At 42.0% G+C, this 57,671-nt stretch carries 52 protein-coding genes (1 of these 52 running past the window's edge); 30 read left to right on the forward strand and 22 right to left on the reverse strand.

The genetic code is table 11. From position 1 onward, the window contains the following. Together BMX50_RS32145 and BMX50_RS32150 are read left to right on the forward strand one after the other, a co-directional pair. Positions 1-338 (forward strand): transposase (locus BMX50_RS32145; RefSeq protein WP_143065321.1); only part of this gene is annotated, 338 nt, incomplete at its 5' end. 284 nt (positions 339-622) lie between these two features. Beyond that, the gene (locus BMX50_RS32150) at positions 623-1,153 is read left to right on the forward strand and encodes an NADPH-dependent FMN reductase (protein WP_091221333.1); all 531 of its coding nucleotides are present in this window, start codon (positions 623-625) and stop codon (positions 1,151-1,153) included. Positions 1,154-1,170: 17 nt separating this feature from the next. Here the strand turns inward: BMX50_RS32150 and BMX50_RS32155 are convergent, their stop codons facing one another. Both BMX50_RS32155 and BMX50_RS32160 read right to left on the reverse strand, forming a co-directional pair. Further along, the gene (locus BMX50_RS32155) at positions 1,171-1,584 is read right to left on the reverse strand and encodes a hypothetical protein (RefSeq protein WP_091221337.1); all 414 of its coding nucleotides are present in this window, start codon (positions 1,582-1,584) and stop codon (positions 1,171-1,173) included. A gap of 5 nt (positions 1,585-1,589) precedes the next feature. Beyond that, a complete protein-coding gene (locus tag BMX50_RS32160; RefSeq protein ID WP_091221770.1) occupies positions 1,590-2,249 on the reverse strand; it encodes a YceH family protein in 660 nt (219 codons plus the stop codon). A 112-nt stretch (positions 2,250-2,361) separates the two neighbouring features. On the opposite strand from BMX50_RS32160, the gene BMX50_RS32165 reads away from it, so the two are divergent. Continuing rightward, positions 2,362-3,171 (forward strand): MBL fold metallo-hydrolase, encoded by an 810-nt coding sequence (locus tag BMX50_RS32165; RefSeq protein ID WP_091221341.1) that lies wholly within the window; start codon positions 2,362-2,364, stop codon positions 3,169-3,171. Here BMX50_RS32165 and BMX50_RS32170 read toward each other — a convergent pair whose 3' ends face one another. Beyond that, positions 3,172-3,954 (reverse strand): M90 family metallopeptidase, encoded by a 783-nt coding sequence (locus BMX50_RS32170; protein ID WP_091221346.1) that lies wholly within the window; start codon positions 3,952-3,954, stop codon positions 3,172-3,174. Positions 3,955-3,966: 12 nt separating this feature from the next. Then, positions 3,967-4,677: a DUF92 domain-containing protein gene (locus tag BMX50_RS32175; RefSeq protein ID WP_091221350.1), complete on the reverse strand. Its 711-nt coding sequence runs from the start codon at positions 4,675-4,677 to the stop codon at positions 3,967-3,969. Between the two features lie 59 nt (positions 4,678-4,736). On the opposite strand from BMX50_RS32175, the gene BMX50_RS32180 reads away from it, so the two are divergent. From BMX50_RS32180 to BMX50_RS32225, 10 genes are all read left to right on the forward strand, one after another. Beyond that, complete coding sequence (locus BMX50_RS32180) at positions 4,737-5,426, forward strand: class I SAM-dependent methyltransferase (RefSeq protein ID WP_091221354.1); 690 nt, start codon at positions 4,737-4,739, stop codon at positions 5,424-5,426. A 75-nt stretch (positions 5,427-5,501) separates the two neighbouring features. Continuing rightward, positions 5,502-6,356: a pirin family protein gene (locus tag BMX50_RS32185; RefSeq protein ID WP_091221358.1), complete on the forward strand. Its 855-nt coding sequence runs from the start codon at positions 5,502-5,504 to the stop codon at positions 6,354-6,356. Between the two features lie 97 nt (positions 6,357-6,453). After that, on the forward strand, positions 6,454-7,428 hold the full coding sequence (locus BMX50_RS32190) for a YeiH family protein (RefSeq protein ID WP_091221362.1): 975 nt from the start codon (positions 6,454-6,456) through the stop codon (positions 7,426-7,428). 75 nt (positions 7,429-7,503) lie between these two features. Further along, positions 7,504-8,592, forward strand: a complete 1,089-nt coding sequence (locus tag BMX50_RS32195; RefSeq protein ID WP_091221365.1) for a tetratricopeptide repeat protein — start codon at positions 7,504-7,506, stop codon at positions 8,590-8,592. Between the two features lie 91 nt (positions 8,593-8,683). Then, the gene (locus BMX50_RS32200) at positions 8,684-9,613 is read left to right on the forward strand and encodes an AraC family transcriptional regulator (protein ID WP_091221370.1); all 930 of its coding nucleotides are present in this window, start codon (positions 8,684-8,686) and stop codon (positions 9,611-9,613) included. Between the two features lie 112 nt (positions 9,614-9,725). Further along, complete coding sequence (locus tag BMX50_RS32205; RefSeq protein WP_091221374.1) at positions 9,726-10,580, forward strand: oxidoreductase; 855 nt, start codon at positions 9,726-9,728, stop codon at positions 10,578-10,580. 200 nt (positions 10,581-10,780) lie between these two features. Beyond that, entirely contained in the window at positions 10,781-13,522 is a 2,742-nt protein-coding gene (locus BMX50_RS32210; protein ID WP_091221378.1) for an MBG domain-containing protein, read from the forward strand. Next, the gene (locus BMX50_RS32215; protein ID WP_091221383.1) at positions 13,519-14,202 is read left to right on the forward strand and encodes a hypothetical protein; all 684 of its coding nucleotides are present in this window, start codon (positions 13,519-13,521) and stop codon (positions 14,200-14,202) included. The genes BMX50_RS32210 and BMX50_RS32215 overlap by 4 nt, the downstream gene beginning before the upstream one ends. A gap of 238 nt (positions 14,203-14,440) precedes the next feature. Next, the gene (locus BMX50_RS32220) at positions 14,441-15,208 is read left to right on the forward strand and encodes a ThuA domain-containing protein (protein ID WP_091221774.1); all 768 of its coding nucleotides are present in this window, start codon (positions 14,441-14,443) and stop codon (positions 15,206-15,208) included. A gap of 257 nt (positions 15,209-15,465) precedes the next feature. Continuing rightward, a complete protein-coding gene (locus BMX50_RS32225; protein WP_091221388.1) occupies positions 15,466-18,378 on the forward strand; it encodes a triple tyrosine motif-containing protein in 2,913 nt (970 codons plus the stop codon). A gap of 64 nt (positions 18,379-18,442) precedes the next feature. Here BMX50_RS32225 and BMX50_RS32230 read toward each other — a convergent pair whose 3' ends face one another. The 6 genes from BMX50_RS32230 to BMX50_RS32255 form a co-directional block, all read right to left on the reverse strand. Further along, positions 18,443-19,201 carry a ThuA domain-containing protein gene (locus tag BMX50_RS32230; protein WP_091221394.1) on the reverse strand — a complete coding sequence of 253 codons (759 nt, stop codon included), beginning with the start codon at positions 19,199-19,201 and terminating at the stop codon, positions 18,443-18,445. A 19-nt stretch (positions 19,202-19,220) separates the two neighbouring features. Next, positions 19,221-19,691 (reverse strand): DUF4468 domain-containing protein, encoded by a 471-nt coding sequence (locus tag BMX50_RS32235; RefSeq protein WP_143065322.1) that lies wholly within the window; start codon positions 19,689-19,691, stop codon positions 19,221-19,223. An 82-nt stretch (positions 19,692-19,773) separates the two neighbouring features. Next, the gene (locus tag BMX50_RS32240) at positions 19,774-20,532 is read right to left on the reverse strand and encodes a ThuA domain-containing protein (RefSeq protein WP_091221406.1); all 759 of its coding nucleotides are present in this window, start codon (positions 20,530-20,532) and stop codon (positions 19,774-19,776) included. Between the two features lie 24 nt (positions 20,533-20,556). Beyond that, positions 20,557-21,309: a ThuA domain-containing protein gene (locus BMX50_RS32245; protein ID WP_091221412.1), complete on the reverse strand. Its 753-nt coding sequence runs from the start codon at positions 21,307-21,309 to the stop codon at positions 20,557-20,559. A 9-nt stretch (positions 21,310-21,318) separates the two neighbouring features. Next, complete coding sequence (locus tag BMX50_RS32250; RefSeq protein ID WP_091221422.1) at positions 21,319-22,452, reverse strand: redoxin family protein; 1,134 nt, start codon at positions 22,450-22,452, stop codon at positions 21,319-21,321. Positions 22,453-22,475: 23 nt separating this feature from the next. Further along, complete coding sequence (locus BMX50_RS32255) at positions 22,476-24,329, reverse strand: glycoside hydrolase family 9 protein (protein ID WP_091221426.1); 1,854 nt, start codon at positions 24,327-24,329, stop codon at positions 22,476-22,478. Between the two features lie 377 nt (positions 24,330-24,706). Between BMX50_RS32255 and BMX50_RS32260 the strand changes: the two genes are divergently transcribed. The 6 genes from BMX50_RS32260 to BMX50_RS32285 are packed head-to-tail and all read left to right on the forward strand — an operon-like array spanning position 24,707 to position 29,991. Continuing rightward, positions 24,707-25,144 carry a PTS sugar transporter subunit IIA gene (locus BMX50_RS32260; protein WP_091221432.1) on the forward strand — a complete coding sequence of 146 codons (438 nt, stop codon included), beginning with the start codon at positions 24,707-24,709 and terminating at the stop codon, positions 25,142-25,144. After that, positions 25,137-25,607, forward strand: coding sequence for a PTS sugar transporter subunit IIB (locus BMX50_RS32265; protein ID WP_091221440.1), 471 nt, complete (start codon positions 25,137-25,139; stop codon positions 25,605-25,607). The genes BMX50_RS32260 and BMX50_RS32265 overlap by 8 nt, the downstream gene beginning before the upstream one ends. Positions 25,608-25,649: 42 nt before the next feature. After that, positions 25,650-27,236 (forward strand): PTS system mannose/fructose/sorbose family transporter subunit IID, encoded by a 1,587-nt coding sequence (locus BMX50_RS34820; RefSeq protein WP_143065323.1) that lies wholly within the window; start codon positions 25,650-25,652, stop codon positions 27,234-27,236. Between the two features lie 11 nt (positions 27,237-27,247). Beyond that, the gene (gene ptsP / locus BMX50_RS32275; protein ID WP_091221450.1) at positions 27,248-28,960 is read left to right on the forward strand and encodes a phosphoenolpyruvate--protein phosphotransferase; all 1,713 of its coding nucleotides are present in this window, start codon (positions 27,248-27,250) and stop codon (positions 28,958-28,960) included. Then, positions 28,957-29,223: an HPr family phosphocarrier protein gene (locus BMX50_RS32280; RefSeq protein ID WP_091221455.1), complete on the forward strand. Its 267-nt coding sequence runs from the start codon at positions 28,957-28,959 to the stop codon at positions 29,221-29,223. Before ptsP ends, BMX50_RS32280 begins: the two co-directional genes overlap by 4 nt. Before the next feature lie 9 nt (positions 29,224-29,232). Beyond that, positions 29,233-29,991 (forward strand): 6-phosphogluconolactonase, encoded by a 759-nt coding sequence (locus BMX50_RS32285; RefSeq protein WP_091221458.1) that lies wholly within the window; start codon positions 29,233-29,235, stop codon positions 29,989-29,991. Positions 29,992-30,060: 69 nt separating this feature from the next. Here the strand turns inward: BMX50_RS32285 and BMX50_RS32290 are convergent, their stop codons facing one another. From BMX50_RS32290 to pdxR, 4 genes are all read right to left on the reverse strand, one after another. Further along, entirely contained in the window at positions 30,061-31,209 is a 1,149-nt protein-coding gene (locus BMX50_RS32290; RefSeq protein WP_091221461.1) for a glycoside hydrolase family 18 protein, read from the reverse strand. A gap of 23 nt (positions 31,210-31,232) precedes the next feature. Next, positions 31,233-32,492, reverse strand: coding sequence for a DUF5009 domain-containing protein (locus BMX50_RS32295; protein ID WP_091221464.1), 1,260 nt, complete (start codon positions 32,490-32,492; stop codon positions 31,233-31,235). 19 nt (positions 32,493-32,511) lie between these two features. Next, entirely contained in the window at positions 32,512-35,508 is a 2,997-nt protein-coding gene (locus BMX50_RS32300; protein ID WP_208864846.1) for a glycosyl hydrolase family 28-related protein, read from the reverse strand. A 1,021-nt stretch (positions 35,509-36,529) separates the two neighbouring features. After that, complete coding sequence (gene pdxR / locus BMX50_RS32305) at positions 36,530-38,023, reverse strand: MocR-like pyridoxine biosynthesis transcription factor PdxR (protein ID WP_091221470.1); 1,494 nt, start codon at positions 38,021-38,023, stop codon at positions 36,530-36,532. Positions 38,024-38,107: 84 nt separating this feature from the next. Here pdxR and BMX50_RS32310 point away from each other — a divergent pair, with 84 nt between their 5' ends. Further along, positions 38,108-38,677: a DoxX family membrane protein gene (locus tag BMX50_RS32310; RefSeq protein WP_091221474.1), complete on the forward strand. Its 570-nt coding sequence runs from the start codon at positions 38,108-38,110 to the stop codon at positions 38,675-38,677. Positions 38,678-38,707: 30 nt separating this feature from the next. Then, on the forward strand, positions 38,708-39,511 hold the full coding sequence (locus BMX50_RS32315; RefSeq protein WP_091221477.1) for an MBL fold metallo-hydrolase: 804 nt from the start codon (positions 38,708-38,710) through the stop codon (positions 39,509-39,511). Between the two features lies 1 nt (position 39,512). Here BMX50_RS32315 and BMX50_RS32320 read toward each other — a convergent pair whose 3' ends face one another. Beyond that, positions 39,513-40,283: a hypothetical protein gene (locus BMX50_RS32320; RefSeq protein WP_091221480.1), complete on the reverse strand. Its 771-nt coding sequence runs from the start codon at positions 40,281-40,283 to the stop codon at positions 39,513-39,515. A 266-nt stretch (positions 40,284-40,549) separates the two neighbouring features. Here BMX50_RS32320 and BMX50_RS32325 point away from each other — a divergent pair, with 266 nt between their 5' ends. Continuing rightward, positions 40,550-42,166: a carboxylesterase/lipase family protein gene (locus BMX50_RS32325; RefSeq protein ID WP_091221485.1), complete on the forward strand. Its 1,617-nt coding sequence runs from the start codon at positions 40,550-40,552 to the stop codon at positions 42,164-42,166. A 4-nt stretch (positions 42,167-42,170) separates the two neighbouring features. Beyond that, positions 42,171-43,034: an alpha/beta hydrolase gene (locus BMX50_RS32330; RefSeq protein WP_091221488.1), complete on the forward strand. Its 864-nt coding sequence runs from the start codon at positions 42,171-42,173 to the stop codon at positions 43,032-43,034. Positions 43,035-43,103: 69 nt separating this feature from the next. Here BMX50_RS32330 and BMX50_RS32335 read toward each other — a convergent pair whose 3' ends face one another. Next, positions 43,104-43,871 carry an adenine nucleotide alpha hydrolase family protein gene (locus BMX50_RS32335; RefSeq protein ID WP_091221492.1) on the reverse strand — a complete coding sequence of 256 codons (768 nt, stop codon included), beginning with the start codon at positions 43,869-43,871 and terminating at the stop codon, positions 43,104-43,106. Positions 43,872-44,161: 290 nt separating this feature from the next. Between BMX50_RS32335 and BMX50_RS32340 the strand changes: the two genes are divergently transcribed. The 4 genes from BMX50_RS32340 to BMX50_RS32355 all read left to right on the forward strand — a co-directional run bounded on the left by BMX50_RS32340 (position 44,162) and on the right by BMX50_RS32355 (position 51,110). Then, on the forward strand, positions 44,162-44,755 hold the full coding sequence (locus BMX50_RS32340; RefSeq protein WP_091221496.1) for an RNA polymerase sigma factor: 594 nt from the start codon (positions 44,162-44,164) through the stop codon (positions 44,753-44,755). Between the two features lie 117 nt (positions 44,756-44,872). Continuing rightward, a complete protein-coding gene (locus BMX50_RS32345) occupies positions 44,873-45,967 on the forward strand; it encodes a FecR family protein (RefSeq protein ID WP_091221499.1) in 1,095 nt (364 codons plus the stop codon). Positions 45,968-46,205: 238 nt separating this feature from the next. Next, complete coding sequence (locus BMX50_RS32350) at positions 46,206-49,541, forward strand: TonB-dependent receptor (protein WP_208864847.1); 3,336 nt, start codon at positions 46,206-46,208, stop codon at positions 49,539-49,541. Between the two features lie 21 nt (positions 49,542-49,562). Continuing rightward, positions 49,563-51,110, forward strand: a complete 1,548-nt coding sequence (locus BMX50_RS32355; protein WP_091221503.1) for a RagB/SusD family nutrient uptake outer membrane protein — start codon at positions 49,563-49,565, stop codon at positions 51,108-51,110. Positions 51,111-51,192: 82 nt separating this feature from the next. Here the strand turns inward: BMX50_RS32355 and BMX50_RS32360 are convergent, their stop codons facing one another. From BMX50_RS32360 to BMX50_RS32380, 5 genes are all read right to left on the reverse strand, one after another. Further along, positions 51,193-52,569 carry an OmpA family protein gene (locus BMX50_RS32360; protein ID WP_091221784.1) on the reverse strand — a complete coding sequence of 459 codons (1,377 nt, stop codon included), beginning with the start codon at positions 52,567-52,569 and terminating at the stop codon, positions 51,193-51,195. Positions 52,570-52,878: 309 nt separating this feature from the next. Continuing rightward, positions 52,879-53,718: a maleylpyruvate isomerase N-terminal domain-containing protein gene (locus BMX50_RS32365; protein ID WP_091221506.1), complete on the reverse strand. Its 840-nt coding sequence runs from the start codon at positions 53,716-53,718 to the stop codon at positions 52,879-52,881. 28 nt (positions 53,719-53,746) lie between these two features. After that, positions 53,747-54,175 (reverse strand): OsmC family protein, encoded by a 429-nt coding sequence (locus tag BMX50_RS32370; RefSeq protein WP_091221510.1) that lies wholly within the window; start codon positions 54,173-54,175, stop codon positions 53,747-53,749. Positions 54,176-54,265: 90 nt separating this feature from the next. After that, a complete protein-coding gene (locus BMX50_RS32375) occupies positions 54,266-54,682 on the reverse strand; it encodes a DUF3052 family protein (protein WP_091221514.1) in 417 nt (138 codons plus the stop codon). Beyond that, on the reverse strand, positions 54,682-55,116 hold the full coding sequence (locus BMX50_RS32380; RefSeq protein ID WP_091221517.1) for a DinB family protein: 435 nt from the start codon (positions 55,114-55,116) through the stop codon (positions 54,682-54,684). Before BMX50_RS32380 ends, BMX50_RS32375 begins: the two co-directional genes overlap by 1 nt. A 75-nt stretch (positions 55,117-55,191) precedes the next feature. Between BMX50_RS32380 and BMX50_RS32385 the strand changes: the two genes are divergently transcribed. The 3 genes from BMX50_RS32385 (at position 55,192) to BMX50_RS32395 (ending at position 57,450) form a co-directional block, all read left to right on the forward strand. Continuing rightward, positions 55,192-56,439, forward strand: a complete 1,248-nt coding sequence (locus BMX50_RS32385) for a nucleoside recognition domain-containing protein (RefSeq protein ID WP_091221521.1) — start codon at positions 55,192-55,194, stop codon at positions 56,437-56,439. A 71-nt stretch (positions 56,440-56,510) separates the two neighbouring features. Continuing rightward, positions 56,511-56,930: a hypothetical protein gene (locus BMX50_RS32390; protein ID WP_091221526.1), complete on the forward strand. Its 420-nt coding sequence runs from the start codon at positions 56,511-56,513 to the stop codon at positions 56,928-56,930. 106 nt (positions 56,931-57,036) lie between these two features. Next, complete coding sequence (locus BMX50_RS32395; protein WP_091221531.1) at positions 57,037-57,450, forward strand: OsmC family protein; 414 nt, start codon at positions 57,037-57,039, stop codon at positions 57,448-57,450. Between the two features lie 220 nt (positions 57,451-57,670). Here the strand turns inward: BMX50_RS32395 and BMX50_RS32400 are convergent, their stop codons facing one another. Next, position 57,671 carries a 1-nt sliver of a TetR/AcrR family transcriptional regulator gene (locus BMX50_RS32400; RefSeq protein ID WP_091221535.1) on the reverse strand. It continues 617 nt past the right edge of the window, so just 1 of its 618 coding nucleotides falls inside the window; the start codon falls outside the window, past its right edge; only part of the stop codon is in view: it crosses the right edge, with 1 base visible at position 57,671.

Here is a 57,671-nt window from a genome sequence, read left to right on the forward strand (position 1 = left end):
TTACAACCAATGAATTCAAAGACATTAATGACCCGAAGAAATTTGCCTGCTATTCAGGTGTGGCCCCCTTTACAGATGAATCCGGTAGAGTTGTCAAAAAAGCCAGGGTCTCACACATGGCTAATAAGAAGGTGAAGACATTGCTGCATTTGGCAGCAATAGTTGCTATACAACATAATAGCGATCTAAAACGCTTCTACGAACGTAAAGTAGAACAGCAAAAGAAAAATAAAATGAGTGTAATTAATGCTGTCAGAAACAAACTCATCCTAAGAATCTTCGCATGTGTCAATCAAAATAGACCCTATGAAAAAAATTATCAAACATCTATTGCCTAAATCATAGAAATCGACGAGCCAGGGTTGGGGTTTGTGCGCCAGAGGTGAGGAGAAATCTTCTAAACCCTGCTTTTACATATAGTTAAAGAGCCAGATGTAGAAGATTTCTCTTTCGCTCCATCACTCAACGCACCACTGCTCTATCGTATGACAATTCTTTAATGATGTGTCCACACGATAGCGCCCCTAAAGGGGGAGTTGATGAGCATGCTATCTTTTATGACTTTACGAAAACTTACGAAGTTTTAAAAACTTCGTAAGTTTGGTTTAGCAGCATCTATTTCATGGACTACAAAGGCAACATCCTCGCCATTTCCGGCAGTTTAAGATCAGGCTCATCTAACCATAATATTTTGAGGTTTTTAGGTGGATTAACTCCGGCTGATATAAATTATTTCATCTACGATAAATTAGCTGATATCCCACCCTTTGATCCGGGATTGGATCATGAACACCCGCCCACAGCAGTTGCAGAATTGCGAGAGCTGATAAAAAATGTATCAGGCATTATCATTTGCACACCTGAGTATGCGTTTGGAGTTCCCGGTCAGCTTAAGAACACGTTGGATTGGATGGTTTCGAGCGGCTCACTGGTTGATAAGCCGGTGGCTTTGGTTACCGCTTCGTCGGTTGGCAGCCATGCGCATGCTGCATTACTCCTGATACTCGGCGCGCTCTCTGCAAAAGTAATTGACGGAGCCACTTTACTTATTCCGTTTATCAGGAGTAAAATCGATGGAAATGGGAATATTACAGATCAGAAAACTGAAAAGATGTTACGGGATGTGATAGATGTGTTTTTGAAAGAAATATAGAAACTCACGACAATAAACTACCAGTCATAATCCTCAGTATATTCACTGTCCAATCTATAATCTCTAATCTTCTCTTTTTTCAAGGTATCTATATCCAACTGCCAAACGGCTCCGTTCTCCGACCAAGGATCGATCAAAAGCTCTACCCTCATATCGGATACCTGTTTTACTTTCACTGCCCAACACAAATTGGGGCCCTCTATTTCAATTGCTCCAATACCTTCTTTCCATAAAATGCACCTGCTACCTCCGGCCAGGCACCAATAGCCATCCTCGCTTATTAGGCCAAAAATGGGATCACCATAGATATCACCTAAATATAATTTGCTGTTTTGTGTTTTATCTAACAGGTAAACAGATTCAAACTGGTAACCAAGCAACAAATCCTCAGTTTCGTCAAGAACAAGCAGATTTATTTTCGATTGGATCATATAGGTTACTCCACTCCTAACTCCTTCATCAACCTACCCACTGTTTCCTTCAACTCAGCAATCTCTTGTTCGGCTTTAACCAAACGAGCTTCCAGTGCCGACGAAGACGAACGGCCAGTTGGCTCATCAGCAAAATCATCATCATTAAATTCAGGGGTACCGCCTAATAAATGGGCATATCTAACTTCTTTTTGGCCGGGACGCTTAGGTAGCTGTACAATATAAGGCATTTCACCGCCAGCCAATTTATCCAGGATCTCCTGTACCTCTTCTATCGAATCAAATTCGTACATACGACCGCTGTTGGTATTTAACTCACCGGGCGTTTGGGGCCCGCGGAGGATCAGCAGGCAAATCAGCGCCACTTCTGATGGTATTACCGGAAAAACTATCGCAAAGTTGTGTTTGTATTTAATGTTACGAATAGAGCCTCCGGTAGCTGTTGACATCAAACCACGTCTTTTTAAAGAGTTTAGGGCATTGATAACGGTGTCATCATCATAATTAACAACCGGTTTGCGCGATGTTTTTTGGTTACAGGCAGCCACCAGTCCGTTAAGGGTCATTGGGTAATAATCGGGCGTGGTTTTGGCCTTTTCCATTAAAGTACCAAGTACACGTAGTTCTTCTGCATCAAGTACGGGTAAAGTTTGCGGTGAATCCATAGGGCTAAATATAAGCAGGTTTTTATACGGTAAAAAAAAATTGCTAATTTTCTGAATGCTAAAATCGTTAGGATTAAAATAATAGCACCAAAATGGTTTACTTTGCAATTCAATGTCTTTATTCATTACATCATTAAATTCGGGAAGTAATGGCAATTGCTATTACGTGGGGAACGATCAGGAGGCTATATTGGTTGATGTAGGTATCTCATGCCGCGAAACTGAAAAGCGCATGGCCCGGCTCGGGCTTTCCATGCAGAAGGTAAAAGCCATTTTTGTATCGCACGAACATTCAGATCATATCCGGGGCATACCTGTATTGGCTAAAAAATACCAGCTACCGGTTTATATTACACCCGGAACGTTGACGCACCTTAGCGGGGTTGATCATTCACAAGTCCATCATCTCAGCGCTTTTCAAAGCGTGGTTATCGGCAATCTGGAAATAACTTCTTTCCCAAAAGTACATGACGCATCCGAGCCACATAGTTTTATGGTAAGCTGCCGCGATGTTAAGGTTGGTGTGTTTACGGATCTGGGAATAGTATGCGACCAACTCATCCGCTATTTTAGCCAGTGCCATGCCGCTTTTTTGGAAGCCAATTATGATGATGATATGCTGGATAAAGGCGGCTACCCCTATTATCTAAAACAACGAATCCGTGGTGGCAAAGGGCATTTATCAAACAAACAGGCATTGGGCTTATTCACAACACACCGCCCGCCGCATATGACCCACCTGTTACTTTCACATTTATCTAAAAACAATAACGATCCTAAACTGGTAGAAGACTTATTTACCAATTGCGCCGACGGCATCAATATAATCGTGGCCTCAAGGCATGAGGAAACGCCTGTTTATTATATCAGCAGCACGGTTGTTCAACATGAGCCATTAGGACAACTTGGTTTAGGCTTTTAATCAGGCGACATCATTATCGGCCAAATCCTGCGAGAAAATGGTGCTCAGCATTTCATAAAGCCCGGGGTGTTTATGCTTCAGCTCGTTCGGCTTTTGAAAAAAGTATTCGGAAACAACCGCCAAAAATTCCACCTCATTTGTAATAGCATAAGGATTAATGTCGGAGCGGCCGGCTTCTATTTTGTGAATTTCCTGGTGGATCATCTTAAGCCATGGCATTACATATTCGTGAGCCAGCAAATTTTCGGGAACACCATCTGTGGCCCCGTCCGATTTATCAAGCAGGTGTACAAACTCATGAATAGCAGTGTTCTCTTTACCCGCCGACTTGCTGAAGCCTTTTGTCAACGCCGCCCTTGAAAGGATCATTTGCCCGTTCATGTATCCTGAGCCCACCATTCCTAAAATGCTCCGGTTTTCGCCCTCAAATTGAAACTCGCTATCAAATGTATCAGGATAAAGAATCACATTGGTAAGATTACAGTATTTCCAGTCATCAAAGCCAAATATCGGGATTACAGCACTTGCCGCTATCATTACTTTATCAGCATCACTTACAGCTGTGCCAACTCCTTCAATGGTTATATCCGATAAAAAACCGGTGACTTTCTGTTCAAAGAGTGTCTTTTGATCATTGTCGAGATGTTGATAATAAGGTATGTGCTGTTCCAAAAGCAGCTTATAATTAACCGCAGCTACGGGTACTTCATTCGCTACTTTCTTTTTGTTGAGAAAAAAGAAAACTGCCAGTGCTACTACGATCAGGACAATAACAGGAAACATTTGTATATATATTTAATTAAAAACGATGTAAAACACCCCCATAAACAAAGCGGCCATCAGTGTATTTAAAAAGTTTACTGTATTGTTATTTATTAAACCTTTTCTTTCCAATACAGCCCCTAAAACAGAATCGGTGAGATTTCCGAGCGTACCTGCAACTATAATCCAGATAAGGTTTGTTGTCCACCCCATTCCTATTGCGTAAACAACGGCTATCACAACAGAACCGGTTATCCCTATTAAGGTGCCTTCAGCACTGACTACCCCATCAAGGCCACGCGTATCCGGCTTTAGGGTTATGATATTAAAAAAACGTTTGCCATAAACCATCCCCAACTCAGACGACAGCGTATCGGCCGTTGCCGAAGCAAAACTTGCCGCCATCATCAATTGTAAAATATCGGCGTGTGCCGGCAGCACAAGGATTAAAACTCCGCATAAGGCAGCAGTGCCTGCATTAGCTAAAACCTGCCCGGTAGTACGCCCCCCTTTTTGATCTGCGTTTAAATCATCCTTTGTTTTACTTTGTACCGAAGTGGCTGCCGAACCTAAAATAAAAAATGTGGTCATCATGGCTAAGCCTGTAAACCCTGCCCCGGTGAATACTAAAATAGCAACAGCTGCTCCGGTCAAAGCAGCCATAACAGTCAGTTTTCGGGCAGATATGCTGTATACCATGCCGGCTGCTAAAATAAGCGTTAACAATCCATAACTTAACCACATAGCTAACCAAAGGGATTTATTGCCGCTAAATTAAACTTTCAATTCATACTTTTGGGCACATGAAAGATATACTGGGTCAGGCCATACATGACCATCACCATAAGTTAGCCAATCACAAACTCTGGATCAATAATCAGTATGGCCCGAAGGAGGAAATGCCAATTGATATTTATTTCAGGCATGAGGATGACATGCCCGATATTGAATGGCTGGCGATGAATGAATGCCGCGGAACGGTATTGGATATTGGCGCCGGCGCTGGAAGCCATGCATTGATATTGCAGGAACGTGGTTTTGATTGCGTTGCGCTTGATATATCCCCCCTGGCATGTGAAGTAATGAAAGGGCGTGGCGTAAACAACGTAGTTAAAGGTGATATTTTTGCTTACGATGAGCAAAAATACGATACCCTGCTCCTGCTCATGAACGGTATTGGCCTTACCGGAACACTTGAAAACCTCAAAGTATTTTTACAACATATTAAACTGTTGCTTAATCCGGGAGGACAGATTTTGTTTGACTCATCAGATATCTCTTATTTATATGAAGATGGCTTTCCGGAAAAAGGCTATTACGGCGAATTGCTTTATCAATACCAATACAACCGCCAAAAAACTGACTGGTTCCATTGGTTATATATTGACGAAAAAACACTTGAACTCATTGTTACAGAAGCGGGCTTCGATATGGAGGTGTTACTGGAGGACGAGTTTAAACAGTATTTGGTGCGATTGACGCTGAACAAGTAAAACGATGGTAATTTTCTGATTGCCGTTCTGCACTCCGTGTAAAATAAGCTATTTTTATTTCCTCAACATCACCCAATGAAAAAAGCTATCATCCATATTCTTGCCGGTCGCGAAAAGAAAATTACTGCCGAAGAAACCGTTCGTCAACCCCTGCCCCACAAAGATTTTCGGTTTGCAAACCCATTTATTGTTTTACACCACATGGGGCCGGAGGTAATACAGCCCGGTCAAACTTTACGCATCCATCCGCACCCGCATCGTGGCTTCAGCCCATATACCATCATGCTGCAGGGCGAAGGTTATCATAAAGATAATGCAGGTAACGACGAGATTATTAAAGCAGGCGATGTACAATGGATGTTTGCAGGCAAAGGCATTATGCACAGTGAAGGCCCAACCGCCGAATTACTGCAGAAAGGTGGTGTTCAGGAACTTATTCAGCTTTGGATCAATGCACCTAAAAATAAAAAGTGGGATGAGCCCTTTTATCAATCAGCCAAAGCTGCAGAATTACCCAAAGTACTTATAAATGACGGGCTTGATTTTAATCTGGCAAGTGGGGACTACGAGGGCAAAACCGGGCCTATCCAAAACTTTACCCCGGTTATTTCAATTGTTGGTAAAATAGCAGCGGGTAAAGAGGCAAATCTCAAAGCAATACCCGGCTATTGGGCATTACTTTATATTATAAACGGCAACGTCGATGTAAACGGGCAATCCATCGACAAATACAATCTCCTTGTATTTGAAAAAGATAACGACGAGATCTCAGTAACGGCTACCGAAGATTCACAAGTACTGTTTCTCTCGGCCGAACCTATAGAAGAACCAGTATCAGCCAAAGATAACTTTGTAATGAACACCCCTGAAGAAACAGAGCAGGCAATATCTGATTATCAAAACGGTATATTCGGCACGTTGAACTACTAAGCGCAACTCCATAACTTTTGGTTATCACAGATTGCGTTTTATGATGAAAAACCAGCGGTAATTCCTTACACCTTTGTATCATCAAAACAAAGGAAAAATGAATACCCCACATCAATTAAACAACACCGGCGGTCTTTTATTAAACATCAATGAAAACGCCCGCAAGGTTATATTCGCAGTTTGTATAGTATTATGTTTGATGCCCTTTATGAGCCCGGCAGTAGCTTTACTATTAGGCTTAGTTGTAGCACAATGTTCCGGTCATCCTTACTTGCACCTCAACCATAAGGCTACCCATATTTTATTACAGGTGTCAGTAGTTGGCCTGGGGTTCGGCATGAACGTGCATAGCGCGTTGCAGGCCGGCAAAGAAGGCATCCTGTTTACCATTGCCTCCATAACCGGAACACTATTATTTGGCACTTTGATGGGCAGATGGTTAAATATTGAAAAGAAAACCTCTTTTCTGATTTCATCAGGTACAGCTATTTGCGGAGGAAGCGCGATAGCAGCCATATCACCAGTTATAAAAGCCGAAGAAAAGCAAATTTCAGTGGCATTAGGCTGTGTATTTATCCTTAATTCTATAGCGTTGTTTATTTTCCCGCTAATTGGTCATTATTTAAATTTATCACAAACACAGTTTGGTTTATGGTGCGCCATTGCCATACATGACACCAGCTCAGTAGTAGGCGCAGCGAGCAAATACGGAGCCCACGCGCTTGAGGTAGCAACAACTGTAAAACTGGCACGGGCTTTATGGATCATCCCGGTAGCATTTTTATCTACCTTCCTGTTCAAAAACAAATCAAAAAAAGTAAGTATTCCCTATTTTATCGGTTTGTTTATACTGGCAATGATAGCTAACACCTACCTGCCCGTTGTTAAATTCATGAGCCCCTTTATCATAATTATTGCAAAAGCAGGCTTAACACTTACTTTGTTCCTGATAGGTGCGGGCCTTTCACGTAAAGTACTTGCATCAGTGGGCTTAAAACCACTTTTGCAAGGTGTGGCACTTTGGGTTGCCATATCTGGCGCTGCGCTGTATGCGGTTATGCAGTTGGCTTAGCAATAAAAATCAGGCAAGGGGTATTGCAATTGTGATTGGTAAATAAGTATTTTAGGTTATTATAAACCTTACACAATGAACAAATCCGGATTTATTTTTATCGGCTTGCTGTTAACCGCATTTAGTTTTACCACACTTGCGCAAACCGACAAAGAAACAGCCCTTCAAAAAGGCAAACAAGCGGTAGCGCTTGAAGATGAAGGGAAATTTGATGAAGCACTGGCTTTGCTTACAGATGCGCAAAAGCTCGACCCTTCAAACCTCACCTATCCTTATGAAATGACCTACTGCTATTACAGCAGGAAAGAATACCAAAAAACCATTGACGTTTTAGAAAGTATAAAGAATAAGCAGGGATCATTTGATCGCATATATCAATTACTGGGCAATAGCTATGATATACTTGGCCAAAGTGATAAAGCGATAGGTGTTTATGAAGAAGGACTGAAAAAGTTTCCGAAAGCGGGTTGCCTTTATCTCGAACGTGGAGTTATTCCCCTTATAGCAAAGGATTATAACAAGGCTATCACCTACTTTGAAAAAGGCATCGAGGCAGAACCTGCGTTTCCGTCAAATTACTACTGGGCAGCTAAGCTTTACCTTGGTTCGGAAGAAAAACTATGGGGTATGATTTATGGCGAGCTCTTCATGAACCTTGAACGTAACAGTAAACGTACCGAAGAAATCAGCAAACTGCTTTATGATGGTTATAAAAGCGGAATAAGATATACCGAGGCCGGAAAAACAGCAATTAGCTTCAGTAAAACAAGCACCATTTCTACCAGTTCACTTTCGGCCGGTGGAGCATTAAAATTGCCCTTTAGCATGATATATGAGCCAACCATGGGTATCGCAGCTGCTACAGAAAAAGCCATTGATATTAACTCGCTTGACCGTATAAGACAAAACTTTCTTAGCTTTTATTTAAAACAGGAATTTGATAAAAAATACCCCAACGCATTATTTGCCTATCAGGATATAATAAACAAATCCGGTAATGTAGAGGCATACAATCACTGGATATTAATGCAGGGCGATTTAGATGCCTTTAACACCTGGAAGGATAGTAATAAAACCAAATGGGATAGTTTTATAAAATGGTTCTCCAACAACCAGATCACCCTTGACGATAGCAATCATTTTATACGCTGGCAATACAATTAAACGCTTCAGACTTTATTACAAGAGGGTCATTTTCCTTTGGCATACAGAGTCAAGGCAATTTGGCTGCTTATATTTGTGTAAAGCAACCGCCATGAAACCAACCACACTTGATGCCAAAACCATTGATATCCTTCGCGATCTGCCGGATATGATCCCAGTACTTCGTGAGTCATTTGAGAATTGGACTATCAAGGTTTTTGATCGGAAGCACCATGAATGCCGCAACTACCTATCGCCCAACAGGCGCGATTTTTATAAGATATTAATGATAACCGAAGGTTCCGGAGTTTTTACCATGGGGCTTAACACTTATTATATTGAGGAACCTACCATCCTTTTTATCCATCCAAATGACATCATATCATGGAAAAACCTTTCTGATAAATCGGGTGGATATTATGTACTTTTTAAAAGGAGCTTCATTAACGATCATCCTCAATTAAAAAGCACCATTGATAAATATGGTTTGTTTACCGAAAAGGATAAAAGCGTCATCCGGTTAAATAATTCAGACCTGCATATACTTAACAGTTTGTTTGAACGCATGACCATTGAAGAGCTATCCAACAATCATTTAAAAGATGATGCGCTGCAAGCCTATATTCAATTATTAATGGTTGAAAGCATGCGGGTAGCCCATTTTCCTAAACCTGATAATGTATCTGATGAATATCATTATATCCATCAGTTTTTTCATTTACTGGAGAAAGAAACGTCGGGCATCAATTATACATCGCCTATAAAAATAAAAACCGCCAAGGAATTTGCGGCCAATCTTTCGGTACACCCCAACCATTTAAATGCGGTATTAAAAAAACACACCGGGCAAAACGTAAGCACCCATATCCGCAACCGCCTGCTCGAAGAAACCAAGGCTTTATTGGTACAAACTGATTGGACTCTACAGGACATTGCATACAGCATTGGTTTTGCCGAGCAGCCTAACTTCAGCTCCTTTTTTAAGAAAAACACCGGCGTTACCCCTGCCGAATTCAGAAAATCATATCAGGTAACAGCATAATTTAAACGCTTCTTTGATTTTCATAATAACTGCTTTGCTTTTGCTATAAGCCTCCCCTGCTTTTGTCGCCAACTTTGTAGTGTAAACAAAAACAAATTAAAAGCAACATAAAATGAAAACTCAAAAAGTATGGTTTATAACCGGAGCCTCAAGAGGTTTTGGTTTAGAAATATCAAAAGCCGTTTTAGCATCTGGCGATAAACTGGTAGCCACAGTTCGTAAAAACCCCGAAGTTCTGGCATCTCAATTCGATAATAACCCTAACCTGTTGGTTGTACCATTAGATATCACCATTGAAGAACAAGCAAAAGAAGCAGCCGCAAAAACTATTGAGCACTTCGGGAGGATTGATGTATTGGTAAATAATGCAGGCTTTGGATTACTGTCTGCTGTTGAAGAAGCTACCGCAGAAGAGGTAAAAAGAAACTACGAAACCAATGTATTCGGTTTATTAAATGTAACCCGTGCTGTTTTACCGTATATGCGTAAACAACGCGCTGGTCACGTCATCAATATTTCATCAGTTGGTGGTCTATCAGCATATTTTGGCTGGGGCGTTTACGGGTCGACCAAATTTGCAGTTGAAGGGCTTACCGAGGCTATGGCGCTTGAACTTGCTCCGCTTGGTATCAATGCAACCGTTGTTGCCCCCGGCTTCTTCCGAACAAACTTCCTTGATAAAAGTTCGCTAACACGTACCTCGAATGAAATTGCGGATTACCAGGAAACCGTTGGCAACATGCGCACTTTTGCTACCGAAGCAAACTACAAACAACCCGGCGACCCGGAAAAACTGGCACAAGCGTTTATTAAACTTGCCGCCGCTAAAAAGCCCCCGGTACATTTACCATTAGGCAGTGACACCCTGCAACGTTTCCGCGAAAAAACCGCCGCCTTTGAAAAAGATATTGAAGAATGGTACGATGTTGTTGTAGGTACAGATCATGACGACGTAAAACAGGCTTAATATCGATAAAAATCAAAAAACAAAGGTGGTATCATAGCCACCTTTGTTTTTTTGTAAAAGTCTAAGTATTCGAAATTTGTTTATTATAAATCCTTTTGTTTTAAGGTATTTCAGCAAATATTATCTATTTTTAGGCCGTATTTAGAATTAAATACCATTAATATTAAACTTTAACCTTATCATTCCCCAGCTGTTTCTATATGAAGAAACCGTATCTCCTGTTAATTTTACTGCTCGTAAATATTTCCGTTAACAAATCATTAGCCCAAACAATTACACGGCCTGCAGCACCGATAATTAGTTACGGCAGCGGCCTTCACACTTTTGAAATTGGGAAACCGATAGAGCCATTAAAGGTAACTAATACCGGCGGTGCAATTCCCTTAACCAGCTTATTCTCCCAAACAAGTACTATAGGCGGCAATCATTTATATGGCTATGTAGATGGAAATAAAAAAGACGCACGGTTAGGTAATCCTCTTAGTTCGGCACGGGATGCTGCCGGTAATATTTATATAGCAGACGCCAACAATAACGCCATCAGAAAATTGGCGCCGGATGGCACTATAAGCACATTTGCCGGTAACGGTGACGTGGGTGCTAATAACGCAAAAGGCAGAGACGCAACTTTTAATTATCCCACCGGTGTTGTAGTTGCCGCTTCGGGAAATATATACGTGGCCGATTACGGCAATTGCCTGATCAGGAAAATAACCCCGGACGGGACAGTCACCACGCTTGCCGGCACTGGAGCCCCGGGGCACGATAATGGTGTTGGGAAATTAGCATCATTTAACCTTCCCTATGGATTAACAGTTGACAAGGCCGAAAATGTTTACGTTGCTGATTCTTATAATAATTTGATCAGAAAAATTACCCCTGCCGGGGTAGTTACCACCGTAGCCGGAATTCTAAACGGCGGTAATACAAATGGTCCGGGGGTAACCGCATCCTTCAAAGTGCCATACGGAATCGCTATCGATTCGAAAGGGAATTTATTTGTTGCTGATAAATTTAATTTCAGCATCAGGAAAATTACGCCTGATAACACGGTATCAACATTTGCCACCGGCGGCTTATTTTTCCCTAACAGTGTTGCTGTAGATAGCCTGAACAATGTGTATGCCTGCGGGCAAATATCATTTGTAACCAAATATCTCCCATCAGGAGCTCAGAGCAGCAATATCCCGCTTTCCGGGTTCCTGGAAAAAGGCTATGTTGAAGGTATAGATACAGTAGCACGGTATTCAGGCAATTTAGGCGTTTCTTACGACGGGGTTGGGAACTTACTTGTATCCGACGGATCAAATTTTGTGCTGCGTAAAGTAAACCTCTACGGTTATCAGGTTGAAGATAAACTACCCGAAGGACTTTCATTAGACAGTACCGGAACGATAACAGGCACCCCAAAAGTTCTGCAAGGCATAAAGCTGCACAGAATAGCGGGCTATAATGCGGGCGGGAAGGGCGAAAACGTAGCAACCATACAAATAGTTAAAGGTAGCCAGGTGATAACCTTTCCTGCTTTTCCAAAGATAACCTATGGGGATAAAGCAATGGCATTAAATGTAAGCAGAACAAACAAAACACTCCCATTAACATACACAGTCAGTGATCCATCAATAGTTAAAGTATCTAAAGACAGCATCTATTTTGGTAGATCGGGCACTGTTACCATTACAGTTACCCAGCCCGGCAACGATCTATACCTTGATGCAACACCGGTTTCACAAACTTTAACTATTCAAAAAGCGCCATTAACTATAACCGCGGTTGACACCGCAAAGCTTTACAATACAGACAACCCAATTTTTAGAATAACATACAAGGGATTTGTAAACAAAGAAGATACCACGATTTTAAGCGTTCGACCTGCAATTTCCAATACAGCTTCAAAATCTTCGCCAGCGGGTGATTATCCAATTACATTAAGCGGCGCAAAAGCCGACAATTATACCATCAGCTATGTTCCCGGCACGCTAAGCGTTATCAATTTACCAACCATAGCAGCCGACGGTTCAACCACCTTTTTTGATGGTGGTTCAGTCACGCTTTCAACAAATGCTGCGGCCGGTTATACTTATCAATGGTTTAAAGATAATGTGGCCATAAAAACGGCCACTGCTTCCAAATTAAAAGTGACAGACGGAGGCAAATATACGGTAGCGATTACGGTTAAATCGTTTACGGCAACGTCGGCAGCTACTACTGTTTATACGCAGTTTAGCCTGCCGGTAAATAACTTCAAATTAACACTAAACGGCGCGGCTTGTAAGGGCAGTGCCAATGGCTCTGTTAATATCGAGGCAGTTCAAAAATTAAATTACTCGGCATCTTTTACCGCTAACGGCACCACAACAACATACCCTTTCACCAATCAACTCACCATTGATAAGCTTACTGCCGGCAACTACAGTTTGTGTATAAGTGTCGAGGGTAAAATTTATTCGCAATGTTTTAATGTTGTAATCACCGAACCTGCCGACTTATCAGTTTATTCGACAGTTAACACAAACCTAAATACAGTAAACCTGCAATTAAATGGCGGTTCCAGTTATAACGTCAACCTTAACGACGTAGTTTATACTACTACTAATAGCCAAATTACACTGCCTTTGATAACAGGGGCCAATAAACTATCTGTTACTACAGATAAGCTATGCCAGGGGATTTTTGAAAAGATAATAAACCTGGACACGCGCATAATACCTTATCCTAACCCATTCCAAAACGTACTTAATATCAATACAGGCAGCGGAAATATTAATAAAATATCGGCGACCATTTATAATGTGGTTGACGGCAAAACTGTTTACACTAATCAGTACAATAATCAATCAGGTATTCTGCAAATGGACCTTTCAACCTTACCGAGCGGTGTTTACTCGCTCAATTTAATGATGGATGGGAAAGCCAAATCTTTTAAAATTTTGAAAAAATGAAAAACTGGATCTATAGCTCATTCATAATATTGATACTCAGCGGTTGCGGCAAAAAAACTCCTCCGCCCGATGTAACGCCTGTGGCAACAAACCTGGTGTCTCCATTGAAAGATCAGCCGTGTACTACAGGTACAGTCATCTCTGCCGACAAAAGCACTGTAGCATTTACCTGGGAAGCCGCCGATAAAGCCGATGGTTATATTCTGGCTATAAAGAACCTGCTTACTAAAGTTGAAACCAGGCAAAATGCAACCTCAACCCAGGCCACAGCCGATCTGCTTCGCAATACTCCATACTCATGGTATGTGATATCAACCTCAACAAAAACCAAGGCTACCGCTCAAAGTGATACATGGAAATTTTACAATGCCGGCACCGGTGTTATAAGCTATCCTCCCTACCCGGCCGAAATTACCGCGCCAATTTTTGGTGAGAGCGTAACCACTTCAACCGGAAATGTTACGCTAAAATGGACCGGCAGCACCCTTGGCGCTGCAATTAAGGGGTATGACATTTACTTTAGCGATACCAGCTCACCCACCCTGTTCAAATCAAATGTATCCGACAGTCAATACCAGGTTTCGGTAAAACCGGGCACAACCTATTATTGGCGCATTGTTACAATAGATGTAGCCGGAAACTATACCGATTCGGGAGTATATCAATTTTCAGTTAAGTAGTAATCTTTGAATTCGCTAAATAAAACGCCCCTTTGGTTAAATTCAAAGGGGCGTTTTGTTTTTACTGCGATGGGATATCCGTTACATACGTCATCTGCCCTACTTTACCACTACTTTCCATTCACTTAAGCTACAAATAAAAGGTTTGAGCTATCATTGCGGCCGAAAGCCCGTAAATAAACCTTAAACACAGGTATAGCCTACGCATCACACTGCCCTGTCATTTACTATGATTAAAATGAAAAAAGTAACTTTTTTAGCCCTTCTGTATTTTTTGACCCTGTATAACGGCATAGCAATGGCCCAGCAAAAAACAAAGCCCCGTTTCAGAGCCATTGCTCTTGCCGAAACCGGAGGTGGACATGCGTTATTTGACGCAGCAGCCAAACCATGGCTGGACAGGCTTGCTGCAGACAGTAATTTCACGATAGATTATATCAGCGATACCAAAAAGATCAATAAAGATTTCCTGAAACAATATCAGCTGTTTATTCAGCTGGATTATCCTCCGTATCCCTGGGAAAAAGAAGCGCAGGAGGCCTTTACCGATTATATTGAAAATGCACGGGGAGGCTGGATCGGCTTTCATCACCCTACCCTTTTAGGCGTTTTTGACGGCTACCCTATGTGGCAATGGTATTCAGATTTTATGGGCGGCATACAATTTAAACTGCACATTCCCGGCGGTGCCGCTGCCATGCTTCATGTAGAAGATAAGCAGCATCCCGTTATGAAAGGTCTTCCGGCAACCTTTATTACCGAAGATGAATGGTACATTTATGATAAAAGCCCCCGCACTAATGTGCATGTGCTGGCGAATATAGATGAGGCCACTTATTTGCCCAACAAAGATGTAAAGATGGGAGACCATCCCGTAATCTGGACCAACGAACACTTTAAGGCCCGGAACGTTTATATAGCCATGGGACATTTCCCTCAACTTTTTGATGATACCGCCTTTACCACCCTGTTCAGCAATGCCATTTTTTGGGCAGCCAGTAAGTAATTATCTTGCCAAAACCTAGATAAAGGCCAATAACTGTTATTTTAACAATATCCTGATAGCCCCTACAATACCACTACAGCAATCCATTGCGGGTTTGAAACATATCCAACTTTTCATTTCAGCCGCATCAGATAGATTTTTAGCTTTACGGTATATGTAAAATGTTGATTAAATTACAGCTCTCAACCAGTAGGCTCATAACCAGGCCGGGCTGTATTACTAACTGAGTTTTACTCAACCGCCACGTTAATCCGTTAATGAAGAAGTACATCCTAATTATCATTGTTCTGCGTGTATTCATATGCACATCTTTAGCTCAAACTACACTTGGTACTCCGGCTATTAAAAACTATACTCATAATGAGTATAATGCGGGCAGCGAGATTTGGGATATTAAACAGGACAAAAATGGCATTCTTTATTTTGCAAGCGATGAAGGCCTGCTTACTTTCGACGGCAGCTATTGGAAAACTTATCCACTACCTAATAAAAGTGCAATAAAGTCGGTAGCCATTGATGCTATGGGCCGCGTTTATGTTGGCGGGCAGGACGAAGTCGGCTATTTTTTCCCAAACAGTGCAGGGATCCTGAAATATCACTCATTTAAACAACTTTTACCTCAAAAAGCAAGGCAATTTGCTGATATCTGGGATATAGTTATTTACAACAATGAGGTATTTTTCCGAACTATTGAATGCATTTTTGAGTTAAAAAACAACAGTATCCGCACATTTGACGCGCCCGGCGGCTGGATGCTGCTAAGCCAGGCCGGGGGCAGATTGTTTGCTCATGATAAAGATATTGGCTTGGTTGTTTTTAAAAATTCACGCTGGGAACCTTGCGTACAACAACCAACAAAAGGGTTAAGAATAACCGGTATCACCGAATTCAACAAGGACACATTACTGGTAACCACCCGCAAAAATGGTCTATTTTTGATGGCCGGTACCTCACTGATAAAGAAATCGACACCCGCAGATGGCGTTTTGCTCACAGACCTGGTAAATTTTGGTCAAAAAATTGGGCCCGACAAGTACGCTATCGGCACATCGGCAAAAGGCCTGATCATTATTGATGGCAAAGGCAGGTTAATAGAGCAATTCTCCAATACTCAGGGGCTTCAAAACAATAATGTTCATGGGGTATTGCTGGATAAAGACCGCAATTTATGGCTTGGATTAGAAAATGGGCTCAACTTTATCAATTATAACACTTCAGTTAAAAACATTTACCCTAATCGACAAAACCTGGTAAAAAGCAGTGCTGTAACCATCTTTAACAACAAACTATATATCGGAACCTCAAATGGTTTATACGTCGCCCCGTTAAGCGCACAGCAAAAAGATATCAGCATGGCCACAGGTTCTTTTACAGAAGTACCCAATACCAAAGGCCAGGTGCTGAGCCTCACGCAAATCAACGGGCACCTGTTGGCCGGTCACCAGGATGGTGTTTTACAGGTAGATGATAACCAGGCTAAACTGGTTACTTCAGGGCCGGGTGCCTGGATGGTGAAAGGTTTCCCTGCCTCGCAGGATATTATTGCCGGAACTTACACAGGCTTTCAGCTTTTAAAATACAATAGCACCGGTTTTAGTTTTGAAGGGCGCTTAGATGGCATTTATGAATCGCTGGGGAACCTTGCGGTTGATAAAAATAACTTTGTGTGGGCGACGCACCCTTACCGGGGTATTTTTAAGGTACAGCTGTCTGCCGACAGGAAAAAGATAGTTGGCTATACACAATATACTCAAAAAAGCGGTTTGCCATCGGCTCTGGACAACCACGTATATTTTATTAAAAACAAGATAATAGCAGCCACCGAAAAAGGTGTTTATGAGTATAATACAACCGAAGGTGACTTCATACGGTCGGCTTTTTATAAGCCGATCTTTAATAATACAAAAATTGAATTCCTTACCGAAGATAATAAAGGCAACATCTGGTTTATCAGCAACCAGCGGGTTGGTGTAATTGATTTTGGCAAAAGATCAGCTAATTTACCTTACAAGGTAATCTATTTCCCGGAACTGGCCGGACAAACGGTAAAAGGGGCAGAATACATTTACCCCCATGATATGGAGAATATCTTTATCGGTTCAAATAACGGTGTATTCCATTTAAATTACCGCCAATACGTATCGTCAGAGAACAAACTCAATGTATTGCTAACTACAGTAAAAGCCATAGCCGAAAAGGATAGTCTGATTTTCGGAGGCTATTTTGTTAAAAACAACCGGATTATACCAGCACAAAACCAGCAAGATATTACCTCATTATCCAATCACTGGAACTCCTTTCATTTTGAATACACTTCTACCCTGTTTGCTCAAAAAAGCAATGAGGAGTTTAGCTATAAACTTATTGGGTTCGACAAAGATTGGTCACAATGGTCGGTTAAAACGGAGAAGGATTATACCAATCTTCCTTATGGTAAATATACATTTTCGGTAAAGGCCCGCAATAATTTAGGCGCGGCATCTAAACCGGTTAATTATACTTTTGTTGTTGAGCCGGCCTGGTACCAAACCGTCTGGGCTTACCTTGTTTATTTCCTGATTATAGCTTACGCTGTTTACATCGGTATAAAATTGCAGCAAAAACGTTTTGAACTGCATCAGCAACGCCATGACGAAGAACAAAAAAGGGTAAGTTATCTCCACAGTCTTGAACTCGATCGCAATGATAAAGAAATCATCGCCCTTAAAAATGAAAAGCTCGAAGCCGAACTAAGCTATAAAAACAAAGAACTGGCCACCCTCACTATGCAGATGGTTGACCGGGGAAAATTACTGCTGAATATCAAAGACGAAATGATGACGCTGATCAAAAAGCTTAATATTCCTGATGCTTCATACCAATTCAGAAGTGTATTTAAGCTCTTAAGCGATACTGAAAAAAACGACGATGACTGGGATAACTTCTCCATGTATTTTGACCAGGTGCATAATAACTTTTTAACCACCATGAAGGCTAAGTTCCCGAGTTTAAGCTCGACTGATTTGAAGCTTTGCGCTTACCTGCGGTTAAATCTATCATCAAAAGAGATAGCGCAGTTGCTCAATATCTCGTTAAAGGGCGTTGAAATCAGCAGGTACCGGGTACGTAAAAAGCTGCAGCTATCCACCGAAACAAACCTTTATGACTTTCTGATAGAGGTAACCAAGTAACAATGAAAAGCCATGTCCCTTTATTGAAACATGGCTTCTTAGCGTCGGAGAAATGATGGATCATTTACTTTTTACCGGCTAACCATAATAAAGCATCCTCAAACATTTGGTTTTGCTCGGGCGAGGTAAATATCAGATCGCCATGCCCCATGTTCATGTATAGCATCTTGTATTTCGTGTTAGTCCACACTACAGGGATATCACCGTCACGAATGATATCCTTTTTACCCAACGGATAATTAGCCGGGTCGAGCGTTACCAATACTTTAATGTCTTTATTATCCCGCGGATTAGGCTTCCAACCGTACCATTCGTTTATAGGGGCTATATAGCTTTTGCCAAGGCTTTTGGTAACCGGGTGGGTGTTATCATCAACAATCATTTTAGCTGGCAGAGGCGGCCAGTTATTATTGTAAAAGGTAGCTCCTAAAAAATCAACAAACCATGGCCATTTGGTGTACTTGTCGTTATAGCCAGACACGTGAAACCCTAACCAAGCACCACCATTAGCCATAAATTTTTCAAACGCGCTCCGTTGTACCTGATTATGCGGAAACTCATTGAGCCAAATAACCACCTGGTAATTTTTTAGCTTTTTGTCATTCAAATCGCCCCAATTACTTGTGGTGTCAAACGCGAAGCTTTTTGTCTTAGCCATTTTGCTGTAAAACTTTATGGCATCCATGGCAAAATCAACATGATCGCTCTCTACATTGGTTGAGTATAATGCCAGTACTTTAAAGCGAGGCTGCTGCGCAAAAGCAGTGTCAACCGCCAAAAATATCGCTAACAGAAACAAGGTAGTATATATCAATTTCTTCATTACAAATACTTCAACTGGATTATTTATTCATTTCATTACCAAGCGAATCCATTATATTATTTACAGAGGTGCTTATACCCATGAACAGCGGTTCATCATCTGCCGACCAAGGCTTGCCCCGCCTGAAATCCCACCAACGATACTCTATTTTTGAATATTCGTTTGAGATTCCTTTTTCAATTGGCTTTTCGTAAACATCAAAAACCTTAACCTCGTAAGTAGCGTCGTAAACTATCACATCAACCACAAACCTTACAAAATAGTAGTTACCGGTATTACCAATGTTAACCCTGGTAGTACAAGTGCCTATCACCTCACCCTTCTTTTCATTGGCATTAGTTATCGTCTTTTCATCTCCCTTAAACCAACTTAGCGCCTTGTTATACAGATCAGCTTTTTTAAAACCTACGTTAATGGCGTAAACGTTATCAAAATACACTTTCCCATTGCGCATCTGCAGCAAAATAGGCGAAGTATTCTGCTGTGCCATTGCAATGACAGGCGTGAGTAAAAGACACAAGAACAACAGCTTTTTTATCATGGTTGTAAATACAATTAAGCTTTTTTTAATATCACTTTTTAGCGGCCCAGAAAATTGCATTACTAAAAAGCGTGGTATAATCCTTACTCTCAAAAAGTACCGGCGAATGCCCCATAAAAATATAAACGTTGCGGGCTTTTTTCGCGAGATTAGTCCATGCCACCGGATGATCGCCCATGGTTATACCATCTTTCGGCTCATAAGTTGATTCATCTACTGATGCCAACACGTGCACATTAGGTCGTGGGTCCTTGTCGTAGGTATACCACTCTTCCTTTTGCACCAAAAAGGATGGCGACACGCCTTTCATCACCGGATGATTTTTATCTTCGATATTAACGGTGCCTTTGGCAAAGGTGGCTATGTAATTTTTAAAACGGATGCCTCCCATAAAATTCCAGAACCAGTTCCACATTGGGTAACCGTCAAACTCACCCAAAAGGGTTGCATGATGAAATCCAATCCAGCCACCCTTACCTTCATCAATGTATTTTTCAAATGCTTTAACTGCTTTTTCCTTCCAGGCATAAGGTGGGTAGTCCAGTTGAATAAACAATTGATAATTAGATAAAAAAGAACTATCAATTGAATCAGTACTTTGAATATAGTCAATAGAAAAATTACTGTCGGCGGCCAGCTTATCCAGCCATGCTTTTGCAGCTTTTGAGTATTCAATATGATGGCCACCGTTTTCGTATAGGGCAATTACTTTAAAGCGTGGCGCCTTTTGCGCCCGGGCAACTACTACGGTTAACAAACAAAAACTTAATATCAGTGCTATTTTTTTCATATTGATGGTTTACAGGTTGATGATTTATTTTGATCCGGCCCAAAGGGTGGCATCCCTGAGCAGTATTACATAACTTTGATTAGTGAATACCGAAGGATCATGCCCTATGCCGATATAGATCATGCGGCGGTATTTTTCATTCGTCCAGATGATGGGATGATCGCCCATGGGCTTGTTTTGTTTATAGCTTGCTTCGTCGGCGGTTGCCAGAACACGTACATTGGGCCGCGGACTTTTATCAAACTCGTACCATTCGTCGGAGATTTCAAATCGAGCAGGTAAGTTTTTAGTGGCAGGATGTTTCCTATCTTCAACTACAACAGTTCCTTTTTGATAAGCAGGATGCGGCGAATACGCTACCCCTCCCATAAAATCCTCAAACCATTGCCAGTATTTGGTATTTTTAGCTAAAAACTCAGTACCAGTTAAGCCCGCACCATGAATGCCAACCCAACCTTTCCCCTGCTCAACAAACTTTTGCAAAGCGGCCTGCTGACTGTACGAGATATCAAAAGGTGCTAATTGCAGCATCACAAACACCTCATAATTCTTAAGGTTTTCGTCATTGATCTTGCTTGAATCGTCGGTATAATCAACCTTAAATTGATTGTCTTTGCCCAGCTTCTCAAAAAATGGTTTAGCAGCAGTCATCATTCTGCTGTGATCATCCGAACGGGAGATCAACACAAGCGCCTTGAATTTATATTGCTGCGCGATAGTTGGGTTCACCAATAGCAGCGGAATCAATACTGCAATAAAATGTTTCAGCTTATTCATCCGCGTCGATTATTTGTAGATCCTGCCCATCATTGGATTATTCCAGATCACTTTTTTAAGTTCTTCAATATCGATAGCCCCCTGATGACTGTATACCACTTTCCCGTCCGGATCAACCAGCATAGTATAAGGCAAAGCGCCATCCCATTTAGGATCAACAGCCTCAATCATTTTATATTTATCATCGCCTGTGTAGATGTAGTTAGTACCTGATGATTGCTTTCGCTGAAGAAACTTGAGGGCTTTATCCTTATTAGCCGGATCATCGGCGCTGATACTTACAAATTCAAGCCCCCTGTCCCGGTACAGCCTGTTCAACGTAACCAGGTCATCAAACTCGGCAACACAAGGGCCGCACCAGGTAGCCCAAAGGTTGATCATCCTTAACCTGTCCGAATGATTTTTCACCACCGTCGCGATTCCGGCAGCGCTGATGGTATCAAGTTTTACCGGCTCTTTTGCCCACTGAATTTGAGCTTTATCTATCCAATCCTTTTTCTCGGCCCATTTAACAGAGCAGCCAAAGGTTTTAGTAACAGGAACGGCTACTTCTTTACCCGCCAGCACAGCATCTATAGCATTACGCGCGTCCTGCGATTTTGGCGTTTTGGCGGGATTTTCCATATCATCAATCCGGCCGTTGTACCTGAGCTTCCTATCTTTATCAAATACAAAAATATGAGGAGTAGCAACCGGGCCATATTTGTTAGAAGCTACTTCAGTTTCACCGTCGTACAGATAGGGAAAGTTGAACCCTTTATCTTTGGCACGTACTTTCATTTCTTCAAATGAATCGCCTAAATCACTGTAGCCCAATTCATCATAGCGCAGCGATGCAGGATTATTAGGATTAATAGCAACAACACTAACATTTTTTGAAGCATAGTCACTGCTGAGTTTGATCACCCTATCTTCATAGGCCTGCGATGTTGGACAATGGTTACACATAAAAACCACAACCAGCACTTTGGCATTTTTAAATGATTGCAAAGTATAAGTTTTACCATCAATCCCCGGCAGGCTAAACTCAGGTGCCTGAGCGCCGATAGCCAGCGTCTTGTGCTCATCTGCCGCAAAGCAAAATATCGGGGTACACAATAACAACGCGAGGGCAAAACTTATATGGATCTTCCAGTTCTTCATAACTTAGGTATATTGGTTTATAATTAATCGCCTGTTGAAACTGCCAGCAGGTACCAGGCTGTGTGCGGCAACCACTGCTCGGCCCAGCGCCAGTCCGAGTCTTTGCCCGATACAGCGTAAGGGATATTAAAGTCAATATCATCCTCGTTATCAAAACCCGATGTAATACCATTTACAATACCGCCCGGTGCGTTGGTATATTCAAACGTGCCAAAAAAGCCATAAGCCGGGTTGTTGTGACCTATACCTTGCAGCATACTGGCATCAAAGGGATTCAATCCCAAAATCCAGTTAAGCTGATCAATAGCAAAACCTGAAAGCTGATCGTGGAAAGCTTTATCATCTTTAAATAAGTTAGCAGCCATTCTTGCTGCGGTAGCTACCGATCCAAGCCTTGCATTTTCACCCTGCCACCATGGCGAGGCATCGCTGCCATGCGGAAAAAAGAAAGCGCTGTGCCGGTTACCCAAAGTATCCTGTACCAGTTCACGGCTGTAGCCAAACGGGTTGTTTACTTCATGAGTAATAGCGAGTTCAAACTCCATTGATTTCCTTACGGCAGATTTGATCTTTACCTGAAGATCGGCAGTAGCATAAGGGTAATAGTACAGCAGACTAACAACCGGCAAACCTCCGTCTGATGGGTGAAAGAAAGGCCGGTCTTTATCATCTGCACGCCAAAAGTTTTGATATTTATCCCAGGAGGTTAGGCGATTGAGCAAATTATTTGCCCGCTTTTCGGCTGCAGCCTTATATACCTCTTTGTGGGTTACCTTATAAAGTTCGGTCGCGGCGCTCAGGGCGCAATAATCGTCAAGGATGTTTTCCTTTTTATCATAATCCATCTGCGGGTTTTCCTTTTCCAAAAAGGCAAAAGCATTTTCAGCGGCTTTCAGGTAATCTGAATTGCTAAACTCGCCAGACGTTTGATAAGCCGAAGCCATTGCCAAGGCAGCAATCGAAATCCCTGCACCCGAACGGTAACTGGCCTGGTACCTACGCCAGTTTTTTCCGGTTGTAGTTTTAGCGAACGACTGATCTTTAGTTTGCTTGATCCGGTAGTTGCCTTCATCGGCCTGAATTACCCGGTCTTTAGGTAATTTACCCGGTCCGGGTGAAGAAACAGAACGATAAAAAGAGCCGTTTTTTGCCTGCATCCTTACCAGGTAATCGGCACCATACATGGCCTCATCCAAAATTCGTCTGTTAAACTGCCTGAAATCAGTTCCGGGACGGGCACTTAACAACTCATAAGTCTTGAACAGACTAAAAGCTGTTAATGAGATCTGCTGCGGGTTAAAATAATTAGAGAATGACAGGTGCGATAAATGTTTGCCGTAATCGCCGGTAGCATCGTACCAGCCGCCATGCGCGTCAACGGTATCTGTTGTACCTGATAATACTAAATGATGATCAGCTTTATCTAACAGGCCCGAACTTCGCTGTCCCTTAAAGTAATATACCACATCGGATATAGTTGCTTTTTCAAGCACATTTTTACCTATAATAAAAGGATAAGATGAAATGATCCCACTTGGTGAACTGAATTGGATTTTATAAGTCCCCGGTTTTGTAAATCCACTGAAATCAAGCGTCCAAAATTGAAAGTTCTTCCACTTGTTCACCGGGCCGCTGTAGTTGATTTGCCCGGTAAATACAGTATTGCCCTTATCTGCTTCAATAAGATTAAAAGATGTAAAGGCAAGATTTCTATCTGCAACTATAATGGCACGTTTGGCCTTACTATCCTCATAACCTACATGATTGGTTACCACTTTAACACTTTGTGCCTGCGCAATAAATGGCAGTCCGGCTAAAAGCAGGCAGCATTTTTTGCATATAGCCGAAAGGATATTGATATGCTTTTTCAGGTTCATATATAAAGTTAAGGAATTATAAAATGGTTGTCAGGGAAGCATTTTGCATCCCGTTTCAAAGCTAAAAGATAAAGCCGCTGGTAGATATTTTCATGCCCCTACATTAACACTACTGGTAAGTAGATAGTGTAAAGTCGGAGGTCAAAAGTCTTTTGACTTAAAACTTCGGACTTATGACTTCGAACTTCTTTATGTGACTTCGAGCCTCTTCAATTGCGCGAAATCAGCACAATAAATTACAGTAGTGGTGTTGTAGTGCCTTCAAAATAGCTATTGAATAAAGTTTGACTGATAATTGCATAAGATTAATTTTCATATATAAACCAGTTATGAAAACCCCGCGCCCTTAAACGCGGATATAAAAACCTTAATTATTGATGGAGAATACCGGAAGCACAAGAAAATTTCTGATAGCAACGCACGGCAAGCTTGCAGGCGGCATAAAATCGTCGCTTGATATTATTACCGGTACTGCGGATAGCATTTTTTTGATTGAAGCTTATGTTGATGAAAACCGCTCATTAGAAGATGACATCAAAGCAATAGTTGATCAGATTGGCGACAATGATGAATTGATTGTTTTTTCAGATATCATGGGCGGCAGTGTTACCAATCAGATACTGCAATATGCCCTGCAGCCCAATGTGCATGTAGTTTCGGGTTTTAACCTACCGCTGGTAATAGAAATTATACTGGCTGATGCGGACACTCCCGCAGAAGATGTAATTGCTGAAGCCATTGAAAATGCCAAACAACAGATGGTGTACGTAAACAAACTATTAACCGCACAAAAACAGGAAGAAGATAATGATTAAACTAACCCGTATTGATGACAGGCTGGTACATGGCCAGGTAGCCTTTACATGGACACCGGCTCTTGGCGCCGATTGCCTGCTGATTGCTAACGACAAAGTAGCTAAGGATGAGTTTATGAAGATGACCCTCGGCCTTGCGAAACCGGCAGGAACCAAACTGTTGATTAAACCGGTAAAAGAGGCGATTGCCTTTTTAAATGACGAGAAAAGCAAAAACGCAAAAGTTTTAATCCTGATCAACAGCGTTAAGGATGCGGCAGCCCTTGCAAGCGAAGTACCCGAAATAACAACAATCAACTTCGGTGGCTTGCGGTCAAAAGATGGCTCAAAGCTGATATCAAAAGCAATAGCAGTTAATGATGATGATATAGCTATCATTCGCGGAATGCTGGCAAAAGGCCTTGAGCTGGAAGTAAGGCAGGTGCCTACTGATAATAAACAGCTTGTGGCAAGTCTTATTTAATTAAACATATTTAGCAAACTCACAAACAACAATTTAACCCTCTTGTCAGTATCATACTTACTCATCGCGCTGATAGCGATGTTTGGACATTCGGAAGATTTTTTGGGCACTACGCTGCTTAGCCGTCCGCTGGTACTTGGACCACTGGTTGGCCTGGTGCTTGGCGATGTAACCCAGGGCGTGATCATCGGCGCTACGCTTGAACTCATATTTATGGGCAACATCAAGGTTGGCGCTGCTATCCCTCCTGATGTGATTACCGGTGGTGTACTGGGTACCGCGTTTGCTATCATCTCTGGCAAAGGCCCGGCAATTGCCCTGGCCATAGCCGTACCGGTTTCCATACTGGCCGAAATGGTGATCAGTGGTCTGTTTGTATTGCGGGCTATGCTCAATAAAAAATTTAATCAATATGCCGAAGACGGTGATTTTAAAGGCATTCAACGCCTGCATATTATTTCAGGACTATTGAGGCCGGTACTTATGGGTATCATCATTATGCTTGCACTGCAGTTAGGTGCCGGTGCTATGAAAACATTTTTGGATATGATCCCGGCATGGGTGCAAACAGGCCTGCAGGTTGCAGGCAATATGCTACCTGCATTAGGTTTTGCCCTGCTCATGAACCTCATGTTCAACAAAAATATGGCGCCTTATTTTTTCCTGGGCTTTATGTTGGCAGCCTATCTCAAATTACCGGTAATAGCCATTGGCGGGTTTGGGGTTATAATCGCATTATTAGTAACACAAATTGCCCCTAAACCAGCAACAGATGATGATGACGATTTTGGAGCCGATGAGGAACCGGCAGAGCAAATAAAGCTCAATCCTAAGCTGAGCAAACGTGATATCCGCATGCTGTTTTTCCGTTCGCTGGCGCTGGAGGCCAATTTCAATTTTGAGACGTGGCAAAATACCGGCTTCGCATTCTCTATTATTCCTGTGCTGAAAAAGCTGTACAAGACAAAAGAGGCTATGGCGGTGGCCCTGAAAAGGCACCTGCAGTTTTTCAATACCAGCCCCTATGGTTCAACACTTATCATGGGCATTACTGCAGCTATGGAAGAACAAAACAGCAGCGATGAAGATTTCGATGAAGAATCTATCAATTCGGTAAAACTGGGTTTGATGGGGCCGCTGGCCGGCGTATTCGATTCCTTATTTTGGGGAACATTTAAAGTGATAGCCGCTGGTGTTGGCACATCGCTCGCTATTAAAGGTAATATCCTGGGGCCATTGCTATTCCTGTTGATATTCAATGTTCCGCATTTGCTATTACGCTATAAACTAACTTTTGTGGGCTATGATGCCGGAACACGCTTTTTGCAAAACCTGGCCAAAAACAATGTGATGGACAGGCTAACCAAAGGCTCCTCAATTTTAGGGCTGATGGTTGTTGGCGCAATGCCGGCTACACTCATGAACATCACCACACCATTGCATATCGGTACAGAAAAATCCGCAGTAGGCGTTCAAAGCATTTTAGACCAGGTGGTACCTGCGATGATTCCGTTAGGGCTCACTTTTTTAGTGTATTATTTTGTTAAAAAGAATATTAAAACCACATACCTGTTGTTAGGCCTGCTGCTGCTTGGTTTTGCAGGGAGTATTATCCACCTGTTTGCATAAAGAAAACATAAATGAAGGGAATTGGAGTTTCACCGGGTATTGCTATAGGAAAGGCGTTTGTTATCAAAAAGAACGCACCGGCCACCAACGGTATTGTTTTAAAAAACCAGGTTGAGATAGTAGCGGAAATTGAACGTTTTGATATATCAGTAACCAACGCGCTTGCCGAGATCGATGCCATCAAAAACAACTCGCAACTGATGCTCAATGATGATGACATAGCTATACTGGAAACACAAGTGGAGCTGATCAATGATCCACAGATTCGTGAAGATGTCGTGGCTAAGATCGAAGAAGAGAAAAAGACCGCCAACGATGCTATGATTGAGGTTACGGCCGGCATTGTTACCCTCTTTGAAAGTATGGACGATGAATACATGCGCGCCCGCTCGGCCGATTTTCAGGATATCGGCAACCGCATCCTCAAATACATCAACCGTACGGGTGATACCAATAACCGCTCGTTTGAGCCGGATACTATTGTTATTGCCGATGACCTCACTCCTTCTGATACGATCACTTTAGACCTTAACCTTGTCACCGGGTTTGCAACACAGGCGGGCAGCCGTACTTCACACGCGGCCATTATAGCCAAATCAAAAGGGCTGCCTGCGGTTGTAGCCTGCGGCGATGAGTTAATGACTATCAACCATAATGACTTTATCATTTTAGACGGCCTTAGTGGTTCGGTTTATGTTAACCCCGGCGAGGATATCATCAACCGATATTCTGCTAAATCCGCTTCCTTTAGGCAACAGGCCGAGGTGTTAAAAATGGTAAAGGATAAACCTGCCATTACTGCCGATGGTAAACAGGTAACCCTGCTGGCCAATATTTCGGATGCAGATGACCTTACCATGGTGCACGACAACGGAGGCGAAGGCGTTGGCCTTTTCCGTACCGAAATGTTGTTTATGGACCGTGATACCTTCCCCGATGAAGAGGAGCAATTTGAGTTTTATAAAAAGGCAGTATTACAGGCAAAAGGCAAACCTGTAGTTATACGAACCATTGACATAGGCGGCGATAAACACCTGTCGTACTTTAACTTACTACCCGAACTCAATCCGTTTCTTGGTTACCGCGCTATACGTATCTCATTAGACCAGGAAGGTTTGTTTATAGTACAACTGAAAGCCATTTTAAGGGCATCTGCATTTGGTTCGGTGAGTATTATGTTCCCGATGATCTCTAATGCAAAAGAGATCCGCGATGCAAAACTCATCCTCAACAAAGCAAAAAAAGAGTTGCTTGAAGCCGGTGTAATATTTAGTAATGATGTAAAAGTTGGAATCATGGTCGAGATTCCATCTGCGGCGGTTACAGCAGATATCCTGGCTAAAGAAGTAGATTTTTTCAGCATTGGCACCAATGATCTTTGCCAGTATACTTTGGCTGTAGACAGGATGAATGAAAAGATCACCCATCTTTATGACCCATTTAATCCCGGTGTATTACGTCTCATCCAAAATATAATTGAACAGGGCCGTGCGCATAACATCCATGTGGGTATGTGCGGTGAAATGGCTTCAGATCCTTTAGCTACCCTTTTATTGCTCGGCATGGGGCTTGAAGATTTTTCAATGAGCGCAGCTTCTATCCCGGCAATCAAAAACATCATCATTAATAATAGCGAAGCAAAAGCTAAACAGATATGCCAACAGGTGATGGCTATGGATAGCTCGGAAAATATTATTGCTTATTTAAAGGAGATAACTCAATGATAACCAAAGATTATATCATCACATCGGCGCAGGGAATGCATGCCCGGCCGGCAACTCAACTTGTTAAACTGGCAAAAGGCTTTAAATCGGCCACCAGTTTAAAAAAAGGCGACAAAACCGTTAAACTAAACAGCCTGCTTAATATCCTGTCACTGAGTATTAAAGGCGGCGAAACCATTTCGGTAATTATGGATGGCGAAGACGAAGTAAGTGCGGCCGTAGTTATCGATGATTTCTTCACCAAACAGCTTAAAGAACTCTAACACGTATACATGAAAGTAACTATAACCAAAAGCGAGCAGGAATTTGATATCACCGCAGCATGGCGCATCATTGCGCAAATGCTTGAAAAACGAACGTCGGTAATTGGCCTCTCGACTGGACAAACTACCATTGGCATGCACCGCATTGTTTCGGAAATTCACGCTAAATACCCGTTTGATGTATCAAACATTACCTTGTTTAATGTTGATGAGCTCACCAATCTGGAACGCGAATATGCGGGCAGTTGCTATACCATGATCCTCAACCAGATTGCTGGTCCGCTGGGGATTCCTGAAGAAAACTTTATTATGCCGCCTACCCTTTCGGATGATTTTGTAGCGGAGAGCATCCTGTTTGAAAAACGCCTTGCCGAGCGCGGCGGAGCCGATCTGCAGATGCTGGGTATAGGCAGCAACGGGCATATCGGCATCAATCAACCGGGAACGCCCTTTGAAAGCGAAACCTGGGTATCGCCAATGGACCCAGATTTTGAAGCACGCGTACGCCGTGAAACACAAGTACCGCCAGAAACAGAACTTGGAGGTTTAACCCGTGGCGTTAAAAACATTATGCATACCCGCAAGCTGATCCTGATAGCTAAAGGTAGCCACAAAGCCGAAATTATTAAACAAGCCATATTAGGCCCAGTAACAACCGATATACCGGCATCCGTAGTACAACTACATCCAAATTGCGAGATATTGTTAGATGCCGATGCAGGGGCGTTAATAGCCGATTACGCTAAGGAACGTGGTTATAACTGGTAGCAACTCAAACTTAAAAGCAGGCCACCGGGTAACCCAGTGAGCTGCTTTCTTTGATGCCTTAGTAACGCTTTAATTCAAATGACTATTAGCTGCATCGAGCAGGTACTCCTTCCTGTCATCTACGTATTCCCAGAACATCACCCCGGCCATGCCGTTCTTTTTCACGTACCTGCATTTCTTTCTAATCGACCATTCATCGTCAAATGATAAAAACTGGCGGGTTGTGGGATTGTACAAATACGGTGCCTTAGCACTTTTATCCCGATAGTATTTAAATGCTTTATTGGTGAGCAGGCTATCTTTTATAAAAGTATAACCACCGCCCCGCATTCTTTCGAGGTTGCGCGAACCCAGCCCTGTTTTTGTACTGTCCGACACTCTTGTAGAGCGGCTGTAAAAAGCCATTCCCAAAACAAGTTTATTCCGCGGAACACCCGCTTCAATAAAAACGCGGGTTCCGTTATCTGAGTTATTTTCTGTTTTAAGATATTTTGAGGCATATAGCCCGGTATGATGTACCGCTACATCAGCACCATAATCATAAGTCATGAGGTTGATATAATCCAGGCAAACTCCAACTTTATCCATTTCGGTATTCTGCACAAAATGCCTGAAAGCACCTACTGCAGCGGTAAGCAACAACTTTTTCCCGGTTTCTTTCTCAAGTGCATTCAATTGTGCCCTCAGTTCCAGGAACAAACTGGTGTAGTTCTGTTTGTCCTCCGGGCGATGCACATTACCTGCACCTGATTCGTTGGGATATTCCCAATCGATATCAATACCATCCATTTTGAACTTACGCACCAACTCAACAGCGCTTGCCGCAAAAGCTTTACGCGAAGTATCAGTAAGTGCCATATCCGAAAAGTTTTTGCTCCACAGCCATCCGCCTATCGAAATCAAAACTTTCAAATCAGTGTTCTTTTTTTTCAACCCAACCAGATACCTGAAATTGACGGTATCAGTTCGGGGGTGGGTTAAAAAAGCCCTGTTGCCTATTACATTTACAAACGCGTAGTTAATATGAGTAAGCTTTGCCGGATGAACCATATTAGTATCAATCAAACCACGGAAACCGCTTACATAAGCAATTACAACGTGTTTTCTTGTCCGGTTTTTCTGAGCATAAGCCAGGTTTACAGAAAGCACAAGGCAAAAAAGAGCCATCAGCCCGGTTTTGTATTGCCCTGGCCGCAATAATGATGCAACTATTGTCATTTGAATTTAGGTATGTATAATATTTAAATCTTCAGGCGTAATCTTTTCTTTTCAAGTAATCCAACAAATAAAATAATAATCACGGCGGTCAGGAATGAACGCAGCAATCCCGGAAAGCCATTATTAATGATACCTGGATAGTTAATATGCAATAACTCCAGTATAAAAACCTGGAAATATGGGATTAGATAGCAGGTAAGCGTACTGGTACCGGCCGGCTTGATCCAGTTAAAGGCGCTTATTTTCCCTTTAACATCAACCACATATATCAATATCAAAAACGCCAGCGTAGTGATGCCCGAGCAAATGAGCACCCATGCCGGTGTCGAGCGGATCTTGGAAATTCCTTCGGTATAAGGCCTCAAAGCAAAACCTGCAACCAGGAACAAAACACCAATAATAGCCAGTGTAGCCCAGATCCGTTGCGTTTTACCTTGTTCGACCAACCTGGCGTAGATTCCAGAGATCACCACCCCTCCCATGGTTAAAGTCATGGTTGAGGCATCATGAATTATCCAGAGGGGCTTTAAAAAGATGATCGCGTTGCCGAGAAAGCTTCCGGTAAAATTGCTTCCGGCGATAGTGACCATTTCTTCATCACGCGTTACTTTTATCTTAAATACCGAATGGGCGATAATATTGATGATTATCAGTACTACCCATGCCACGATAAGACTGTTCAGCTTGCCTTTAACCGCGACAAATATCAATGCGCAAACCAGGTATGCCCAACCTATTAAACCTAAAATGCCCCACCAGGATGGTTCCATCCACCTTACGTCACCATCTTCTCCCCCTTTATAAATTACGGCCATGGCTATCAGCAAAATAATCCCCAGTACTTGAAGCGAATATTTTTTGGCCTTTGCCATGGTTTCGGGATAATCCAACCAGATCAAAAAGAATGCAGTTGTAATAACCAGTGCCCAGGCAGCTTTCGGAATTAAAGCAGCCGACGAATTGTATTCTTCCAGATTAACATGATAAAAACCCATAATGAGCAATGCAACACTGCGTATCAGGATGTAAAACAAAATCTGCTTGCCGCTATCACCTTTTTTGATCCTGTTATTGATGGCAAATGGTAACGACAAGCCAACGATGAACAAAAACGCTGGAAAAATAGTGTCGGCAAAACCCATCCTGTCTTCAAAACCCTTAGCATGGTCTATCCACTCGGGAATATGCTTCACGCCGCTGGCATCGTTAACAAATATCATCAGCAGCATGGTAATGGCACGCAGTACATCGATGGATAACAGGCGCTTGGGTAATTGTTGCATGTTTTTTATTTAGGGTGTTTTATTTAACTTTTACGGAAAACAACGAATTATGGCTCGTAATATATATAGTATTATTGTCCACACCACCAAAGGCTAATCCTGTTGGCCGTTCTGGTACTTTTATCACATTGATCTGTTTACCGGCGCTGTCATAAACATAAATCTGTCCGTCGGCTATATAAACATTTCCTTTATCATCGGTTGCGGATGCAAACTCACCTCTTTCGGCAAAATATTTTAAATCAGAAAGATAACCATCCTTATTTACAGTTGTGCTCACGGTACGTTTGTCATACTCATCACTGCTGTATAATGGCTTTCCGGGATATGCGGCTGCCAAAGCTGTCGACCGCGCCAGGTCATATACTACCGGGATAATAGTAACTCCATCGGGAGCTACAAAACACTCGGTTGGCTTATTCACAGTTACTGCATTAAAGTCATGATAATCGCGCCAGCGGTGCGCCGGATACAGCGCCTTGTAAACCGGGTTTACCTGTCCCATGGGTATGGTTTTCAATTTTTGGATGGTTTCGTCTGGACTATTGGGGGTTATACTATAAGCCCAGCTTGCAAATCCCGAATTACCCCATCCGCTGAAAGAGGTGCCTGCAGCGTCGGCAGGGTTATCAAACTTCTCGGGCTTGCCATTTACAAGATAGCCCGGCTTTGGCACGTATTTAAAAACCACGAGCAGGTTATCATTTTTATCACAGGCTAAGGATAGCGGCTCCCATGGATAGTCGGCCAGTAAACTGATTTGCCTATCTGTAGCCGACCATTTATAGATCCGTTTCATGCGCTGCTCGCTGAAATAAATATTGCCTTTGCTATCAGCACATACTGCCGATGCAAATTCAAAACCAGTAGCCAGCTTATTGATGGTGCCGGTCTGCTGTTCGGCGGCGTTGGCTTTGTCATCAATATAAAGTCTCGCAAATTCCCATGGCCTTACTTCGGTAGCGGTATTGATATCATATAACGGCAAGGTAGAAGTATATTTTATCTGGCTGTAATTATGAACGTTCAGCAACTCGATGTTTTTACCTCCCCATTTCCGGATAGCATACGGCGCGGGTTTGTTAACCCTGATCACCCTGAACATATACAAGTTGGCAAACACCATATTATTTGAATTTTCCAGTTCCATCGGCTGGCATTCGGTACTTTCCCTGCTTTCTTCTTCAAGCTGCATGGCGTACACCTTCCAGTTGGCAACATTGTTAAACCGCACCTCGTTACGTACGTGATGCTCTATCGACATAGCATAAATACGACCGGGAGTTTGCGTATTGGAAATATATGTACCGGCTGTGGCGTAAGTATTGGCACTCCAGATATCTTTAAAAGTACCACCGCCGCCATCTGTTACCCAAAGGCTCCAGTATTGTGTATCCCAGGATGGGTCCATTCCATTTTGCACACGATTATAAGCACCGCTTCCTGCTGTGCTTTTGGGTGTACCAACACGTTGCATACCACCATGGCCACCAACAAATTTCACATCGTTCATATATGACCCGACGCCTGCCATCCATTTACAGGCTACCGCGCGTGGGTTATCTGCATTGGTGCAAATACCGATACCACTTAATATATTGTTTCCCCCTTTTGATGATTCCAGCAGTGCTACCGGGCCACCAAAACCTCCAAAAGCAGGTGTATTATCGGCAATTAAAAACTGCGTAGCAATAGGATTCAAGCCAATCAATTTGGTATCGGGCTTTAGTTTAATAGTTTGGCTAACGCGATACCATCCCTGGGGCACATATATGGTTTCATATTTGTCAATAGCTGCCTGTATAGTTTGGGTATCATCAGTGACACCATCACCTTTAGCGCCAAGCGCCTTTAGGTTTGCCCAGGTTTCAATTGCCGGAAAATCGGGAATGTCCTTTTTGACGGTTTCCGGCAACGCGGCGAAGGGCTCCTGCTCATTGATGGTTTTATACTGCGGATCGGTATCAAGCCCATCCATCTGCAAACCATAAGTGAAGTTTTTTACACGATAGATATTTGCAGCCCCGGGCGTTGTTTTACTGCTGCGACGGTAGCTGGCCAATACAGGTACATTACGGCAAATCACGTTGCGAAGGTTGATCTGGTTAAAAGCGTTATCCTCATTGCTTATGATAATAGCAGGCCCGCTTACGCCATCAAAACGGCAATCTTCCATAAATAACTTTTCATGGTAGTTTGGGTTGATGCTAATTACGGTCGGCACATGTTTAACATTCATCCGTACAATGGTAAGCCCTGCTTCCTGTGTGCGGATGGCGGCTTCACGCTGACCTTCAAAATAGGTATCAACCATCATAAACTGCCAGCCTGGTGACGGTTTGGTGGTGTAGATCCCGTACTGGCCACCAAAAAAGCGAACGTCTTCCATCTCGTTGCCTACGTCAAACATACCGGCCAAACCTTTACCAATGTTTATGTCAACGTGGGCTATAAAACTATGCTGGGCAAAGTGCGTACGCATAGCTACAGCATAAGGATTGCCATCTTCTATTTTAAGGTTGACGTTTGATATCGAGCTATAAAAAGTTGAAGCACCGGCATCGTGTACCTCATCCCCGGGCTTGGATAGGTTGCTCACAAACCAAAACATGTACCTGGCATGGCCTTTATCGTTTTCATCGGCAGTTTGAAAGCCTGGCGAATTTTTAGCCAGGATAATCTGCGGCCTGTTTTTGCCGTAACCTATTAATCTTACAGCAGTTGGTATAAATATGGTTTTAGAGATCAGGTATTTTCCTTCGGGGATAAAAAGCACACCGAAATTATGCTCAGTTTTCACTTTGGTGATAGCAGCCTGCAGCTCATCCGAGACATCAGTTTTACCATCGGCCTTGATCTTAAAATTTTCAGGGGTAAAATAAACAGCGTCCGAATCCTGCAGGCGGGCATGATAAATAGATTTGCCGCCATTGTTGTTTTTTTCAGTTTTCTTGCTGGCGAAACAAAAAGCTTGAATAGAAATAAATGTGATGACTAACAGGGTTCCCTTTTTCACTTTAGCTATAATATGGTTTATGTGGTATGATGCCAATCAAATACACTTGGCAATGCACAAATCTATCTGATAGTGTAATTTGATGCTATTATTATAGCACTACATCACCACTACCATAGGTAACATTATAGCTAAACAAGAAATTTTGCCTTTAACGGAGGCAACGGAAAATGGCTTTTGCGCCAGGAAAAGAATAGGTCAAAGGATTACTCAGGTATTTGCTTAAGCAGCTACAAATACCGTTAAAACAAAAATGGGCAACCAAAGGCCGCCCATTCATTAACTGGTTTTAAGGTCCAATTACTTTGCAGTTTTTCTCGCAGGAGTTAATGGAACAATAATAACAGCTAAGAAAAGGGCAACTTCTAATACGGTTAACATAACTTTAATTTTTTAAAATGTTTTAATTACTGAACTAACAATGTTTTAGGGAATTACGACCGTTCCTACAGGCATGTTGTTGCAGGGATGTAAGAACAATTGTATCATTCCCGGCAGGCATTCAGCTAAATATATGCCATTAAAAAATCAGCCTTAAAAATCAAGAAGTTAGACCAAAAACATCATTTTTTAAATTCAGATTTTTTATAAAATCAATTTTAAAAACACAGATTTTTTTAATTTAAATCTGCTTTTCACGTTAAGTATCAAAAAAATAGGCCTAAACCGGGTTAGAAAAAATCATTAAGCCGCTTTTTATCGAATTATTTTTACAAAAACCGTGAAACCGGCGTTAATTTATTTTTAGCGAAATTTATTTCGCTTCGTAATTTCACACACCGCTTTACAGGGTACAAAATCTTCTAACAAACATTTTTTTGTAAAAAAACCTGCTCAGTATTTTTAGATAATACCTGCCTTAACAATTTGAAAAAAATTAACCGACAATTTGTCAAGGGCATGACAAATACAAATTTTGACAGAAAACAACCCCTTAAAAACCTGACACATAACTGCCAAAGCATGACACACACATCGATTAAACTTGTATTTCTTTGAATTTACACCCTATGCCAAACTTTTAAGCTAAGTGCAGGCATTTCATGATGGCCTTTTTCCAGATACTTACCGCCTCCTGCATCTCCTTTTCATTTAATGAGGCAAAACCTATGCGCACAAAGCTGTGTTTAACAAACTTATCATAATAATAATCAAGCCCCGCCCCTATGGTTAAGCCGAGTTCATTAGCTTTTGCCGAAACAAGGGCAGTATCCAAATCATTCAGGTATTTAACCCATATGGCAAAACCACCACTGGGGATTTTAAATGTAAGATATTCGCCTAATTGTTCCTCCAACAACTTACAAAGGATATCCCGCCGTTCATGGTACAGCTTATTGGCCTTTTTGAGATGCCTGCCGATATCTCCATTTTTTAACAAGCTTGCCATGGCTTCTTCAAGTAAATGTTCGCCCTGCCTATCAATCAATCTTCTTAAGCGGGTAGCCTGAAGTAAAAAATTAGCCGGTGCAACCATAAAGCCAATACGGATGCCTGGAGCTATAGTTTTGCAAAATGAACCAACGTATATTACGTTGCCATAATAATCGGCGCTGGCCAGCGGCAAGATAGGCCCACTGGTATAATGGAAATCAAAATCGTAATCGTCTTCAATAATGGCAAACTGGTATTTGGCTGCCAGTTCAAGCAAATGCATTCGCCTTTCTGAGCTCAGCGTTACCGTGGTAGGCTGATGATGATGTGGCACCACGTACAGCATACGCACTTTTCTAACGCTGCAAATAGCCTCAACAGCATTAATATCTATGCCGTGCTCATCCACCGGCACAAAAGCTAATTGTGCGCCTGCCTGTTCAAAAACCTCGTTGGCACCACTATACCCTGGATCGCCGACAATTACAATATCATTTTTATTGATCAGCACCTGGGCGCAAAGGTAAAGCGCCATCTGAACGCCTTTGGTTATCAAAATATCTTTAGGCGTCACATGCAGGCCACGGGTTTCACCCAAAAAGCGGGCGAGTTCATTCCTTAAGTTTTCCGAACCCTGCTCCGGGCCGTACATCAGGTATTTGTGCGTAAAATGATAATTCGCCATTCGCCTGTATTCCCTCACCATTAAATCAACAGGTGCAATGCGGGTATCAGGGAAACCTTCGGTAAATGTAAGGTTGCCATTAGGCATTGGCACAAACATGCGCTGCGGGTTGATCCTGTTGTCGTCAACTTTAAATGAGGTTTTATTTGCCAGGCTATGTTTCAGAACTGCTTTTTCAATAGGCCGGGGAGCAACATCGGGCAGGTTTTTAGCTACATAAATACCCTTACGTGGTATTACATCAACCCAGCTTTGCGCGTAAAGCTCGTCATAAGCAGCTACTACCGTTTTGCGATGAACGTTTAATGATGCCGACAATGCGCGGCTGGCAGGAAGCGCAGATCCGGGTTTTAAAGTCCCCTGCCTGATATAGCTGATAATACCATTACTAATTTGCAGGTAAACAGGTACCTGGCTGCTTTTATCTACGTTTAATAAACTTTCGATGAGCATCATATTGGACTATCTTTAATCTACATTCTGGACTACAAGTATAGTCCAAATGCATGGTATTTTTGATCATCAAAAAATTAAAACCCTATGCATATCAATCAAAAATTTTCATCCATATACCTCCGGTTAGCTATCGGCGTAAGCTACCTGTGGGAAGTAGCCGACAGGCTTGGTTTGTTTGGGCCAAACGGCCACCCCCATGTTGGCTGGGGCGACTGGAAACATTTTATTGCTTACGCCAAACAGGTAATGAGCTTTCTCCCCGATGGTATCGTAAATCTGCTGGCAACTATTGCAACTATCGGTGAGGGTGGATTCGGGCTTTTACTAATCCTTGGCTTATTCACCCGTATGGCGGCTATTGGCAGCGGCGTATTGAGTTTATGTTTTGCTATCGCGATGGCCATTTCCTTTGGTATTGAATCACCTTTAGGCTATTCGGTTTTTACATTGAGCGCCGCAAGCTTTCTGCTGGCATCATTAACGCAATATTCGTGGACCTTGGATAAATGGTTAACCACTCGGCTCGTGAATAAAAAGTTGTCAGCCTATCAATCTCAGCAAAACGGATCGAAAACTGACGATCGAGAGCTTCGCCTCCCTGTCATCGATTTAAAACAGATCAGGGCATTAGCACAAATAGATTACAGGATATAGACATTTCTTTAGATAAGGCTTTATAAAATCATGAACAAAACCATCATCTGCAGCACATGTGGCACGCAACTTTTAGCTGAGCCAGAAATACCCTCATTTTGCCCGATCTGTACCGATGACCGTCAATATGTACCCGAAAGTGGCCAGCAATGGACTACCTCTGCCGAACTTCAGCACAGTACAGTTAAAATCGCGCAATTAAACGAACATCTTTATGCACTAAAAATAGCACCCGATTTTGCCATAGCTCAAAGGGCTTTACTGCTTATTTCGCCGGGAGGCAACGTTTTGTGGGATTGTATCCCGTACTTAGATAAACCTACAATAGATTTTATCCGGGCTAAAGGTGGGTTAAAAGCCATTGCATTTTCACACCCGCATTATTATAGCAATATGAATGACTGGGCTGTTGAATTTGAATGTCCGATCTATATCCACCAAAACGACGCCGAATGGGTACCTTTTGATTCCCCATATATTTACTTGTGGAATGGCAGCAGTACGCAGCTTTGGGACGGGATAAGCATAGTACATATCGGCGGTCATTTTGCGGGCAGTTGTGTATTACATATAAAGGGGCTAACGCGCCAAGGTATGATGCTTTGCGGCGATACCTTTAATATAGCCAGAAGTAAAAAACATATGGCTATTATGTACAGCTATCCTAACATAATATTACTATCTAAGGACGAATTTGCCAAAGCATATCAAAAAGCATCCCGGCTTAATTTTGACACCGTGTATGGAGCATTTGAAAACCAGGATATTGAGGGTAACGCAATGGAGATATTTCAGAACTCGATGCAACGATATAAGGATAGTTATGGATTATAAACTAAAGAGGCGGATGGCGATCTTTAAGGCTAACAATGATTGTATCCTGAGATATATTTTTGCTTCTGTAAATGATTCTGATCTTATTTCTGCCTGCCTTTTTGACTAATCCCTTAAAGGCTGTTAAATCGTTTAATAGTCGCTGATTTGTGGTATCTAAATTTACAGCTATCCTTTTGCCGGCATCCGAAATATCCTGATTACCAACCCGCGGCAATTCGGGCAACTGCCATTCCCATATAGGAAACCAGTACAGCACAACCCATTTACCATTTTTATAAGTCATAATACTATAGTCATTAAGGCTCGACCAATCGCCTTTATTAGTCACGCAGGATACTTCGTCGCCTCCATCGCCGTTCAAATCTCCTTCATTTTTAAGATAAAGCAATCCAAAATTAGCCGCCGGAGCTACATCTATCCTGCGGATTAATTTATTATCACATGCTATAAATGAATATGACTGCCTTTCGTAAGCCATCTTGATATCGTAATCATAATCAACATTGTAAAATTTGTTTGTCTCCTGATGGGTAAGACCGTTGAAATAATGTTCGGTAAGTTTTTCCTGCGTGCCGTCTCCATCAAAATCGCCGGTAATAACAAAACGATAACCCCAAACCGGAACAGGCTTTTTTACTTCTCTGCTTTTAGGCTTAACGTGCGTCTTCGGTTTTGTATAATTAACAGTTTTCTGCCTATCGGAACTAACGTGATTACAAGAACAAACATATAAAATCACCACAATGAAAAAAGGCAGGTTTCGGAACATAAATATCGAATTAACACTTTAAATTTAAGTGTTTTAAAGCTGATAAAAGCGAGCAGGCAACATCATTAAATGCATTTTTATTTGCATTAAAATTTAAGGTAAAAAATCTGATATAAATTGCAATTACAAAACCCATTGTGTTATATTTACACAATAGCATTAATAATTGCCTGTATTGAGAATTGATTGAGTGCTATGCTTCTTCTTCCTGATCCTTCAAAAGTGCAGGGATCTATTGCTTTAAACCAATTTAACCAAATACAATTATGAAACAAAACAGTACCCTCATGCTGCTTTTATTTGTTTGCTTTTTACCCGTAACGGCATTTTGCCAAAACACCAACGAGCCTGTTGCTGCAGGGAACGATGTGGCCGTAACATCAACCGAAAGCGGAAAGGTAAAGGGCTACATCCACAATGGCATTTTTACATTTAAAGGTATCCCCTACGCCAAGGCCGACCGCTTTATGGCACCCGAAAAGCCCGCACCATGGACAGACGTACGCAGCTCAAAAGCATACGGCCCGGTTTGCCCCACCGACCCTACTACCACTGTTAATGACGAGTTTGAATTTGCCTTTCAGCATGATCTGGGGTATTCAAATGAACATTGCCAATCGCTCAACGTATGGACACAGAAACTGAACGACGGCAAAAAGCGCCCGGTAATGGTATGGCTGCATGGCGGCGGTTTCACAGCGGGTTCATCAATTGAGCTTCCATCTTACGATGGTGAAAACCTTGCAAAAAAAGGTGATGTGGTACTGGTATCCGTAAACCACCGGTTAAATATCCTTGGCTTCCTTGACCTATCGGCCTATGGCGATAAATATAAAAGCTCGGCCAATGCTGGTCTGCTTGATTTGAAACTGGCTTTAGAATGGGTTAAGCAAAACATAGCGCAGTTTGGAGGAGATCCTGATAATGTAACCATCTTCGGCCAATCTGGTGGCGGTGGAAAAGTTACCTCCTTAATGAACGCCCCGTCAGTAAAAGGTTTGTTTAAAAATGCCATTGTTGAAAGCGGCAGTTACATCACTGCATTCAACGAAAAACCGGTTACGCAAAAAATTGCTGCTGCATTATTAGAGGAACTTCACCTGCAGCCATCTCAAGTTGATTCGCTTCAAAAACTATCTTATGATGTATTAAACGAAGCAGGTAAAAAAGCAATGCGTAAGGTTTCGGCGGATTTAAGGAAAGAAGGCAAAAATATGAATGGCTGGGGTCCGGCTTTAGACGGTGATTTTCTGCCTTATCAGCCATCTGATCCTGCGGCGAAAGAACTGTCTAAAAATATTCCGCTGCTTGTTGGCACCACCAAAAACGAGTTTGCCCCATTTGTTCCCGGCCCTAAAAGTCAAACTATGGATGAGCTAAAAGAAAGCTTGCAAAAAAAATACGGCGATAAAACCGATGCTTACATTGCTGCTGCTCAAAAAACGTATCCTACAATATCAAAACCGTCAGAGTATACAGACATAGAATTTAACTTCCGTTCGCTGGCCATTAAACAAGCCGATGAAAAAGCAGTAAGCGGTGCTGCTCCGGTTTACATGTACCTGTTTACATGGCAGTCACCGGTAAATGGAGGTATGTACAAGGCCATGCATTGTATGGATATCGCTTTCCAATTTAACAACATAGCCCGCTGCCAGGAAATGACAGGTGGAGGTAAGGAGGCTTATGCCCTTGCCGATAAAATAAGCAGTGCATGGATAAACTTTGCTAAAACCGGCAATCCAAATACATCATCACTACCTAAATGGCCTGCTTATACTGCAGAAAATGGAGCGACTATGATATTGGATAACCAATGTACTGTTAAAAACCATCCGGACGATGAATTATTAAAAATAGTAGCAGCAGCCCCTAAACCCTAATTATATGAAAAGAATAGCGTTTACATTGATGCTGTTGTTTTACTGTATATCGGCATTTGCGGCAAAAGTTGATACGGTGCAAATTCCCAGCGCCGCTATGAACAAAACTTACAAGGCAGCAATTGCATTCCCAAACGCTTATGCAAAAAGTAAAGCCAGTTTCCCGGTGTTATACCTGTTGCATGGCGGCTATGGCCATTTCGATGACTGGCTATCGAAAACACCCGACAAGTCGCTGGTAAAAAACCTTGCCGATCAATACAACATCATCATTGTAATGCCTGAAGGCGAAATTTTCAGTTACTATGTTGACAGCCCTGTTGACCCCGGCAGTAAATTTGAAACTTATATTATCAGGGAGGTGATTCCTTTTATCGATAGTAAATACCGCACTGTAAACGATAAAAAAGGCAGGCTCATTACAGGCTTATCCATGGGTGGTTATGGTTCATTATACCTTTCAACCAGGCATCCGGACCTTTTTGCAGCAGCAGGAAGTATGAGCGGGGCACTCGACCCAAACATGACCACCTGGAAACTCCCTCCCGACAGGTTTGAAATGCTTACTAAAATGCTTGACAAGATTTGGGGGCCTATGACGCCGGATACTTATCTGCAATATTCTGTAGTGAACATGGCTGATCAGATCAGGAGAAACGGCCTGCCTCTGGTTATTAATATAGGCGTTGACGACTTTTTACTTGAGCCTAACCGTGAGCTGCATCGCAGATTAGTTTATAATCACACACCACATGATTATAGTGAACAGCCCGGAGGCCATACCTGGGAATTTTGGCAAAATGCGTTACCGGGACATTTATTGTTTTTTAGTAAAGTATTGAAGGCAAACGGCACCTACGTTTTATAGATGCTAATTTTAGTATTCATAAATGGAGAAAGGGAGAGATACTGACAGTATCTCTCCCTTTTTTAACGATTAACAAGGAAATATCAGCGCCGGTAAATGAGCATGCTCTTCATTCTCCATATTTTCCCAATCCCAAAGGCCGTTTAACTGCGAACTGCGGTTACTCAAAACAAAAAAATCAACCTGCATTACATTAGCCAGCACATCTACGGTTTTCATAATGTCCCGCTCCCTGATATTCACCAGGTTCAGATTTGAGTTTGAAAATAATTGCCTGAAAACAGTTTCTGCATAGCCATCATTCATATGAGGTAAACCGGATTCTGTAATGTTAAAAAGCGATGCATTTACATCCAGAGCTTCGCTCATTTTATTTAAAAAACTTACTATATCCTTTTTTGCATAACGAAGATCAGCAAGATACCCCATATTAGCTATATTAAAGGAAGCTTCTTCAGGAACAGCAAGCAATGGGCAGGATGAATGATTTAAAATTGGCGTAAGTTGCTCATTGATCTCTTTAGCAGTTCCGCTAACTCCCTTTATTATTAAATCTATATCATATTTGGCAATGATTGCGTGGAGCGACATTCCAAGCGTATCCAGGTAGCTAAGGAAAACTACATTTTCAATGGTTTTATTTTGATCTTTAAAACCAAAGTCGTCACCTTCAAATACGTCCTGAACAGACATATCAGATAATTGAACGCCCAACGGCTCGGGCACCGTATTCATAACAATTACTTTATTATTTAGTTTAGCCCCTAAATTACTGGCATAAGTAAGTGCATAATTACTTTCTTTTTTTAGATTGTGAACTACTAAGATTGCTTTCATAGCTGATGATATAATGATGAGATGTATTGGGATAAACAAGTGGTATTAAAAGCAGTTTTTTAATTTGTAATTAAAAAAGTCATAAAAACGTCAGTTTGGTAATACCAACTTAATACCGATAAATTACAACCTTTAACTTTTAACTAAAATCCAATATTATTTACCACCAGCAGCAATAATCGGTTATGTTAATTAATCTTTTAAATAACTTTGTTTTAATTTACCTGGATATTAAACAACACCGTTTTTTGATGTACAGTTAAAGAAAGACAGACCGATTTGCAACCAAAATGAGCTTCGATACAGAACACTTAATTGCCGCCGACGATTCCATCCTATGGGACCTGTTCAGGGCTGGTGATGAAGTGGCCTATACCCGCTTAATGCAAAAATATTCCAGGCCCTTATTCAACTATGGTTTCCGGATCTGTCAGGATAAAGACTTTTTAAAGGATTGTATCCAGGATGTATTTCTGGAGCTATGGAACCGCCGGTTGAAGATCAGCCCTACCCCTGCCGTTAAATATTACCTTTTTAAAGCCATTAGATTAAGAATTTTTAGGGAACAGTCAAAATGGAACCGCGGCGAGCCTTTGGACGAAAACTATGAATTTGTGGTTGAGTTCAATATAGAATCAAAGATGATCAGTGATGTGGAAACTCTCGAACTGTCTACCCGTATCAAACAGATTTTAAACGCCCTACCCGCCCGGCAACGTGAGATCATGTACCTGAGGTTTTATGAAAATCTTGATTTTGATAACATTTCACAGATCATGGATATCAGCAAACAATCGGTACATAACTTGCTGCAAAAAGCTTATAAAAACTTCCGATCAGAATGGTTAATCCTGATTACGTTATTTTCAAAACACATTATATAAAAATATCTAACTGCATATCAGCGTCTTAAATAAAAACCTATAACTTTCTTTCACTTAGAGGGGTAATTTTTTTGCGATTTGGAATATATCGTATTATAAACCAATTGAACAGCTCCTGTGACTAACTATAGCGATTACGAAGTTGAAGACTTTTTGCACGATGATTTTTTCATCAACTGCGTTTTAAATAACACCGCAGACCAACAGGCCTTTTGGGATCAGTGGCTTTTGGATAATCCGGATAGAAAAAAGGTGATAGACAGTGCGCGTCAAATCATTTCATCTATTAATATTAAACCGCTTGCTAATGGCTTGGCAGATGACGAGGTAAATATATTAGTGTCACATGTGCAAAGTCATTTCTATGATGAAAAACCAGAGGCCAGAACACTTAAATTATATCAAACGCAATGGTTCAGGATAGCAGCTATTTTATTGATGTTTATTACTGCGGGACTTATATTCTTAAAAACGCGTACCAACCCCACATCCAAACTTTCTTTGGCTGTGGAGGCCAATGGATATATCAATATCACCAACAATACAACCGAATCAAAACTGATAAGGATGGCCGATGGCAGCCTTGCGGTTTTAAAACCAGGTTCGGGCTTACGATATCCTAAATCATTTAAAATGGGCCGCGAGGCATTTTTAAATGGCGAAGCCTTTTTCGAGATCCATAAAAATCCGGCTATGCCTTTCGTAGTTCATAGCCATGAAATGGCAGTACGGGTAATGGGAACCAGTTTTACAGTAAAATCGTTTAGCATAAACAACGAGTTTAAGGTAATTGTAAATACCGGTAAAGTACTTGTTTACAACCAAAAAGAGGTTCGCAAAAACGAATTACCAAAGGCCATGGTGACCCTTTTGCCTAATCAGCAGGTTACCTATACAGCTAAATTAACCCTTGTAAAAAAAGAAACGTTGCCGGTGCCTCTCACCCTTTCACCCCCGGTAGCACAAAAGGAGTTTACCTTTGATGACGCTCCATTATCGGAGATCATTGATAAAATTAACAAGGCTTACGCCGTAAATATCGAGTATGATAAAGCCGCGATTGGTAATATCAACCTTTCGGCGTCATTGTCCGACCGACCTCTCGATGAAAAAATAAAACTTATTTGCAAAGCGATAAACGCCTCCTGCCAGTTTATCGACGGCCGCATCATCATATCCAATCCAGGCCTAAACCATAGCACAACCAATTAAATTAATCCTTAAACAAATTATGATTGCACATGAAAGAAATGATTACATAAGCCTCCACTGAAAAAAAGAAACCGGCAATATTTGCGGTACTGCCGGTCCAAAAGTTTAGCCCCAAATGTTTGATATCCATTTTACTGTAACCTCTTGCAAAGGTTGAGTGGGGCTTTTTTGTCAAGTTATTAACGAATTATTAACTCTAACCAAATTTATGAAATATAAACCTATACTCGTAAAAATAATGAAGATCACGTTTTTACAGTTAACATTAAGTCTCTCATTATTAGGAGCTGCCATTGCCAAAGAATCAAAAGCACAGGCTATTCTTGATACAAAAATATCAGTAAGCGAAAGCAATACTGCCCTAAAAACAGTGATCAAAAAGCTGGAACAACAGTACCATATTAATTTTGTATACAGTCCTGATCTGATCAATAGTAATCAAAAAGTTAACGCCACTTATAATCAAGAAGCATTAGGAAGTGTACTTACTGACCTGTTTACACCTTTAAATCTTGCATTTGAAGTTTCGGGTGATGTGATTGTGATCAGAGGTATCGGCCCTCGCTTAAGCTTACCTTCTCTCAACAAACGGAACGACCTGGATATGACCCAGGCACCTGTTTCGGGTAAGATAGTTGATGAAAAAGGCTTACCGGTACCGGGCGTTTCAATAATTATCAAGGGCACCAAAACAGGAACGGTAACCGATGTCAATGGAGGTTTTAGTTTAAACGTTGCACCGGGCACCGTACTGGTAATTTCGGCAGTTGGATTTGAAACACAAGAAATACCGGCTAAAGAAGGATCGATGAATATCGCCCTTGTACCCGCCAACAATAACCTTACCGAGGTTGTGGTAGTAGGTGCGGTAATAAAGAAAGGCGATCTAACCGGATCGGTAGGAAGCGTTAGCGAAAAAACACTTAAAGAATTACCGGTAACAAACGTAAATCAGGCTATTCAAGGCCGCGTTGCCGGTGTGTTGATCCAGAATACTGATCCTCGCCCCGGTGGTACGGTATCTATTAAAATACGTGGTAATAACTCCATCCAATATGGTTCAAACCCAATTTACGTTGTGGATGGTTTAGTCGTTGAAGATGGCTTTAACTCTATTAACCCCGATGACGTTGCCAGTGTTGACATTTTGAAGGATGCATCTGCAACAGCACTTTATGGTGCCCGTGGTGCTAACGGTGTGGTTTTGATCACCACCAAAAAGGGCAAAAGTGGTGAAGGAAAAATTGATTACAACGCATGGGTTGGCTTTCAGTCTTTTACTCATAACATCAATTACTTAAATGCGCAACAGATAGTTGATTTGCGCGTAGATGCATACGCTAACAGGTATATGGATGATAATCCGAATGCCGACAGGGCTGCCTATGTTAAAACCCTGCTTTCGCCCGGCTCGCCAGCTTTTGGCGCCGACGAGTTGCAAACATACAACGCAGGTAAAACCTACAACTGGCTCGACAGGATCAAGCAACGCGGCGTTCAGCAGAACCACACTGTCAGCTTTTCAAAAAGCACTAACGACGGGTCATCTCTATACGTAAGCTTTAACTATACCGATCAAAAAGGCTTATTAAAAACATCGGATTATAAACGCTACGGCGGCAAGGTGAATCTTGATCAAAAAATAAAACCATGGTTAAAAATTGGTACCAACACCACCTTTGCCCGTACCGAAGAATCATATATTGATGGCGGCGTATTTAATATTGCGGCGAATGCTAACCCTTTATTGCCGATAAACGACACCGCTGCTTACTTAAGTTGGAAAGGCATCAAAAGCCCCGATTTGTATAATCCAATTCGAAGTTTAAGAATTGATGGCAAAGGCAATCAAAACCGCTTGTTAACAACCAATTATGTTGTTATAAACCCTATTCAGGGCTTAAATATCCGCAGCGGTTTTTCTGTTGATGTGCGTAACCAAAACTATTTCAACTATATTCCGAGGGATTTAGGTCAGTCAATACGAAACTCAACCAGTGGTAGCGCTACCCAAAAAAAGGACAACTGGTTAAACTGGCAGTGGGACAACTCAGTAACCTATGATAAAAGCATTGGCAAAAATAATTTCTCGGCCCTGGTTAGTTTTGGCTTAACTAAAAACAACCATGATTACAACCAGGTTGATGCACAGGGTTTTGCTACCGACGATTTCTCATTCAAATACCTTGGCGGTGCATATCTTAAAGATAAGTTCCAGCTTCAGTCGGATTTCACCACTAACTCATTGGTAAGTTACATTGGCAGGCTGAACTACAACTACGACAACAAGTATTTTGCTACTTTAACCGGTCGTTATGACGGCTCATCAAGATTTGGCAATGGGAACAAATGGGGACTATTCCCCTCGCTTGCTTTGGCGTGGAATGTAGCGCGCGAAGATTTCATGAAGGATGCCAACATCGATAACCTTAAACTCCGTGCAGGTTATGGTATTTCCGGTAACCAAAACATACCAGATTTTGCTTACCGTTCATTGTACAGGCCGGTATTCACCAATGGCTCTGTAACCTACGTATCTGATGGCCGCTTAGGTAACCCTAACCTACGCTGGGAAAAACAAAAACAACTGAACGCAGGTGTTGACCTTGGTATCCTGAAAAATAGGCTTAATATTACTGCCGATTATTTCATTATCCATAACAACGACCTGTTGATGCAGCGTACGCTTTCAACAACCAGTGGCTTCAATAATACCATTGATAACGTTGGTGCGCTGTTGAACAAAGGCTTTGAATTAAATGTAAACGCACATATCATTAATCATAACGATTTTCAGTGGGATTTTAGCGCAAACATTTCATCTTACCGCAACAGGATCACTAAACTTTATGGCAGCGTTGATGCTATTTATAACTATGGTGGTTTTACCGGTGTTGATATCCAACGTGAGGGCAACCTCTTCCTGGGCAAATCATTGAACTCCATTTATACCTATAAGTTCGAAAAAATAGCCCAGCAGTCGGATATGGATCGTATAAAGGGTATCGACTATGGCGGCCGTACTATCCGTCCGGGTGATATAATTCCTGTTGATGTTAATGGCGATAAAAAGGTTGACGACGCCGACCGCATTGTGGTTGGTAATACCGATCCTAAATTTTACGGTGGTTTCTCAACCAATTTTACTTATAAAAACTTATCGCTTAACGGTGTATTCACCTACAACGTAGGCGGCAAAAAGATCAGTGGTTTGTATGAAGGCCTGCTTAACGGCACCGGCGAGTATGCAGGTATCGACGACGAGCTTAACCGCTGGACACCAACAAACACCAGCAGCAACATCCCAAGGGCATATCAGGGTACCGGCCGCTACGGAATTGGCGAAACAGATTATGCTGTACAAAACTCATCATACCTAAGGTTATCTGCCTTAACGCTGGCCTACAGCTTTAACCAGCAGTTTATGAAAAAGGCAAGGCTAAGCAACCTGCGGGTATATGTAACAGGCAGCAACCTGTTCACCATAACCAAATACAAAGGTTATGACCCGGAAGGCGGCGATGGCTATCCAATGCAAAAAATGATTGTAGCAGGTGTTAATGTTGGATTTTAATACGATTTAATCATACTTGAAATGAAAAGAAAATATATTTTGATGTTGCTTGCTTTTGTGGTGGTAGCATCAGGCTCATGTAAGAAATTTGTGGTTCAGGAACCGCAAACTGCCTTAACTGAGGAACAGGTTTTTTCAAAGCTCGATAATATCGAGCCCCTGGTATTAGGCTTATATACCAGCTGGCGAAACGTTAAAAAAGACCGCGGTGGCTTTATGTTTACCCTTGGCAGCGATGAAGCCCAGCAGGGTGCTTACCAGGTAAAAACCGATGACAGACAGGCCGGGATTGACCGCTACAATGGCTTTTTAGCGCCAAGTAACACAGCACTTGCCGAACAATGGAATAACCGTTGGCCGGTAATATCAGCGGCAGCAAAAGCAGTGTACGCCCTGGGGCTTAACAAAGAAGAAGGTACCAGGAAAAATACACTTTTGGGCGAATCAAGTTTTATACGCGCGGCATTAACATTTGAAATTTCCCAATACTGGGGCGAGATACCCATTATTGACCAGGCCAAATTTCAGGAATATGGCACAAAACGCCAACCGTTACCTTTGGTGTACCAGTTTATAATTACCGACCTTGAAAACGCAGTAAAGTATCTGCCCGAAACGCAAACTGATAAACGACGCGCCACAAAAGGGGCGGCATTGAGCCTGTTAGGAAAAGTATATTTATATGCCCCGGCAGCCTCTAATGTGCGCGACTATGCTAAAGCCAAATCTTATTTTGAGCAGGTGGTTAACAGTGGCAAATATTCACTGGTACCCAATTATGCCGACCTATGGAAACCAGCCAACGCCAACAGTACCGAATCAATTTACGAATTTCAGTTCAACAACGTTTACCCGGATAACAACCAATGCCAGTGGCAAATGGGATCAAGGTCATTGGCTGATATAGATCAGTATTGCTACTTTGGAGGTTATGATTTGATGGTACCAACAACGTACTGCTATTCGGATGCAAGCAAAGGTGGCTTATGGGAGGATGGCGACGTGCGTAAAGGTGAAAGCATACGCTATGACTTTGTTTATAAGGGTAAAATCCCGGTGCTCAACCCTACTTTTGGCGGTGATGAACTTGATCCTCACGTGAAAAAATACGAAGACATCCGTACAGACGGCACACTAAGTTTTTGGCTTTCGGGCAAAGACATCTTCTTTTTACGCTATTCGGATATCCTGCTGTGCTATGCTGAAACACTTAATGAAACCGGCAATACCTCACAGGCCGTTGATATTGTAAACAACCAGGTACGCAAAAGGGCCTGGGGCGGCACTTTACCGGCCGATAAACGCTGGAACAATGGCATGTCGGCCGATGAGTTTCGTACCAAAATGCTTGATGAACGCATGCGTGAGCTGTGTTTTGAAGGCTGGAGAAGAATGGACCTCATCCGCTCTGGCAAGCTGGTTGATCTGGTTAAGGCGCGTAACAAGTGGACCGCCCAATCGGGCACCATACAGCAGTATCACAACCGCTACCCTATCCCGCTTCAGGAAATTAAACAGAACGATGATATTGGCGAAAGCGATCAAAACCCTGGTTACACTAATAACTAATTTATTTAGCCTATATCATATTAACCAAAAAAGGCCGCTCAATTGGGCGGCCTTTGCTTTTGAAGTGAATTAAAAATTTCTATTAATACAATGTAAACTCAACCCTGCGGTTAGCCTGACGGCCTGCTGCAGTTTTGTTTGTAGCAATTGGTTGGGTTTGACCATAACCGGTTGCTTCAATACGTGAAGGGTTTGCACCTTTACTTGCCAGGTACGATTTAACCGACTCGGCACGATCTTTTGATAAACGCATGTTCAAATCAGCCGAACCTGTGTTATCAGTATGACCGGCAAGTTTCAGGCTAAAGTTTTTATCAACTAATAACTGTGCTACCCTATCCAAACTTGGATATGAATGCGCACGGATTGTTGCTTTACCCAAATCAAACTCAAGATTTTTGATGGCGTCTTTAACTACTTTTTTATCTTCTTCGGTGACATAAACAACCGGTTTAGCTAAAGGACAGCCAGAGCCATCAACCTTTTGACCAGCAGGTGTGTTAGGGCATTTATCGTTAACGTCAACTACACCATCTCCATCACTGTCGGTAGTTAACTTGGCAAGGTTAGCATTGGTTGTAGCAAGGTCACTGGCCAACTGTGCATTTTTAGCCTTTTCGGCATCAATCTGTTGCTGTAGCTCGGCACGGGTGCGTTGATTTTCCCATTGGTACTCGGTACGCATTGATGATACCGGGTTATGAACTGCCATTTGTGGTTTTTTCTTGCTGCCTAATGCAAACTCTAAACCAACATGAGCGTACGAAAATCTGTCATCGCCTCCGCCAAAGTTATAGCCGTCAAAATTATCTGACTGAACAAAGTTAACCTGGTAACCCAAATCAAGGTTGATACCCGGAGCAAGATTGAATTTTAAACCTGTACCAATCGGAATGAATACTTCATTAATGTGCCCGTTATCGGTTTTCTTAAAATTTACCTGCTGACCGCCAACTGGTGTAACTCTTGGGGTGTAGTTCATATAACCTGCCCCCGCAGTTAAGTAAGGCTGAATAAACGGCCTGTCATGTCGCCAGTTAATATTTGCCAATGTAAAGTTTGCGCTCAGCGCTGCCGACCAATTTAGTTTTGTAGAGTAAGATTCATAAGGAGATGTGCCTGTCGAGTTTATCTGGCTGTGTGATGATGCCACCTGGCCACGAAGGAAATCGGCTTGTAAGCCAAATGATGGTAATATTTGTTTTTTAATGTAAGCGCCATATCCAAATTGTTCGCTTGGGTTAGTAAAATCCTGCCTGTTGTTACGGCCAAAAATAGTAAAGGGCGTTAGCAAACCGCCATGTACACCTATAGACCAGGTACGTAGTTGGTCGCCGCCTGAAAATGGTTTTACGTAATCTTTTGCTGTAGCTGAGGTATCTGCCGATTGGGCGAATAATTTACTGCCAATCATAACCCCGGTGAGGAGCAGTGAGGCTTTTTTTAAATTTGTTTTCATATTTATAAGTTTAATTATACGTTTAACATTCAAGAAAAACGTACAAAGGGTTATCCAACATTGATGCCATCAAAATTTGGCAACCGGAAAACCCGCTGATAAATACTTCGAAAACAAATCGAAAAAAATCAATAGAATTTTAATATAAAACGCTGATTAACTAAGCCAAACACCAGTGTTTTCATGATGCAATTCAGATAAGCTAAAACAGGTAATTCGCACCCGTTTTTTAACTTTTTGTACCAAATGGTTAATGAGTTAAAAAGAATACAGTTTTGTACAGATATGGAGTAATTAACAAAACAGTTGCTAAGCCATTACGGCAACCATATTGAACAGATTTTCGCCAAGGTTAATATTTCCGCTGATCTCTGATGCTTCTAATGCAGTTTGCGGATCAATGCCTTTGGTAAATACTTTCCAGGCGATGTCGGGGGATAAAGTAACTATCGTATCCGGGGTTGAACCTGCATTTTTGGTGAGTGCCCAGCCCTCGGTCATCTTAAGCAGGTGCCAGTTTCCGCCTGCTTCACCCGTTACCTTAATTTGAACAAGGACGCCTGCATTAGCTATAACAGTGCGGTATGCATGTGGCAGTCCACACATAAAAGTATCTATACATGGATAAAACAATTCGACAGTGAGAATGCCTTGTTTACCTACCGCTTCGCGAATCTGTTGCTGATGATGAAACTTTTCGGTGTATTCCCTGGCAATATGAAACCAGTTAACGGAATGCTCCCCTCCTGCCCAGGCTACAGAAAATGGTGCTGGTGCAAACGGGTCTGCCTTAGCCATAATTTCGCCGTATTGCTTACCTGTTGTTTCCAATAATTCGGTAAGTAACTGCGAGCTCATACGCCTCATGGCTTTTACCCAGGTGGCATTTAATCCATTCAGAAAATCCACTAAATCATTATAGCTATTAATGGGGTTAGACGGAGGGTCTCCGGCAAATTGATGAGAAGAAGAAATAACCCGGATGTTCCCATCTAACAAATGGGCGGCAATATCTTTTACTGTCCAGAGCTTTGCCAATGTGGGTTTATTCCAGTCATCGGCTGATAAAGATTTAAGCAACTCTATCAGCTTTTGATCCAAAAGGGGGAACAGGTGAACTGTTTTAATAGGGACTTCCTGTTCCGCCATTTGATATTTTAATAAGTAATAGAATCTATTATGCAGCAGGGTGAACAATCACCTTCCACTTAATTTCGGCACCGGCTTTTGAAAGCGTTGCAGCAACCGAGCAATATTTGTTAATAGAAAGCTCGGCAGCACGCACGGCTTTATCTTCGTCAACGTTTCCGTAGATGTGAAATTCAATATCTACATCTTCCCATAGCGAAGGTTCTTTACCGGCTTCGCGTTCGCCGTTAACCACCATTTTGTAATCTGTAATTTCCTGGCGCTGTTTCTTCAGGATACTGATCACGTCAATTGCCGAGCAGCCGGCCAGGCCCATTAAAAGCATCTGCATTGGGCGGATTCCAAAATCCTGGCCGCCACTTTCCGGACTGCTGTCCATTTTCACTGTGTGTCCGTTGGCGTCAACAGCTTCAAAGCCAAAATCGCCATGTACACGTTTTAAATTAATCTGAGCCATATTATCAGGTATTATTGTGCTAAGTTATACAATTAAGCGCTTATGCTAAAACGCACTACTGTTGTTTAATGAGTTTTCAGTAAAAATGACCTATGGCATATATTTTCTGTCTTTAACCGGTATTACCAGCTTTAAACCTGACCAAACTTCATCAACCGCGCAAACCTTAATGTCAACCAAACCAATTTGCAGGGCGAAGTTTCTGATCAGGTCTTCTGTAATATCAGTAACTACTTTTGACGCTTTTTTAGGCCAGGAAACCCAGATCATGCCATCCTGTTTTATTTGTTTCATTAGTATGGGCAACTTAGCTTGATATTCATCCGCACTTTTGCTGAAGAAATGGATCACATCGTTTTCGAGCGAAACATCATCTGTAAAATAAACATCGGGTGGCAGATCGGTAAACAGATCAAGATAATGACCAGGTGCATTTATCAGCATAACTTTAGCCCCTGCTTTTATGCCGAGCTTTTTAGCTAAAGGTGTACCTGAATAGCCTGCCATTACAAAATACCTTTCAAGTGATGCAACATATGGTCAACATAGTCGGCCGCAAGCCACTCAACGGTTTGCAGGTTGGGTTCTTGTTTACTGTTATCACAGCGGGCACCCCATCTGTCAGCAGGATAATTCTCTAAAACCCGTGCAATTTGCAAATTCAATAAAGCCCAAAGCTCAATCAACTCGTGAATATCAGCATCTTGGTAATGCGCGGCAGCAACCCATTCAACCTGTTCATAGGTTAGCCTGAAGTTTTCTTCGTAAGTACAGCGTACAAAACGCTGTAAATTAATCTGCGCGCTGTCAATCAAATGCCCGATCACCTCTTTCTTCGACCATTTGGAGGAAGAAGCTTTATAAGTCCAGTCAATATCACGATCTTTTAGTTCCCTTACTTTATCTATAATTCCGGTGAGTTTGTCGGTTACCTCGTTCATTTAGTAGTTGTATAAAAATATCAGCATTTCATATTAAACAGCAAAAGCACTAACTTCAAAGCCTTAAACATTACTATGGCGCTTAACTATATCTGGATAGCTTTTTTTGTAATTGCATTTGTAGTTTCACTCATAAAATTAGTTTTTTTTGGCGATACAGAAGCCTTCAAATTATTAGTTGAGGGATTGTTTAATTCTTCCAAGTCGTCAGTAATGGATATTGCGCTGCCGCTGATAGGTTCGATGGCGTTCTGGCTCGGTATTTTGAATATCGGCGAAAAAGCTGGAGCAATCAATCTTTTATCGCGGATAGTGAGGCCATTCTTTAGTCGCTTATTCCCGGATGTACCAAAAGATCACCCTGCCACAGGCCAAATGATGATGAACTTCTCAGCAAATTTAATGGGCTTGGATAACGCAGCTACCCCACTCGGTTTAAAAGCTATGGGCAGCCTGCAGGAGCTCAACCCCGATAAGGAAACTGCGTCAAACGCCCAGATCATGTTTCTGGTGCTGCATACATCCGGTTTACAGTTATTACCGGTTACCATCATAGCACAAAGGGCTATCCTCAATTCAAAAGACCCCGCCGAGGTATTTTTACCCTGTATCATCGCCACATATGTAGCTACTGTAGTGGGACTTATAGCAGTCGCCATCAAGCAAAAGATCAACCTTTTCGACAGGGTTGTTATTGGCTGGCTTGGCGGTGTTACAGCATTCATCACATTGGTGGTATGGTACTTCACTACCCAGCTAACCAAAGAACAGATCAGCACGGTATCATCCGTTATCAGCAATGTGATGCTGTTTACCATTCCGGTAATATTTATAGTTGGCGGACTTATAAAAAAGGTAAATGTATTTGAAGTTTTTGTAGAAGGCGCTAAGGGAGGTTTCGAAACATCTGTAAAGATAATCCCTTACCTGGTGGCTATGCTGGTAGGCATCAGCGTATTCAGAAGCTGCGGCGCACTTGATTATATGAACGAAGGATTGCGCTGGGTTTGCGTTCAGTTTAATTTGGATACCCGTTTTGTTGACGCTATGCCGGTAGCGTACCTGAAACCTCTTAGCGGATCAGGATCAAAGGGCATGATGATAACCGTAATGCAAAATTTCGGTGTCGACAAATTTGCAGGCCGGCTTGCCGGGATCTTTAACGGTTCGGCTGATACCACTTTTTATATTGTTGCTTTATACTTTGGTTCAGTGGGCATAAAAAAATCACGTTATGCTATTCCGGCAGGGCTTATAGCCGATTTAGCAGGTGTTATCGCTGCTATCTTTATCGCTTACTTATTCTTCGGCCATCAGCCGTAATTACTGCTTAACAAGGGGCTTGCATTATTCATCAATTAAATTGTTATTTTTATCGCACCCTTTATAAACTAATGACTCAAACTTATCTTAAGGAAAAGCACCTTAAAAAAAAGCGTGCTATGAAAGGCGTGTATGCCATAGTTGTTGCCGGCATAATATTCATATTTGTCATGGCCAAATTTGCCACATCGGGTGGAGTACCCGAAGTATTGTCATTTAGTAAAATGCCCAATGCTGATGATGCTTATAAAATTGCCAAGGAATTTGTAACACCAACCATCCGTAACGGTAACATCTCTTTTCCTGACGATAAATACCAGTTTGGTAAAAAAGCCGATTCGGTTTTCATCATTAAATCGTACGTGCTTTCAAGAGGCAGCAGAGGGGAAACAAACCGTACCAATTTTGAAGTGATCCTGAGATATAATGGAGGCCCTAGATACTTAAAAAAGAACTGGGCTTTGGTAGACATTAACGAAACAGCTGAATAGACAAAGTCAGAAGCATTGAGCCGGAAGTCAAAAGCCCGGGTCCCTCGCCTTTCTGAACTTAGCACTTATGACTAAAGACTAATAACAATACACCACTATAAGCCTTATGGAAGAAACTGGACTTGAGCTGATAGAAAGTGCCACCGCATTTATAGGGCGTACCCAATATCAAACAGTAGTTAACAGCGGCGGGCATGGCCTTATCACCGACGAGCCATTGAAAGCCAATGGCACCAACACCGGCATGAACCCCTTTAGCTTATTGCTGGCCAGTCTCGCAAGCTGTACGGTTATTACCCTGCGCATGTATATTGATCGGAAAATGTGGCCGATAGAAGAAATCAAAGCTGATATTGAGATGTATAAAACTTTAAGCGGCACACGCATAGAAACCAGGCTAAGCTTTAAGGGCGAAGTCGATGACGAGCAGCGGGACAGGTTGCTTAAAATAGCAAATGCCTGCCCGGTTCATAAAATACTGGTTGGCAACATTGATATTAACACAAATATCAATATATAAAAAAGCCCGCGCGGCAAAAAGCTACGCAGGCTAAATCACTCTAAAACAATCACCTCTTAAAAAAGAAGTATTTATAAATAATTTGAACAGGAAGGTAATTACCTGGCTATTAAACTATTTGTAAGTACAAATGTACCCATAAATAGGAGCTACAGCACTCAAAAGACAGTTCATTTGACGGCTAACTGACAGTACAGACCATTTATACTTTCAGATGACTT

The sequence above is a fragment of the Mucilaginibacter gossypiicola genome, assembly GCF_900110105.1.
GTDB lineage: Bacteria > Bacteroidota > Bacteroidia > Sphingobacteriales > Sphingobacteriaceae > Mucilaginibacter > Mucilaginibacter gossypiicola.

What these genes read in the sequence shown, in the direction of transcription:
- BMX50_RS32150 (WP_091221333.1), top strand. Translation starts at nt 623, where the DNA reads ATGGACTACAAAGGCAACATCCTCGCCATTTCCGGCAGTTTAAGATCA.
- BMX50_RS32155 (WP_091221337.1), bottom strand. Translation starts at nt 1,584, where the DNA reads ATGATCCAATCGAAAATAAATCTGCTTGTTCTTGACGAAACTGAGGAT.
- BMX50_RS32160 (WP_091221770.1), bottom strand. Translation starts at nt 2,249, where the DNA reads ATGGATTCACCGCAAACTTTACCCGTACTTGATGCAGAAGAACTACGT.
- BMX50_RS32165 (WP_091221341.1), top strand. Translation starts at nt 2,362, where the DNA reads ATGTCTTTATTCATTACATCATTAAATTCGGGAAGTAATGGCAATTGC.
- BMX50_RS32170 (WP_091221346.1), bottom strand. Translation starts at nt 3,954, where the DNA reads ATGTTTCCTGTTATTGTCCTGATCGTAGTAGCACTGGCAGTTTTCTTT.
- BMX50_RS32175 (WP_091221350.1), bottom strand. Translation starts at nt 4,677, where the DNA reads ATGTGGTTAAGTTATGGATTGTTAACGCTTATTTTAGCAGCCGGCATG.
- BMX50_RS32180 (WP_091221354.1), top strand. Translation starts at nt 4,737, where the DNA reads ATGAAAGATATACTGGGTCAGGCCATACATGACCATCACCATAAGTTA.
- BMX50_RS32185 (WP_091221358.1), top strand. Translation starts at nt 5,502, where the DNA reads ATGAAAAAAGCTATCATCCATATTCTTGCCGGTCGCGAAAAGAAAATT.
- BMX50_RS32190 (WP_091221362.1), top strand. Translation starts at nt 6,454, where the DNA reads ATGAATACCCCACATCAATTAAACAACACCGGCGGTCTTTTATTAAAC.
- BMX50_RS32195 (WP_091221365.1), top strand. Translation starts at nt 7,504, where the DNA reads ATGAACAAATCCGGATTTATTTTTATCGGCTTGCTGTTAACCGCATTT.
- BMX50_RS32200 (WP_091221370.1), top strand. Translation starts at nt 8,684, where the DNA reads ATGAAACCAACCACACTTGATGCCAAAACCATTGATATCCTTCGCGAT.
- BMX50_RS32205 (WP_091221374.1), top strand. Translation starts at nt 9,726, where the DNA reads ATGAAAACTCAAAAAGTATGGTTTATAACCGGAGCCTCAAGAGGTTTT.
- BMX50_RS32210 (WP_091221378.1), top strand. Translation starts at nt 10,781, where the DNA reads ATGAAGAAACCGTATCTCCTGTTAATTTTACTGCTCGTAAATATTTCC.
- BMX50_RS32215 (WP_091221383.1), top strand. Translation starts at nt 13,519, where the DNA reads ATGAAAAACTGGATCTATAGCTCATTCATAATATTGATACTCAGCGGT.
- BMX50_RS32220 (WP_091221774.1), top strand. Translation starts at nt 14,441, where the DNA reads ATGAAAAAAGTAACTTTTTTAGCCCTTCTGTATTTTTTGACCCTGTAT.
- BMX50_RS32225 (WP_091221388.1), top strand. Translation starts at nt 15,466, where the DNA reads ATGAAGAAGTACATCCTAATTATCATTGTTCTGCGTGTATTCATATGC.
- BMX50_RS32230 (WP_091221394.1), bottom strand. Translation starts at nt 19,201, where the DNA reads ATGAAGAAATTGATATATACTACCTTGTTTCTGTTAGCGATATTTTTG.
- BMX50_RS32235 (WP_143065322.1), bottom strand. Translation starts at nt 19,691, where the DNA reads ATGGCACAGCAGAATACTTCGCCTATTTTGCTGCAGATGCGCAATGGG.
- BMX50_RS32240 (WP_091221406.1), bottom strand. Translation starts at nt 20,532, where the DNA reads ATGAAAAAAATAGCACTGATATTAAGTTTTTGTTTGTTAACCGTAGTA.
- BMX50_RS32245 (WP_091221412.1), bottom strand. Translation starts at nt 21,309, where the DNA reads ATGAATAAGCTGAAACATTTTATTGCAGTATTGATTCCGCTGCTATTG.
- BMX50_RS32250 (WP_091221422.1), bottom strand. Translation starts at nt 22,452, where the DNA reads ATGAAGAACTGGAAGATCCATATAAGTTTTGCCCTCGCGTTGTTATTG.
- BMX50_RS32255 (WP_091221426.1), bottom strand. Translation starts at nt 24,329, where the DNA reads ATGAACCTGAAAAAGCATATCAATATCCTTTCGGCTATATGCAAAAAA.
- BMX50_RS32260 (WP_091221432.1), top strand. Translation starts at nt 24,707, where the DNA reads ATGGAGAATACCGGAAGCACAAGAAAATTTCTGATAGCAACGCACGGC.
- BMX50_RS32265 (WP_091221440.1), top strand. Translation starts at nt 25,137, where the DNA reads ATGATTAAACTAACCCGTATTGATGACAGGCTGGTACATGGCCAGGTA.
- ptsP (WP_091221450.1), top strand. Translation starts at nt 27,248, where the DNA reads ATGAAGGGAATTGGAGTTTCACCGGGTATTGCTATAGGAAAGGCGTTT.
- BMX50_RS32280 (WP_091221455.1), top strand. Translation starts at nt 28,957, where the DNA reads ATGATAACCAAAGATTATATCATCACATCGGCGCAGGGAATGCATGCC.
- BMX50_RS32285 (WP_091221458.1), top strand. Translation starts at nt 29,233, where the DNA reads ATGAAAGTAACTATAACCAAAAGCGAGCAGGAATTTGATATCACCGCA.
- BMX50_RS32290 (WP_091221461.1), bottom strand. Translation starts at nt 31,209, where the DNA reads ATGACAATAGTTGCATCATTATTGCGGCCAGGGCAATACAAAACCGGG.
- BMX50_RS32295 (WP_091221464.1), bottom strand. Translation starts at nt 32,492, where the DNA reads ATGCAACAATTACCCAAGCGCCTGTTATCCATCGATGTACTGCGTGCC.
- pdxR (WP_091221470.1), bottom strand. Translation starts at nt 38,023, where the DNA reads ATGATGCTCATCGAAAGTTTATTAAACGTAGATAAAAGCAGCCAGGTA.
- BMX50_RS32310 (WP_091221474.1), top strand. Translation starts at nt 38,108, where the DNA reads ATGCATATCAATCAAAAATTTTCATCCATATACCTCCGGTTAGCTATC.
- BMX50_RS32315 (WP_091221477.1), top strand. Translation starts at nt 38,708, where the DNA reads ATGAACAAAACCATCATCTGCAGCACATGTGGCACGCAACTTTTAGCT.
- BMX50_RS32320 (WP_091221480.1), bottom strand. Translation starts at nt 40,283, where the DNA reads ATGTTCCGAAACCTGCCTTTTTTCATTGTGGTGATTTTATATGTTTGT.
- BMX50_RS32325 (WP_091221485.1), top strand. Translation starts at nt 40,550, where the DNA reads ATGAAACAAAACAGTACCCTCATGCTGCTTTTATTTGTTTGCTTTTTA.
- BMX50_RS32330 (WP_091221488.1), top strand. Translation starts at nt 42,171, where the DNA reads ATGAAAAGAATAGCGTTTACATTGATGCTGTTGTTTTACTGTATATCG.
- BMX50_RS32335 (WP_091221492.1), bottom strand. Translation starts at nt 43,871, where the DNA reads ATGAAAGCAATCTTAGTAGTTCACAATCTAAAAAAAGAAAGTAATTAT.
- BMX50_RS32340 (WP_091221496.1), top strand. Translation starts at nt 44,162, where the DNA reads ATGAGCTTCGATACAGAACACTTAATTGCCGCCGACGATTCCATCCTA.
- BMX50_RS32350 (WP_208864847.1), top strand. Translation starts at nt 46,206, where the DNA reads ATGAAGATCACGTTTTTACAGTTAACATTAAGTCTCTCATTATTAGGA.
- BMX50_RS32355 (WP_091221503.1), top strand. Translation starts at nt 49,563, where the DNA reads ATGAAAAGAAAATATATTTTGATGTTGCTTGCTTTTGTGGTGGTAGCA.
- BMX50_RS32360 (WP_091221784.1), bottom strand. Translation starts at nt 52,569, where the DNA reads ATGAAAACAAATTTAAAAAAAGCCTCACTGCTCCTCACCGGGGTTATG.
- BMX50_RS32365 (WP_091221506.1), bottom strand. Translation starts at nt 53,718, where the DNA reads ATGGCGGAACAGGAAGTCCCTATTAAAACAGTTCACCTGTTCCCCCTT.
- BMX50_RS32370 (WP_091221510.1), bottom strand. Translation starts at nt 54,175, where the DNA reads ATGGCTCAGATTAATTTAAAACGTGTACATGGCGATTTTGGCTTTGAA.
- BMX50_RS32375 (WP_091221514.1), bottom strand. Translation starts at nt 54,682, where the DNA reads ATGGCAGGCTATTCAGGTACACCTTTAGCTAAAAAGCTCGGCATAAAA.
- BMX50_RS32380 (WP_091221517.1), bottom strand. Translation starts at nt 55,116, where the DNA reads ATGAACGAGGTAACCGACAAACTCACCGGAATTATAGATAAAGTAAGG.
- BMX50_RS32385 (WP_091221521.1), top strand. Translation starts at nt 55,192, where the DNA reads ATGGCGCTTAACTATATCTGGATAGCTTTTTTTGTAATTGCATTTGTA.
- BMX50_RS32390 (WP_091221526.1), top strand. Translation starts at nt 56,511, where the DNA reads ATGACTCAAACTTATCTTAAGGAAAAGCACCTTAAAAAAAAGCGTGCT.
- BMX50_RS32395 (WP_091221531.1), top strand. Translation starts at nt 57,037, where the DNA reads ATGGAAGAAACTGGACTTGAGCTGATAGAAAGTGCCACCGCATTTATA.